Source organism: Bacteroidota bacterium (assembly GCA_016713765.1).
GTDB lineage: Bacteria > Bacteroidota > Bacteroidia > AKYH767-A > 2013-40CM-41-45 > Pollutiaquabacter > Pollutiaquabacter aromativorans.
In genome coordinates this window covers 807,400-865,070 of sequence record JADJON010000001.1, presented here as the reverse complement: position 1 = coordinate 865,070, position 57,671 = coordinate 807,400, and the positions used below count along the sequence as shown (strand labels likewise).

38 protein-coding genes and 1 pseudogene (2 of these 39 only partly in view) are annotated in these 57,671 nt (G+C 54.6%); 11 read left to right on the top strand and 28 right to left on the bottom strand.

The genetic code is table 11. The features are described from left to right. A pseudogene (locus IPJ96_03340) lies at positions 1-408 on the bottom strand (IS481 family transposase) (it extends 638 nt beyond the left edge of the window). A gap of 1,623 nt (positions 409-2,031) precedes the next feature. Beyond that, positions 2,032-2,955, bottom strand: a complete 924-nt coding sequence (locus tag IPJ96_03335) for a hypothetical protein (GenBank protein MBK7909382.1) — start codon at positions 2,953-2,955, stop codon at positions 2,032-2,034. A 37-nt stretch (positions 2,956-2,992) separates the two neighbouring features. Between IPJ96_03335 and ybeY the strand changes: the two genes are divergently transcribed. Then, entirely contained in the window at positions 2,993-3,415 is a 423-nt protein-coding gene (gene ybeY / locus IPJ96_03330; protein MBK7909381.1) for an rRNA maturation RNase YbeY, read from the top strand. A gap of 157 nt (positions 3,416-3,572) precedes the next feature. On the opposite strand, the gene IPJ96_03325 is transcribed toward ybeY, so the two are convergent. Genes IPJ96_03325 through IPJ96_03310 form a run of 4 tightly spaced genes read right to left on the bottom strand, consistent with a single transcriptional unit; the run spans position 3,573 to position 7,718 of the window. Next, positions 3,573-4,550, bottom strand: coding sequence for a hypothetical protein (locus tag IPJ96_03325; protein ID MBK7909380.1), 978 nt, complete (start codon positions 4,548-4,550; stop codon positions 3,573-3,575). A 4-nt stretch (positions 4,551-4,554) separates the two neighbouring features. Beyond that, entirely contained in the window at positions 4,555-4,908 is a 354-nt protein-coding gene (locus IPJ96_03320; protein ID MBK7909379.1) for a hypothetical protein, read from the bottom strand. 59 nt (positions 4,909-4,967) lie between these two features. Further along, positions 4,968-6,245, bottom strand: a complete 1,278-nt coding sequence (purD, locus tag IPJ96_03315) for a phosphoribosylamine--glycine ligase (protein MBK7909378.1) — start codon at positions 6,243-6,245, stop codon at positions 4,968-4,970. Positions 6,246-6,254: 9 nt separating this feature from the next. Continuing rightward, positions 6,255-7,718, bottom strand: a complete 1,464-nt coding sequence (locus IPJ96_03310; protein MBK7909377.1) for a hypothetical protein — start codon at positions 7,716-7,718, stop codon at positions 6,255-6,257. Between the two features lie 128 nt (positions 7,719-7,846). Here IPJ96_03310 and IPJ96_03305 point away from each other — a divergent pair, with 128 nt between their 5' ends. Beyond that, a complete protein-coding gene (locus tag IPJ96_03305; GenBank protein ID MBK7909376.1) occupies positions 7,847-8,191 on the top strand; it encodes a TfoX/Sxy family protein in 345 nt (114 codons plus the stop codon). Positions 8,192-8,312: 121 nt separating this feature from the next. Here IPJ96_03305 and IPJ96_03300 read toward each other — a convergent pair whose 3' ends face one another. The 5 genes from IPJ96_03300 to IPJ96_03280 are packed head-to-tail and all read right to left on the bottom strand — an operon-like array spanning position 8,313 to position 14,280. Then, positions 8,313-8,828 (bottom strand): response regulator, encoded by a 516-nt coding sequence (locus IPJ96_03300; protein ID MBK7909375.1) that lies wholly within the window; start codon positions 8,826-8,828, stop codon positions 8,313-8,315. Between the two features lie 5 nt (positions 8,829-8,833). Beyond that, positions 8,834-9,955, bottom strand: a complete 1,122-nt coding sequence (locus tag IPJ96_03295) for an undecaprenyl/decaprenyl-phosphate alpha-N-acetylglucosaminyl 1-phosphate transferase (GenBank protein MBK7909374.1) — start codon at positions 9,953-9,955, stop codon at positions 8,834-8,836. A 5-nt stretch (positions 9,956-9,960) separates the two neighbouring features. Next, a complete protein-coding gene (locus IPJ96_03290; GenBank protein ID MBK7909373.1) occupies positions 9,961-11,190 on the bottom strand; it encodes a DUF1972 domain-containing protein in 1,230 nt (409 codons plus the stop codon). Positions 11,191-11,198: 8 nt separating this feature from the next. Then, positions 11,199-11,561, bottom strand: coding sequence for a hypothetical protein (locus IPJ96_03285; GenBank protein MBK7909372.1), 363 nt, complete (start codon positions 11,559-11,561; stop codon positions 11,199-11,201). Between the two features lie 34 nt (positions 11,562-11,595). After that, the gene (locus IPJ96_03280; GenBank protein MBK7909371.1) at positions 11,596-14,280 is read right to left on the bottom strand and encodes a hypothetical protein; all 2,685 of its coding nucleotides are present in this window, start codon (positions 14,278-14,280) and stop codon (positions 11,596-11,598) included. Between the two features lie 248 nt (positions 14,281-14,528). Between IPJ96_03280 and IPJ96_03275 the strand changes: the two genes are divergently transcribed. After that, positions 14,529-15,566 carry an acyltransferase gene (locus IPJ96_03275; protein MBK7909370.1) on the top strand — a complete coding sequence of 346 codons (1,038 nt, stop codon included), beginning with the start codon at positions 14,529-14,531 and terminating at the stop codon, positions 15,564-15,566. A 19-nt stretch (positions 15,567-15,585) separates the two neighbouring features. Here IPJ96_03275 and IPJ96_03270 read toward each other — a convergent pair whose 3' ends face one another. From IPJ96_03270 to IPJ96_03205, 14 genes are all read right to left on the bottom strand, one after another. Next, positions 15,586-17,901, bottom strand: coding sequence for a glycosyltransferase (locus IPJ96_03270; protein MBK7909369.1), 2,316 nt, complete (start codon positions 17,899-17,901; stop codon positions 15,586-15,588). 16 nt (positions 17,902-17,917) lie between these two features. Further along, positions 17,918-18,643, bottom strand: a complete 726-nt coding sequence (locus tag IPJ96_03265; GenBank protein ID MBK7909368.1) for an acyltransferase — start codon at positions 18,641-18,643, stop codon at positions 17,918-17,920. 3 nt (positions 18,644-18,646) lie between these two features. Beyond that, a complete protein-coding gene (locus IPJ96_03260; GenBank protein MBK7909367.1) occupies positions 18,647-21,292 on the bottom strand; it encodes a phosphotransferase in 2,646 nt (881 codons plus the stop codon). 133 nt (positions 21,293-21,425) lie between these two features. After that, the gene (locus tag IPJ96_03255) at positions 21,426-22,709 is read right to left on the bottom strand and encodes an O-antigen ligase family protein (GenBank protein MBK7909366.1); all 1,284 of its coding nucleotides are present in this window, start codon (positions 22,707-22,709) and stop codon (positions 21,426-21,428) included. 2 nt (positions 22,710-22,711) lie between these two features. After that, positions 22,712-23,830 (bottom strand): glycosyltransferase, encoded by a 1,119-nt coding sequence (locus IPJ96_03250; GenBank protein ID MBK7909365.1) that lies wholly within the window; start codon positions 23,828-23,830, stop codon positions 22,712-22,714. After that, entirely contained in the window at positions 23,812-25,086 is a 1,275-nt protein-coding gene (locus IPJ96_03245; protein MBK7909364.1) for a lipopolysaccharide biosynthesis protein, read from the bottom strand. The genes IPJ96_03250 and IPJ96_03245 overlap by 19 nt, the downstream gene beginning before the upstream one ends. Next, complete coding sequence (locus IPJ96_03240) at positions 25,083-27,380, bottom strand: hypothetical protein (GenBank protein MBK7909363.1); 2,298 nt, start codon at positions 27,378-27,380, stop codon at positions 25,083-25,085. The genes IPJ96_03245 and IPJ96_03240 overlap by 4 nt, the downstream gene beginning before the upstream one ends. Before the next feature lie 2 nt (positions 27,381-27,382). After that, on the bottom strand, positions 27,383-28,126 hold the full coding sequence (locus tag IPJ96_03235) for a polysaccharide biosynthesis/export family protein (protein ID MBK7909362.1): 744 nt from the start codon (positions 28,124-28,126) through the stop codon (positions 27,383-27,385). A 13-nt stretch (positions 28,127-28,139) separates the two neighbouring features. Continuing rightward, complete coding sequence (locus tag IPJ96_03230; protein MBK7909361.1) at positions 28,140-28,610, bottom strand: response regulator; 471 nt, start codon at positions 28,608-28,610, stop codon at positions 28,140-28,142. Between the two features lie 539 nt (positions 28,611-29,149). Then, a complete protein-coding gene (locus tag IPJ96_03225; GenBank protein MBK7909360.1) occupies positions 29,150-32,329 on the bottom strand; it encodes a PAS domain S-box protein in 3,180 nt (1,059 codons plus the stop codon). A 13-nt stretch (positions 32,330-32,342) separates the two neighbouring features. Further along, the gene (locus IPJ96_03220; GenBank protein ID MBK7909359.1) at positions 32,343-33,716 is read right to left on the bottom strand and encodes a sigma-54-dependent Fis family transcriptional regulator; all 1,374 of its coding nucleotides are present in this window, start codon (positions 33,714-33,716) and stop codon (positions 32,343-32,345) included. Positions 33,717-34,614: 898 nt separating this feature from the next. After that, positions 34,615-36,156: an acyl-CoA carboxylase subunit beta gene (locus IPJ96_03215; protein MBK7909358.1), complete on the bottom strand. Its 1,542-nt coding sequence runs from the start codon at positions 36,154-36,156 to the stop codon at positions 34,615-34,617. Between the two features lie 10 nt (positions 36,157-36,166). Further along, positions 36,167-37,660, bottom strand: coding sequence for a hypothetical protein (locus tag IPJ96_03210; GenBank protein ID MBK7909357.1), 1,494 nt, complete (start codon positions 37,658-37,660; stop codon positions 36,167-36,169). 89 nt (positions 37,661-37,749) lie between these two features. Continuing rightward, positions 37,750-49,887: a S8 family serine peptidase gene (locus IPJ96_03205; GenBank protein ID MBK7909356.1), complete on the bottom strand. Its 12,138-nt coding sequence runs from the start codon at positions 49,885-49,887 to the stop codon at positions 37,750-37,752. Positions 49,888-50,235: 348 nt separating this feature from the next. Here IPJ96_03205 and IPJ96_03200 point away from each other — a divergent pair, with 348 nt between their 5' ends. Both IPJ96_03200 and IPJ96_03195 read left to right on the top strand, forming a co-directional pair. After that, positions 50,236-50,655, top strand: coding sequence for an SRPBCC family protein (locus IPJ96_03200; GenBank protein MBK7909355.1), 420 nt, complete (start codon positions 50,236-50,238; stop codon positions 50,653-50,655). A gap of 91 nt (positions 50,656-50,746) precedes the next feature. Beyond that, positions 50,747-51,148: a VOC family protein gene (locus IPJ96_03195; GenBank protein ID MBK7909354.1), complete on the top strand. Its 402-nt coding sequence runs from the start codon at positions 50,747-50,749 to the stop codon at positions 51,146-51,148. Positions 51,149-51,179: 31 nt separating this feature from the next. Here the strand turns inward: IPJ96_03195 and IPJ96_03190 are convergent, their stop codons facing one another. From IPJ96_03190 to IPJ96_03180, 3 genes are all read right to left on the bottom strand, one after another. Next, positions 51,180-52,316, bottom strand: a complete 1,137-nt coding sequence (locus IPJ96_03190) for a hypothetical protein (GenBank protein ID MBK7909353.1) — start codon at positions 52,314-52,316, stop codon at positions 51,180-51,182. A gap of 1 nt (position 52,317) precedes the next feature. Next, complete coding sequence (locus tag IPJ96_03185) at positions 52,318-52,656, bottom strand: helix-turn-helix transcriptional regulator (GenBank protein ID MBK7909352.1); 339 nt, start codon at positions 52,654-52,656, stop codon at positions 52,318-52,320. A gap of 195 nt (positions 52,657-52,851) precedes the next feature. Continuing rightward, positions 52,852-54,087, bottom strand: a complete 1,236-nt coding sequence (locus IPJ96_03180; protein ID MBK7909351.1) for a PQQ-binding-like beta-propeller repeat protein — start codon at positions 54,085-54,087, stop codon at positions 52,852-52,854. 163 nt (positions 54,088-54,250) lie between these two features. On the opposite strand from IPJ96_03180, the gene IPJ96_03175 reads away from it, so the two are divergent. From IPJ96_03175 to IPJ96_03150, 6 genes are all read left to right on the top strand, one after another. Then, positions 54,251-54,514 (top strand): zinc ribbon domain-containing protein, encoded by a 264-nt coding sequence (locus IPJ96_03175; GenBank protein ID MBK7909350.1) that lies wholly within the window; start codon positions 54,251-54,253, stop codon positions 54,512-54,514. Between the two features lie 66 nt (positions 54,515-54,580). Then, entirely contained in the window at positions 54,581-54,874 is a 294-nt protein-coding gene (locus IPJ96_03170) for a hypothetical protein (GenBank protein MBK7909349.1), read from the top strand. Between the two features lie 57 nt (positions 54,875-54,931). Beyond that, positions 54,932-55,798, top strand: coding sequence for a hypothetical protein (locus IPJ96_03165; protein ID MBK7909348.1), 867 nt, complete (start codon positions 54,932-54,934; stop codon positions 55,796-55,798). A 68-nt stretch (positions 55,799-55,866) separates the two neighbouring features. After that, positions 55,867-56,079, top strand: coding sequence for a hypothetical protein (locus IPJ96_03160; protein MBK7909347.1), 213 nt, complete (start codon positions 55,867-55,869; stop codon positions 56,077-56,079). Positions 56,080-56,131: 52 nt separating this feature from the next. Then, positions 56,132-57,130 carry a tryptophan--tRNA ligase gene (trpS, locus tag IPJ96_03155; protein MBK7909346.1) on the top strand — a complete coding sequence of 333 codons (999 nt, stop codon included), beginning with the start codon at positions 56,132-56,134 and terminating at the stop codon, positions 57,128-57,130. 133 nt (positions 57,131-57,263) lie between these two features. Beyond that, on the top strand, positions 57,264-57,671 hold the 5' portion of the coding sequence (locus IPJ96_03150) for a polyisoprenoid-binding protein (GenBank protein ID MBK7909345.1). The gene runs 171 nt beyond the window's last position; only the first 408 of its 579 coding nucleotides appear in the window; the start codon lies at positions 57,264-57,266; its stop codon lies off the right edge, out of view.

Genomic DNA, 57,671 nt, shown 5'->3' with positions numbered 1-57,671 from the left:
GAGAATCAGTCCGTCTTGAGCCACTTTCGCCTCCAAAGCGCTCAGACGCTTGGCAAAGGTCTCCAGATCATGCCGCATCCAGATATACCGTACCCCGGCCGGTGAAACAGAAATCCCCTTCTTACGCAACTCGTTCGATGCACGAAGCTGACCGTAGGCCGGATAGTCGGTGGCCATCTGTACGATGGCGTTCTCCCAGGCTATATCCATCCGATTGGCCAGTATCGGCTTCTTCCGACTGATCTCCTGCAGAGCCGTCTCCCCACCAGTATCGTACAACTCTTTGATCCGATAGAAACTATCCCGTGAATAGCCCATCACTTTGCACGCCTGGGATACATTACCCAATTGTTCGGCTAACTTCAACAAGCCTAACTTGGTTTTGATTAACTTAGCTTCTGTATTCATTGTCTGACAGTTTAGGGGTTATTGTTATGTTTCGTATCCTAAAGATAACCCTTATCTGTCAGATTAAATACTAACTAGTACAACTTATGCTGCGGGTGCTACTGTATACTATTCGCTGTTCGCTTCCACCTTCGCTAAAGCTCCAGCGGGCAGGATTCACTGTTTACTGTTCACTGTTCACCAAAAAACTATTCGCTATTCGCTATTGGCTATTCGCTATTTACTGTTCACTAAACCAGGAGCACACCGCAATCGCTCTCCTCACCTCCCGTCCCGTGTTCACTCGTCGCATCAACTCATCTACCATGTTGAATGTTGTCAGCGCGCCTCGTTCTCCCGGGGCTAGCCTGGAACGATCTGGCTTCGCCTCAACGGGGACCTTACTGCTAACATCGCGGGCCGCATTCCTGATGTTCCGTTTCCGCGACCCCTACGGGGCCGTGAAATGATTTGGACATTTGCTAGGATACCGTGACCCCTCCGGGGTCATCGATTCACATCACTGAGGCGTTTCATGAAATACAATTGACTATACTGCCGGGATACCGTGACCCCGATGGGGCCATCGATGCGACTTGCCGCTGCTAAAAATCTATTCGCTCCCACCTAGGCTAATACTTCGGCAGGCAAGATTCACTATTCACTGTTTACTGTTCACTGTTCACCAAAAAACTATTCGCTATTCGCTATTGGCTATTCGCTATTTACTGTTCACTAAACCAGGAGCACAGCGCAATCGCTCTCCTCACCTCCCGTCCCGTGTTCACTCGTCGCATCAACTCATCTACCATGTTGAATGTTGTCAGCGCGCCTCGTTCTCCCGGGGCTAGCCTGGAACGATCTGGCTTCGCCTCAACGGGGACCTTACTGCTAACATCGCGGGCCGCATTCCTGATGTTCCGTTTCCGCGACCCCTACGGGGCCGTGAAATGATTTGGACATTTGCTAGGATACCGTGACCCTCCGGGGTCATCGATTCACATCACTGAGGCGTTTCATGAAATACAATTGACTATACTGCCGGGATACCGTGACCCCGATGGGGCCATCGATGCGACTTGCCGCTGCTAAAAATCTATTCGCTCCCACCTAGGCTAATACTTCGGCAGGCAAGATTCACTATTCACTGTTTACTGTTCACTGTTCACCAAAAAACTATTCGCTATTCGCTATTGGCTATTCGCTATTTACTGTTCACTAAACCAGGAGCACAGCGCAATCGCTCTCCTCACCTCCCCGTCCCGTGTTCACTCGTCGCATCAACTCATCTACCATGTTGAATGTTGTCAGCGCGCCTCGTTCTCCCGGGGCTAGCCTGGAACGATCTGGCTTCGCCTCAACGGGGACCTTACTGCTAACATCGCGGGCCGCATTCCTGATGTTCCGTTTCCGCGACCCCTACGGGGCCGTGAAATGATTTGGACATTTGCTAGGATACCGTGACCCCTCCGGGGCCATCGATGCGACTTGCAGCTGCTAAAAATCTATTCGCTCCCACCTAGGCTAATACTTCGGCAGGCAAGATTCGCTATTGGCTATTCGCTGTTTGCTATTCACTACTCACTAAAAAACTATTCGCTGTTCGCTATTGGCTATTCGCTGTTCACTGTTCACTGCCCCCCCTCACACCAACCTCTTCCTGAAATTCGCCAGATTCCACACAAACCCGCAATGCAACGATCGGTATTCGAAATCGTGCAGGCCCGCTTGCAAGCGAAAGACGACGTCGGCGATCTTGCTGTGGAAGCGGACGATGGAACGAACTACCATCGGCTGATCGCCGTTCTTTAAATAACCCGAGTAACCGCCGACCTGGTTGGACCAGATAAAGCAATCGGTCGTAAGATCAAGTCCTGCTCCGTAGAGAAAGCAATCGTTTTGCGGTTGGAAGGGATCGTGGGTTTGGTACGAGTAGAATCCGAGTAGCGCATACGGACGGAACGCGGTGATCAACTTACCGCCGGCCTTTTTTTCCTTTCCCGCCGAGAGCGTGAACCAATAGCCGGATGCATCGGTATAGCGCGCGTCGCGCAGTCGGGTGCCGGAAGCGGTTCGCATCGTCAGTTCCAACAGCAGATCGGGCCAGTGGGCTTTGTCTTTCACCAGTTGCACCTGCGTGCTGAAGTGGATATCACCACCGGCGGTTCCTTTTCCGGATCGCGTGCGCGCCGCGCGCAGGTCGCGGGTGGTCGTATCGGTCTCGAAATATTCCAGCGCGGTGACCCAGCCTTCCAGCGCGACACGCCCGTTGCACAAGGGTACGTTCACGCGGCCATAAGTATCAAAGGTATTGTCGCCCCGACTGCCGTACCCGCCGAAACGCGTTTCCACTTCCAGGTTATTGCGCAACATTCCGCTGCGGATCTCGGGCACCGGCAGCGCGTTCGGGCCCATAAACTTCGGCGACAATGTCAGGTAGTTGACCCAGGGGGAAACACCATCCCACTGATGACGCTCGTTCCACCAGCCCATATCGTCCTGCGCATGTGCAAGACAGGACCAGCTCAACAGGCTTCCCAGCAACGCGACTTTTATCCGGCATAGCATAGTCGAAAGATACGACCCGATTCGTACCTTTCGATATATGTCAGCCACCATCCTGTTCTTCAAAGAAGATGTGCGCTTCGTCTTCCGGGGCGCCGACGACCTGCGCAAGTGGATCCAGAAGGCCGCTAAAGCGGAAGGCCATCGGGTCGCGGAGATCAATTACATTTTCTGCAGCGACCGCTACCTGCGCAAGATGAACAAGCAATACCTGCAACACGATTACAATACCGACATCATCACGTTCGACAATTCACCCGGACCGAACATCATCGGCGGCGACATATTCATCTCGATCGATCGCGTCAAAATCAACGCCAAGACCTACGGCAGCACCTTCACCGACGAGCTCCACCGCGTCATGATCCACGGCATCCTCCACCTCTGCGGCTACCGCGACAAGACCGAAGCAGAAAAAGTGAAGATGAGGGGGCGGGAGGAATATTGGTTAGCGAAAAGGTGAAGTCAATCCGTTCATTGTTTCCGGTTTCGAGTTTCGGGTTTCAAGTCAAAAAGAGGGACGAGGCGAAAGAGACGAGGAAATGAGGCTGAAATAAACTTTCAACTTTCAACCTTCAACAAACCCGAAACTCGTAACCGGAAACTGGAAACCATCAACCCTAAAGGTGATTCCAAACCACCACCCCAATCAACACCCACACCATCGTCTCGAAGAACCACATTCTTTTCTTTGCGGAAACGAAGTAGTAGGCCAACAACAAGGCTACCGGCAGGATGAAGAGTTGCAATTGGGCCCAACCGATACTTCCGGCAAAGAAGAGCGAACCGATGCCGGAAAGCAAAATCAGCAACAGGATCTGCTGATACGTTCGTGTACGGATCGTGTTCTTGTAATAGTTGGCGCGCAGTTTCAGCAGCGCCAACAGCAGCAGGAAGCCCGTCACTGCACCGAGCACCTGGTGTGCTTCTTCCATTTGTATGCCGGGAATCCAGGCCGGTGACCGGAAGGGTTCAAGCAATCGGGTCCAGGACTCGACCAGGTTGCCGTTCCAGAAAGCGAGTACGGTCAGGAAGAAATACGGCAGCGCGAGTCCGACCAGGTGGATCAGCAGTTCGCGGATGTTGAACGGACGCAGCAACAAGATCCCCAGCAGCGTCAACAACACCAGCAGTCCGGCCGGCGGATAAAGCAAACCGGTCAGTCCGCAAAGAAATCCGCCGTCGAACAAGCCCCGCACAGGTCGTTCATTCTTGTACAAGTCAAGGGTTTTATCGAGTACCCGCAACAACACCAGGTTGACCAGGTGGATCGGATGAAACGTCAGCAACTCAACCGAAGCCGACGACAACAGCGCGTAAAACAGGGAAGGCAGGTAGGAGTTCTTGTACAGGACCTCATGGCGGTTGACCATGAGGTTGAAGTAGATCGCCGAAAGGGACAATGTACCCACGGCCAGGATGAACCGGACAAATCCTGGCAAACCGCCTAACAAGCTGACAAACAAGGCCCAAAGAGGTCCGCCGGCCTCCGCCGGGGCGAAAGGCAGGTCGAAAAAACGTTGCCCCCACAGGAGCAGCACGATCAGCGGGACAACGATCAGCGCGGCAGGCTGCGGGGATCGGAAAAAGCGGATCATCGCTCTAAAAGTAGCTTTTTTCGGCTTGCGGATAGCCCGGAATCCTTTCTATATTTGCCGCGTAAACACGAACACTATGGTAGCTTTCTGGACCGCCTTCTGGAATTTCATCGGTGACTTTTTCAACGGAGTCTTCACGATGGTTCCACCGATCGGAACCTTCTTCAACAAGGTACTCATCGCCATCGGCTTCATCGCCTTTTTTAGCTGGATGTGGTTCCAGAACAAATACAAATCCGCTCCCGAACAGATGGATTGATCCCATCGTACCCGATAAAAAGAAAAAGCCATTCGCAGTGCGGATGGCTTTTTCCTTTTTCGTTGGAACGTGATAACGTTTTAACGTTACAACGTTCAAACGTTTTAACGTTCAAACGTTTCATGTGGAATATGCTCAAGAAGGGCCGAAACGTTATTTCAAATCAGATCCAAACCGATATCACTTCGGTGGTACTTGCCTTCGTACCCGATCTTCTCCGCTGCCGCGTAGGACAATGCCCGCGCAGATGAAATATCTGTGCCGAAGGAAGTGATGGCGAATACGCGGCCGCCGTTCGTAACGACTTCACCGGCGGCATTCGTCGATGTGCCGGCATGGAACACCAGACTGTCGCCATCGTTACCAAGTCCGCTGACCGGTAATCCCTTCTTGTAATCGTTTGGATAGCCACCGCTGACCAGTACCAGGGTGACGGCAGTTCGCGGGTCGATCGTGAGCGGGACTTCGGCCAGCCGTCCTTCGCCTGTGGCGAGTAACAATTCCAACAGGTCGCCCTGGATGCGCGGGATCACCGCTTCCGTTTCCGGGTCGCCCATTCGGACATTGTACTCGATAACGTAAGGATCGCCGCCGACGTTCATCAGTCCGATGAAGAGGAAGCCGTTGTACCGGATGCTGTCCGCCGCCAATCCTCGCACGGTCGGGATCACGATCCGCTCTTCCACTTTTTGCAGAAACTCCTTCGTCGCGAACGGCACCGGACTCACGGCCCCCATGCCACCGGTATTGGGGCCGGTGTCCCGGTCACCGATACGTTTATAATCTTTGGCTTCCGGCAACAGGCGGTAAGAGGTTCCATCGGTCAGCACGAAAACCGACAACTCGATGCCATGCAAAAACTCCTCGATGACCACCTGTGCACTCGCCGCTCCGAATTTCTTACCGAGGATCATCTCCTTCAATTCCGATTTGGCGGCGGCGGCCTGATCCAGGATCACGACACCTTTTCCTGCAGCAAGCCCATCGGCCTTTAAAACATAGGGCGGCTTCAACGCGTCGATGAACGCATATCCGTCCTCGAGATTATCGGATGTAAAAGTCTTGTAGCGCGCGGTCGGTATGTTGTGCCGGGTCAGGAACGCCTTGGCAAAATCCTTACTCCCTTCGAGTTGCGCGCCCAGTTGCGAGGGACCGATCATCGGCACCGAACGCAGCGAAGCATCGGCTTCGAAATGATCCCGGATACCCTTCACCAGCGGCTCCTCCGGCCCGACGACCACCAATCCGATCTGTTGTTCCTTCACCAGGCGTCCGATAGCGGCGAAGTCGGTGATGGAAAGTGCCACATTACTGCCGACCAGCGCCGTACCGGCATTTCCCGGTGCGATGAATAAGCGGTCGCAGCGCGGACTCTGCGCCAGCTTCCACGCCAACGCATGCTCCCGACCGCCGGATCCAAGAAGAAGGATGTTCATGGGGCGAAATTACTCATTCGCTACCGCAATTCGGTACTCACAGAAATAGGAACCCGCCATGAATCGCTCCTTCCCTATTCGCTCCAGCCTTCTCCCGAACTGCCAAATCGAAACCGGAAAGGAATCCATCCATTGATCCCGCACCAGAAATAGACGCGGTTGCCTGAAAACTTCCTGCACCAGCAAAGGGTTCCGCACCACATCCCGTTCATGAGGCGTTGCAATCACCCGACCGGGATGTTGAATGGAGAATATGTAGGAATTCCAGTAGTTGCCGATAATTCCAATGTCCTTTGGCAAAGCGGAGATACGACTTCGAACCGAGATCAGATTTCCGGGGTCATGCCTGGCGAAATGGTAAAGGGTCGTGAATACACCAATCAAAGCTGTCCCTATTAACGACCGGGCCACAGCAGGTAGAAAGCGTGGCTTTACTTCTGACATCTCCTGCAACCAAAGCAGCAATGCAATAACCAGCGAGACATATACTCCAATAAAATATCTACGACTCATACCATTAAGAGCTACCCAGGTCGAGAATTGCAACATGATCAGTAGTGAAAAAGCATTCAGGAAAAAGAAAACATGATAAGGTTGTTTACCCCCCCCCCCCCGCACTCCAATGGAAATCCTGAGCAATATGGTGACTGCAATTGTCATTACCATACACCATGCGCCGATACTGACCATGTGATCTCCGATTCGAAATGCCAGGTAATCAATAACAGAATGTACTAGTTGATGAAGGGATTGTCCTGCAGATTCTATACCTTGCAAATTGGAATACGAATCGGTCTTGATCGGCGCCATGGACTTTAACCATGCCCAAACCAAAATTGTCATTGCCAGTGCTCCTGATTGAAGCAGCATGAAATTGTTTCGGTGCTTCTTTGCCGGCCACAACTTCCAGACAAGGAAAGCGGCAAGCAATACGATTGTCATCAGTGCAGCATCCGAAACCCAAACGGCGACAACTGATACCAGAATAAAAACACCATGTGAAAAAATGGGGTAAGACTGTTCCGGTTTATTTGAACTATCTAAAATTCGAGCGGAGAGTCCTACCAGGATCCCCAGTAAACTATATTCAATTCCGATCGTGTACCAGGGAATATCACTAAAAGGGAAAGCCGGTAAGAAAAACGCAATCGCAAAACACAAGCGGCAGAACGGCAAACGAATGATCGTGAAATAACCCAGCATACCTGCGACCATGATCAGGTAGCGTACTACACTTATGGTAAGCAAGGGATCTGAATTCAACAAACGAACGGGCAAAGCGGATAACAAGGGTAACAGCGAACCGCCCCGATCTTGTCCCCAGTAATAAACATCATCAGGTAATCGATACCAAAATGCCATCAGCACCTCAATGGCTCCGTCTGAATTAAGAATAGGGCTTCCCCATGGTGAAAGGAGTAAAAAACTAGTACAGACGATTACTACGAGCAGGACCCGATAGTCCAAACCCATGAATCTTGTGTTAAGGAAAAATTCCTTTCGATTGGCTACCATTAGAAGAAAAGACATTGAATCTGTATTGGCAGAAATATCCTAACTTCCCGGTAACATAACAATGTTGTTCAACCTATCCCACCACGATGCCTTACAACGAAAAACTCGCTGACCGCGCCCGGGCAATTCTGGCGGAAAGCGGACGAAAGATCAAAGAAAAGAAGATGTTTGGCGGATTGTGCTTTATGGTCAACGACAAGATGTGCATTGGTGTCGAACAGGACCGCATGATGGTCCGGCTGGATCCTGGGTGCTACGACGAAGCCCTTGATCAGGAAGGCGCCGCTCCGATGGATTTCACCGGCAAGGTCATGAAAGGTTTCATCTTTGTCGATGCGAACACCCTCACGTCAAAACCCAAACTGAATTACTGGATCAAGCTGGCTTTGGAATACAACAAAGTGGCAAAGAAGGCGAAGAAGAAAAAGTAAGTGCATTTGCCGAAAGGGAGAAAATTCTAAATACGAATTGCCAATCACTAATTACCAGTTACTAGTTACCAGTTACTGGCAAATGAACCTTGGCACTTGACTTTCTTTCAATAAAAACTCGTTAGTCCAGCCACTCAAAGCAGGCGGTGACAATCACCGCCACGGCGGCCAGGGTCCAGGCGAAGCGGCGGTTCTGCCGGCGCAGGACGCTTTTGAGGTTCTTCACTTCGGTACGGATGCTCAGCACCTCTTCGAGGTTGAGCAGCACTTTGTCGAGCTGTTCGAACGCGGACTCGTCCTTCAGCACGTAATCGTAGGCACCCGTCTTGAGCAGCTCCACGACCTGTTTCACGTTGTCGTTGCTGCTGAGCATCACGACCGCCTGTTCGGGATTGCGGTCTTTGATCTGCTGCAGGTAGTCGTACCCGGTAGGGGCGCTGTCGTCCTCGACATTCAGGTGATAATCGAGCAATACGATATCCGGACGAACACGGTCGTAGGCTTCCATGGCCGCGTCGCCGTTATCGAAAGCGGCAACCGTAAAACCGGGATACTGCTGCAGGTGGTTCTCGATCATCGAAGCGTAATAACGATTGTCTTCGACGATGAGTATGGAACGATTGGATGGCAGGCGCATACGAATCAGAAATTGAGCAAACGTGCAGCAAAGCGGTTCTTGCGGCGCAGATCGCCGAACTGATCGGCGCGGCTACGCAGGTTCCTGCGGGAACGGACCAGATAGGCGATGGTCAGTCCTTCCGCCAGCAGCACGGCGAGGGAGAACAATAAGAGTAAAGCGGATGCAGTGGAAAACCGCTGCAACCAGGTAACGGATAATACGCTGAACAACACGGTAGCGCCGTACTCGGTGAGGCATACGAGCGGCGCACTCAAGCCGTTTTTCACCAGCACATGGTGCAGGTGGCGACGGTCGCCATGGAAGGGCGATTTGCCCTTCAGCATGCGGATGATGAAGACCCGTACCACATCAAAGACCGGCAGGAAGAGCAAACCGGCGACAACGGTGAAGCCGTGTGAGATGCCGGCATGCGCCAGCTCGTGTAAGGGGAGAGAAAAGAACCGGATCCCCAGCGCCGCCAGCAGAAAGCCGACGAGCAGGGACCCGGTATCGCCCATGAATAATATCGCAGGATAGAAGTTGTATCGCAGAAAGCCGGCCAAAGCGCCGGAGAGTGCAAACGAGAGCGCGGCGTGAAATCCATCGCCCGCTTGCAGGAACAATAAACCGAGTCCGGCACTGCCGATCAGCGCGATGCCACCCAACAAACCGTCGACGCCGTCGATCAGGTTGTAGGCGTTGGTCATCGCGGTGATGAACAGCATGGTAACGATGTAGGAACTGACGACATCCAGTTCCCCGATGCCGAAGAGGCCGAAGTCGGAACGGATGCGCAACCCGCCGGCGCAGACAATGCCGGCTGCAATGAATTGAAAGAAGAATTTCCGTCCGGGGCTCAGGTCACGCAGGTCGTCGACCATGCCGGTCACGAACAGGATCAGCAGGGCAGGGAAAAGAAACAGCGTTTCCCGCATCGAGGTTCCCTGCAGCCAGAAGCAGGCGGTAAGTGTAAAGGCAAAGAAGACCGCAACACCGCCCATGGCCGGTACCGCGCGCTCATGCTGCTTTCGGCCGTCGGGACGGTCGAGCAACGAGCGCCGGTGCGCATAGCGAACGATCCAGGGAATGACTCCGGCCGACAGCAACGCGGCAAGCAGGAAGGACAGGGCGTAGTCGAGGTCCATCGTGATCAGGCGGCTTTTTGTTCGTGGACTTTCAACGGATCGGCGTAGCGCAGGTGCAAGGCATTCGCGCGTTGCAGGACACGCGGAGAAAGCGTCTGTACCGCCGGCACAGCATTCGGTTTGTTAACGCGGATACCGGCACCGGAGAGAATCCGGCGATAGCGGTTCGCTACAGCCGCCCAGGTATACTGGCGGTAAGCGAGGCGCTTCAGTTCGGCACCGATCTGAGGCAATTCAGCAGCGGGCGTCTTGCGCAACAGCGCTGCGAGTTGACGGGCATCTTCGAAGAAGCGGGCATGACCGTGTGTGGTTTCACGGTTGTACACTACATCGAAAGCGAACACCGGCAAGCCCAGGTACATCGCCTCGACCAGCGAGGGATTCGTACCGCCGGCGGAATGCCCGTGCACATACAAAGCGCAATTCGAGCGAAGTCCGTCGAGGCGGTCCTGATCGTAGATCGGGTCCAGCAGCGTGATGGTAGCGTGCCCGGCGTATTGCGCGCGGAGTGAGCGACCGTACTCGCTGTTGTCCCAGTTGCCGACGACGAACAGCGGCGTGCTGCGTTCCTGGTCGAACGCTTCGAGGATCAGGTGCAGGTTATTCTCCGGTTCGATGCGACAGACGGTGAACGCGTAGCGTCCACGCAAAGCGGGATGCGCTTCGACAAGATCGGCCGGCAGGGGGCGCGACAACACATGGTCGGCGCCATAGGGAGCATAGTCACTCACCGTTCCATAGGAAGCGGCGGTGTAGGATTGAATGGCCCGGTTGTCGGCGATATCGGCGTGCGCCCATTTCACTGCCAGATACTCCGACAACCGCAGGAACTTACGCACCGGTTTGCTCCATTTGTTCCGGCGCCATTCCAAGCCATCAATGTTTACGATTATTTTCTTCCGTGTGAACAGGCGAACGAACGGCAGCAGGATGCAGCCGGATACGCCAAGGATCAGCAGACGATCGGCGTAGAAGAGGGCGTGCAGGATCGATACGATATCGTACACGATGCTCTGAACACCGTTCGCGCGAAACGGCAGGTACAGCAGGCGTGCCCCGCGCCAGCGGCGGCGACGCTCCTCCTCGCGGTACAGCGGCGCGCTGCAGTATACCGTGATCCGGTAATCCCTGCGCAACTCGCGTACGAGGTGGTGCGCCAGCGTCTCGAATCCGCCGTAGCGGGCCGGGACGCCGGCACAGCCGATGATGGCCAATTGTTCGCGTTCCTGTTTCACGGATGATTTCAGAATTGGGAGAAGAAGTAGTCGATGAACCGAACCATTTCCCGGCTGGAGAATTCGGTCTGCGAACTCAGGTACCGGTCGATCACCGGCTTGATCTCATTCGTCGTCAGCTTACCGTCTTTGTTCGTATCGTAGGGGCGCAAGGCCTCCGGAAATCCCGGTTGAAACTTTCCGGGGTGGCGCTGGGAACCAAGCTCAGGGTTGTCGAAGATGACATCGCCCATGTTGCGGATCGCTTCCATGGAATTGACCCGATACTCCTGCTCGAAATTGCTTGCGATCTGTTCCTGCTTACCGGTCCCTTTGGCAAAGGAGGTCAGCGCGGAAAACGCGAATACGGAAAGAAGGATAGTTGTTTTCATATCAACTAGGTGTAGGTGTTTCTCAATTTGGGAATCAACGAATGTTGGCCATCAGCTTTTGCTGGTAAGCCCCGCCATCGTCGGTGAAAACCGACAGCACATACAAACCGGAAGCCTCTAAGGGCAAACCGCTCAGGCGAATCGTCTGTTCATTCCAGACCGGATAGGTGCGTTCAAAAACGAGCGAGCCATCGCTCCGCTTGATCTGGATCAGCAGATTACGATTCGTGTCGTGCGGCAGACGGATCATGACGTCATCATCCGCATCGATCGGATTAGGGTAAACGGAAAAATCGGTATTGCCTTTCCGGTACACGGTCACCACATCCGAGGTGGTAGACCGGCCGTCGAAGTCGGTCTGTCGCAAGCGATAAAACGATGTGCCGTTGAGGGGTGCGAGATCGTAAGCCTTGTAATGCTGCAAGGTGGTCGTGTTACCGGCACCGGCGGTTTGTGCTACAGCCTCGAAGTGCAATCCGTCGCGCGAACGTTCGACGGTGAAGAAATCGTTGTTGATCTCCGTCGCGGTGGTCCAGCGCAGCTCGACATCCTTTTCGCGACTCTCGGCAACGAACGATACCAGTTCGATCGGCAAGGCATTGCTGCCCCCGGTGGCATTCGCCAGCGTATAGATGGCTCCCCAGGCATTGAACGAGCTGGAGGTGATGTTTCCGGTTCCATTGGCCGTTCCTGTTCCGCCCCGGTTAACCCAGTTGGGAGAAATGGCCTGGCCTACACGGAGAGAGAGTCGGTCGGTGACACCATCGTCCGTTCCGTAGTAGAGTCGAGCTGTTGCATTGTTAAAGATTCCGGTGTTGGTATTGGTGACCAGCCAGTAACGACGGGCCGACACGGCAGACAAGGATCCCGGAAGCGTGTAAGGGAGACCGGAGGCAGGGGATTCGATCATCTCACCAACGTAGTTCACACTATCACTGGTCGTGTGTGAGGGTGTAAGCGTCATTGGTCGCCAGTTCGCTCCCTTTCCCAGCGGAAAGTAACCGGTAGCAGCGGAAGTTTGAGCATAGATCTGGTTGAACGGACCGATGATATAAGATGATGATGTTCCAATAGTGGTGTTTCCGGAAGAACTGACCGAAAGCAGATTCGTGTAATCGGTATAAATGATACCGTTTGTCATGTTCAATGAATTGTCCACAAATGCACGCGCATTCATCGTCAGACCGGCGGCATTGTTCATCGTCATGTTGTAAAACCAGGTATCGGTGCTACCGTCGAGGGTCTGGGCTGCTGTGCCTTCAAAAGCGACTTCACCGGAACGCGGATTGAAGGTGCCGTCGTTGTACCAGGCCGAATTACCATCAAAAGTCCCGCGCAAGCTCATGCGTTTACTGTTACCGGCCGTACCCGCGATAGAGCGGATATCGAACGTGGTGCCGGCATCGATAACCATGGCCAGCAGGCGGAAGTTCGACGTGGAGGCGTTGGAAGTACGAAGTGAATTGCCGGAACCAGAAGGTCCTGTGATTCGGAAAGCCGGATAGGTCGCGTTTGGGAACGGACGAAAGTTGAATGTCGATCCAACCGGCGTCGATGCATTTCCAAACTGAACGCTACCGCCAGTGGAATTAACCGTACCACTGTTCCCACAGATAAACATATCCACCACTGAGCTGCCGGTGCGGTTAGGCCGTTGCAGGTTGAGTGTGCCTCCGCTCATGACGAAGGAGCTGGTAGCCTGATCGGTTACGTAAAACACTTCGGATGTAACGCCGGTCGAACCGGAGTTCACGAGTACTGTACCGCCGCTCTGGTTATAGCTGAATGGTTCGGCAAAGGAACTGGAAGGCGCGGTGCGGAAACTGATACTGCCGTAAACAACCAATTGTCCGGCCGACACTTGTAGATAGGGAACAACACCGGCTACACCCTGGTCGGTTCGAATACCACCCGTCCCGGTGGAGGAAGCGATATAAACCGTTCCGCCCGACACGATCAGGGCACCTTGCAGGTTCAGGTTCGTCGCACCGCTGGAAAAATTCAGGGTGCCGCTACGACCGTCAATCGCGACGTTTGGCGGGATCGTGTAATCGGAGCCGGAGCCGAAGGTGTACGTACCGCTGTTGTTGTGAACATAAGTACCATAGTTGAGCGTAAGGCCGCGCATCGCGGTTTCGAATGCGGAAGATTGCACTTCAAGATAGTTACTGCGCGAAGTGATCTTGGACATCAACACGGTGTACAGATCCCAGGAACCGGTACCGGAAATCACAGAATTAGTATTCCCTTGCGCAACCAAGGCCACATTATCGTTGGCATCCAGATACAGATCGACGGTACCATTGTTCGTGATGTCTCCTTCGATGTAGAGGATGTGCGCACGCGAACTGTTGTAACCATAAGCAAAACGACCGCCGGCGTTGATGGTAATATCGCCGGTGACGGTCATCCAATAGATCGCAAGGTTATAAAACTCCAACGCGCCGGATGCTCCCTGTCCGATGGTGATGTTGTTGCAACCACCATTGGTGTTGAAGTAGATCGTATATCCGTCACCGATAAAAACATTGTCACCGGCACCGGGAAACGTACCCGTGTTGGTAGCATTACCGTAGGTTACAGTAGACCAGGTGGTGGGGTTGGTCCAGAGTCCCCCGCTGGTCCGGCTGTAATAGGTCAGGGCAGATGCCGGGTGACCTGAACACAGGAACAACAAGACGACGATGGCAGCGGCCAGAAAGTTGGAGCGTCGAAACATAATCAGGCGGTTCATTGGCTGCGCCCGCCTTGCCATAGCTGTGCCACCGGGCCTTTTCTTTGAAAAAAGACCATTTTAAGGGCTCTACCTACCCTGCGTGTTCCCAATCTGGGATTCAAATCCTATTCTGAACCACTATTTCAATTTCCGGAAAAGCCTGGAAGGCATACTTCTATTTGATAATCGCGAGGATTGAGGGGGCACAACTCAGTCCATACAAGGGAACTTCGATACTTTCGCCCGAACGAATGGTGAAAACGGACTCCTTTTCCCGCAATAACTTCGACCTCCTGCGGATCCTTGCGGCCAGCCAGGTCATGGTCGCACATTCGTTTCACCATCTCGGCTTGGATACCGAATCGGCCTGGTTCCAATGGCTGGATCGCTTCCCGGGTGTTCCTGTATTTTTTATCATCAGCGGATTTCTTGTCTCCGCATCCCTGGAGCGCAGCAAGTCGCCAGCCGACTATTTCACCAACCGCTTCCTGCGCATCTTTCCGGCCTTATGGTGTTGCCTCGGCATCTCCGTACTCGCTGCAAAATGTTTTGGAAACGTGGATTTCTCGCGATGGGAAACGCTGCCCTGGCTGCTTGGACAAATTTCCTTTGTTCAATTTTTCAATCCGGAATTTCTTCGTGGGTATGGAACGGGTGTCCTCAACGGCAGCCTTTGGACGATCACCGTCGAATTGCAGTTTTATTTGCTCCTACCTCTGCTCTACGCGGTCCTGTTGCGCAAATCGAAAAACGATCAGGTACTGGGGGCGCTGCTGGTCCTCTTCATTCTACTCAGCGCTCTGTTGTGGACACTGGACATCCCACGTCACACGGAGAAATGGCTACAGGTGACGTTCCTCCCCCACTTTTCATTGTTCCTGCTCGGCATTTGGATACGCCGGCGGGCCCTGCACGAATCCCCTTTATTGAAAGGCAAAGCGTTGATCTGGCTCATCGTCTACGCCTCGTTGGTAAGCGCACCCGTTCCGGATGTTTTCCGCTTGCCCCTCTCCCGGCTTGTACTGGGATTGCTGACCATTTCCTCTGCTTATACCTTGCCCGGTCTGGCCGACAACATCCTGCAACGGCAGGATTTGTCCTATGGTGTTTATATCTACCACATGGTAGCCGTGAACGCGATCGTTGAACTTCAACAAACCAGGACGCTTTCGGATTTCTGGATGGTTGCCGCGGCAACCTATTCACTCGCGGCCATGTCCTGGTGGCTCGTAGAAAAACCCTACCTGCGAAAAAAAACAGGTACCCTGAAGGTGCCTGTCGTGACTTGATTGCTGATAACGGTATCGATCAGTTGCTCCAGGTAACGGCTTTCCCCAATTCCGACTGCATTTTCCCGATCGTGAAACGCCCTGCTTTGATACGAGCCTGAGCGGACAAACGGATGCATTCTCCCCTGTTCTGTTCGAGGAACCGGATGGTGGCCGCAATACGGTCCAGCTCAACGACATTGATGCGAAATCCATTTACGCCGTGGTCGACCAACTCGGTAGGGCCACCGATATCGGGTACGATCTCGGGTATACCGTAGCTCATGGATTCCAGAATGGTCATACCGAACGTTTCCACCCACTGGTCCGGATGCGAAAGATTCAGCACGAGTTGAGCGCGCTGATAGAACGGGTGAACATTGCTTTGTCGCGGATGCACTTGTAAGTTGGCAGGCAACGACCGATCCTTAAAGAAGGAGGCAATTTCTGATTCGCTCGCGTTGAGCACCAGCTCAAATCGCAGATCCGGGAGTTGGCGCGCAAGCTCCGCATACTCGAATACACCTTTGTAGGCTTTCAGGGAACACAACATCAGGACCGTGAACGGATGTTGATTACCGGCCTCATAACGATGCAACGCACCCATACGGACAAAATCTTCGCTGGTCGCGTTATAGACAACCAATTGTTCCGGCTTCGTGAACGATTCCTGTTCGCGCAGGAAATATGACACATGCACGACCCGGCTGGCCGTATGCTCCACGACAGAACGCAGGAATTTCTTCAACGAAGCCGGCTGTATGCTGGTTTCGTGCAAATGCGTGATCACACGGGCTCCACGGAGCCTAGCAGCGATAGCGGCGCCAAATGGCAGCAGCGTATTGATGTAAACGATATCGTTCTTTCGTGCCTTGATAAGGATCTTCAGAAACAAATGCGCCTGGCTGGTAGTCAGCGCCAGCAGTCGCTTCCATTTATTGGGATAGAAACGGTACCAGAACGCATGTGTCTTCACGGGCAAGCCGGAAAGAAATCCTTCCCGGGTAGCGGAAGAACAATACAGTTCGACCTTCCGGCCTTCCCTGACAAATCCGCGGATTGCATTGGCCAAAACCTGCGGACTACCGCTGAAGTCGTTCATCAGCTGAACGGCAAGGATCCGTTGCTGCCGTTCCAGTCGGCCATAGGCGTTTCTCAGCACTTCTCCCTTGTTCGACCATGCGAAGCGTTCTTCGAATGACATACGGGCATACTCCGACATGCGCGCCCACAGCGTCGAGTCATCGTGCAATTCCCGGAGGTGCGCCGCGAAGCGATCAATGCATGCATCGTACGCGTCGTACGGAACACGAAAGCCGCTGGCGAGCGAAACGAACTCCCCCGGCCCGCTGTTACGGAAACATACTACCGGTAAGCCGTAGCTCATCGCTTCGGATACGACCATGCCTGCTCCTTCGTGTGAGGGGAATAAGAACACATCCGAGGATCGGTACAGGTCCGCCAGTTCGGCGCGTTGGATCCACGGAATAAACTTCGTGACTTCGCGTATCTGCAATTCGTCGGTCATGCGTTCAAGCATCGAACGCTCCGGACCGTCTCCAACCAGCGTAAGGCTGACATGCTCTCGCGCTTCAACCGGTAATGCATGATAGAACTTTGCGAACGAACGGAGGGTGACGTCGAATCCCTTTAACGCTACGAATCTGCCGACTGATAAGACCTTCAAGCCGTTCTTGGTTGTCCGGCGCGTCCAGGCTACATCTTCCGAAGCGACCGAGGAACAGCGAAACTCCTTCTCCGCGGAGAAACCCAGGCGTGCGCGCGCTTCGCTGTTCATCGTCAGGATCAGGTCGGCCTTGCGTGCGGCAATGCGCAGAAAAGGATCGAGCTTCCAGAAGATGATCTTCATAGCCCACCGGGCACGGTCGGCCAACCATGCTTTCCGGCCATAGACGGGAAGTATGAACTGCTTGGGGATCAACGGATGATGGCCCACTGGTCCCCACACCATCGGTTTGCGCAGCAGCCAAAGGAAGGTGGGCGTCCAGTCGTTATGAAAGTTGAGGTTGTGAACGATATCCACCTGCTTCCGGTAGCGCATCAGGAAGAAAGGAAGACTGATCTGCCACATATAGAAGTAGATCAGTGAAAGCGTTGGTCCTTTCTTCCAAAAACGGGTCCATGCAGGAAGGTCGAAATACAGGAAGGTAATGTTATTGACTTGTGCTATGGTATGCTCCGACAAGTATCGCTCGATGTGCGGGCGGTTGTTCCGACGCGTAACGGCGATCACGCGCTGGTGACGCGCTGCCTGCAATACAAAATTCCAGCCCATGCCGTCTTCTGAACCCTTGTACGGGTTGATGGCATAGGCAGTGAGGAGAATCGTTTTCATGGGCGGTAATAATGAATCAGGATGCGCGATGTTGATAAGTAACCGGCTCGTCCGCGCTGCGTGAACGAATGACACGTGCAGGAACACCGGCGATGACGGAACCGGACGGCATGGAACGCGTAACCACCGCGCCTGCGGCGATAACACAATGGTCACCGATCTCTACACCGTCCAGTATGGTGACCTTGGAGCCGATCCAGCAATCCTTGCCGACGCGAATGCCTTTGCGTGTAACGCCTTGCATGCGAATCGGCCGATTGGGGTCAACGGTGATATGATTTTCCGGGTGACAACTGAAATACTGTCCGACGATGCAATCGTCGCCGATCTCCAACCCGCCGCCGCCGCCGAGGTACGCGAATTCACCGATGCCCACATTCTTACCGATCCGGATGTGTGATCCGAGTTGATTGAACGAGGTGGCGATCACCACCCGACTGAAGGCTCCGATGCCGCTATGGTCGCCGATGACCAGTTCCCCGGTGCCGGCTGCGCTCAGTTGAACATGGTCGCCAAGCTTTACCCAACGTCCAAGTCGGATGTTCGGCGAATTGAAAAACCCGACACCGCGTCCAAGCAGTACATGCCGCGGCATTTTTGCCAACAGCAACAGACGCAGACCACGCAGGTAGCTGCGGCCATACGACCAGGCGAAGGCTAACAACAGGCGGCTGGTCACCGATTCGTCGAACCGGAAATGCGGATTGCGAAGCCGGATGATTTGCTCCAACAGGATCTTCATGGATCAGGCAGCTTTAACGATCGCGCTTTCGATGACCCGCAGCGTGCGTTCCTTATCGGTATTCTCGAGCGGCAGGTAAACCGATCGCGTCGAAGAGCCTGACAACCGATCAAACAATCGGAGGTAACCGTCCGTCAGCTCCTGAATCGTATCTGCATCCAGTTCCTGCTTGCGGCGGAGGATATCGTCCACCGGCGCATATAACAGGATGTTGAGGTCCGGCTTACGCACCAATCGGTACAATGAACGGGTGAAGCCTTCGCTCAGGCTGATATTCGAACGACGCGCATCAACGATGAAGTCGAAATAATAGCGATCGTACAACACGGTGTACCCGCGCAACTGATAGCGCGCATAGACCACAAACTGACCCAGGAGATAATCGGAATAGTAGTAGAGGAATCGCGCGAGTGAAGAGAGCTTACCCCGGTTGCTGCCGCCACGCGGACCGCGCGCTCCCGCGATCGCCTCCGCATGGTGCTTACCATGTTTCCAGGCGCTCAGGATGGGCAGCAGCGAAGGACGATGACGCAACACCACGACCTTCCGTCGAAACTTCTCACTCAACAATTGCTTCAATTCGTCGATGATCGTGGATTTGCCCGCGCCATCTACACCGGTCAGGGTGATCATCATCCCGCGGCGCTCGAAGAGGGATCGAACGGTATCCGCGGTATAGGATACCGAACGGATCCAGCGGGAAACAATGGAATTGGTCGAAGACTTCTTCAGTTTCCGGACAACCTGTTGACGACGGTATGCGGAATAGTCATAGAATTCCTCCAGCGATACCGCTTCGAAACCAAAAGAAGAATTGATATGCGACAGGATACGCTCGCGCTCCTCGGCCGTCAACGACTGATAATAGGTACGATAACGCTTTGGCAGACTGCTTCCGTTCAACAGGTTGAAGAGCCAGGTATACTCGAACCCAAAACGCTCATCCGGCATCCGGACATGGGAACGCCCGGGTGTAGCACTACGCAACAAACGGGTCGGATCAAGATAGGCAACGTCCTTGCGGTGGAAGTCGGTCAGCAGGTCGATGCTGAGGTACGACTGGTCCCGGAAATACAGCTCGAGGGTCGTCATGAACGATTTCCGGTGTACACGCGATTTGAACACCGACGGATGCCGGCGCGCGTCTTCGATCACCGTATCGCGGAACTCCGGCGTAACGACCAGATCCAGATCGGTGAACGGCCCCATGGCTTCCACCGAGCCGTGGATGAATTTGAGCGCGGCGTACGGTGCCTGCTTGTAGCGTTCGAAGAACTGTTCCAGGAACTCTTCCCGACGGCTGCGCGCAACATCGGCAGGCAACAGCTCGGTGATGGCTTGCTCCCAGGCATCCATGACCCAGCGCGCCTGCGGGTGCAGTTGCTCCTGGGTCACATACAGGTTGAGGTAGTAGCTTACATTGGACAGGAGATACAGCCGGTAATGCAGCATCGGATCGATCCGGAACTTCTGACAAAGATCGGCGACCTCCGGTAACGAGAGAGCGCGCTCCAGTTCTTCCCGGATCTTACCATAGCCGCTGCGGTGCTGCATCACTTCGCCCTGGATGACATAGTGAAACAGGTCGGAAAGCAACGGTGCATCGCGACGCGACAACTCCCAGTCGTACGCATGCACGCGCTCCTCCGAAACAAACGTGTTCCAGGGCGTGAAATCACCGTGGCTCGCCGCCAGGTGAACACGCTGTGTGGGATCGATGCTGCGGAAGAGCTGCTCCAACTTCCGGAACAACGGCTGCATGCCGCGTTGCTGCAAACGCGAGGATCGCTGCCGCAGCAGATACAGGTTCTGCATGACCCGTTCAAAGAAGTCGGATTCACCGAGTTGATCGACGGTCAGGTAGCGTTGGTACAATTCGCACAATGCTTTCGCATGAAGCGAAGAGAATCGACGGCTGCGCTTCACGCGGGCCGGTTTGACATCACTGAGAAAGATCGCGCCGCTGGAATGGCAGGCGCTCTGCGGGATCTGCAGGGAACGAAAACCGGCGCGGCCCAGGTAGGCCAACGTCCGGTTCTCATTCTCCAGCAACTGAGCTGAATTACGGTTCAGCGGGATCTTCACAAAGTGGGTCCTCCGACCGGATCGGTGAACCTCCACCACGCACTTTCTGTTCTCTCCCACTGTTCCGGTGAAGATGGAATACCCATCCACCGAAAGCGCCGACAAGATGCGTTCAAGGTGTGTTTCGTGTCTTGCGTAAATCGTAATCCGGCGATCCGCGACGCGCTTTCCTTGTCCAAGGAAAAAAGCGCCGCGAACGATCGCGCGATAAGCCTGCGCCTTCAGCGAACCGGAATTATATAAACGTAAGAAATTGGGATGCCGCGTGCCCTCCGGATACATCCAGCGGATGGAACCGTCAGGATTGTTCACGCAACAAAACGTGGTGGCCGTATAGCCGTTCAGTGAACGGGACGAACCGTGAAGATGCAGAATGAAATCAGCCCAGGTGCTGACAGCGGACGTTTCCGCGTCATCACGCAGGATGGCGAGGCGACGACGGGAAGTGTTCTCCTGCGATGGCGCGACGGGCAAGCCCGATTCGCGATTGCCGGGAGTGAACAGGTCCACATCGCCGGACGTGAAGAGCTGCAGGAAAACAGGAAGATCAAGGGAATGAAACATATTGGGCTATTTGAGCGCGCGCACGAGGCCCAAATCATGCCATCAAAGAGAACCCCCGAATTCAGCAAGAATTTCAATAAAAAAAGGGCCTCAAGGCCCCGGATCGTTCAAAAAAAGGAACGGTATTCCAAAATCAGGAAACCGAATGATATCGCGGTCGCGGTCGCTGCATTGCCCTGCTCAGCACTTGCTCTTTGAAGGTCGGTCGCGTCGAGACGCGCACCGCGAGAAAAAAGAGCAGCAACTGGTAAAACAGAATGCCGTAGTTCGTCTCGCCGAAGATGCCGAACTCCGTGAAGGAATTGATGATGATCGGGATGAACAAAGCCACGAAGAATCGTCGAAAGTCCTCGTCCTTGTTCCGAACAAAGGCAACGATCGTCACCGCGACCTGGATCAACACCAGCGCGAGCCCTACCAGGCCGAGGTTCATGACCACCTGGATAAAGGTGTTGTGCGTCATCTGGCCGGCATAGGTGTGGACACTTTGGAAATAATCCTCATACGCGATACGCATGAAGCCGAAACCCAGTAAGGGTTCCTTGGGTAAGCCTTCTGTCAGCAAGGCTGTCCAGAACGGAATCCGACCGGTCATGTTCATCACTTCCTCCACATCGCCTCCCTTGAAGATGATGGTGGATAACGCCAGCGGAAAAGCGGCAATCATGGTCACCACGGTCGCAAGCTTCACTTTGCGGTTACTGCTCTTGTTCACGAAATAAAGCAATACCAAGGTGAATCCGATCAGTGAGGAACGTGAACCCGTCAGGACAAGCGCGGTGATCGTGACTAAGAGGAAAAAAATCGGCCACCCTTTCTTCGCTCCTTTCAAGAGCTCCAGGCAGCACATGCCGGCACCGACCACGCTCAGCATACCGAGTTCATTGGGATTCATCAGATAACCACCCAATCGCGCCTCTTCGCCGCCATGGGTCAATCGATAGAACTTCTCCGGAAGGAAAATGATGCCCAGCAGAAAGACCAGGAGTATGACTCCGGTGGATCTGGAAAGCAAATGACTCACGCGCAGCGACGCGTCGGGACGGTAATGCAACACCAGCCGATAGACCAGGACGAAGTAATACGCGAAGACGAAACTCTCGACAATCATTCCCAGTTGCAGCGCCGAGTATCCAGGGTCGGAACTCCAGAAAAGCGAAAGAAAACCAAGAAAAAGATAAGCGCCGTAAAGCACCGGAACGATAAGATTTCCGAATTCCCGTATCGCGAACGCACCCCGGCTGCGCAGATCCCGGTATACCAGGATAATGGCCACGGTCATGCCGGTTCGCAGGATGATTTTCAAGACCCTGGTAACCGCGACATTTTCCGAAAGCGTAAAGTAGCCGGCGATCTTCAGGAAGAGGATCACGACCAGCCACCGGGTCAGGATTCGGATGTAACGGTCGTCCAACATGCTCAGGACAGGTAGAGAGCCTGGAGCCGATGGGCGATGATCCGCCAGTCAAACTCCTCCTCTACCATGCGTTTGGCATTCTCCTTCAACGGAGAAAGTGAAAAACGGTTCGATTCATAACGGAATCGCACCAGGGATTCTTTCAGGCTTTGTACGTTGTTCTTTTCCAAAACGATACCGGCATTGAACCGGCGAACCACTGAACCGACGTTCGTTTCTTCGCTCACAATGCAAGGGACGCCCAGGCCACTGGCCTCGAGGACTGCCGTCGGTAAACCCTCGTTGCGCGAAGGATGGAGGAATACGTCCATGTTCGCGATCCGGTTCAGTTTCTCTTCGCCATACAGGGCACCAAAGAAGACGATCCGGTCCTGCAAATTGAGGCGACGCACCTGCTGTTCCAGTTTGATTCGATCGGGTCCGTCGCCGATGATCCAGCATTCACCCGGGTTGCCGGCGGCAGCATAGTCAGAAAATGCTGAAACCAGCGTATCAAGCCCTTTGGTGTATGCATCAATCCGTCCACAAAATCCGAAGACGGGAGATTGGGTCCTCGGCAGTTCACGATGATGATGTTGCAGCTCCGCTTGGTCCTGGCCGTTGGGTACAACGTGGTGCCGGGCTTTGGTATTCAACTGCTGCATGGCGAGTTCTTCGCTGTGTCCCAGCAAATGAATAGCGCGGGCATGATTCAGCACGAAGCGCTCAAACAGGGGAAAGTAGCATTTCTTCATCCAGGCACTCTTCCGCAACGCGACCGTGTTGTAACTGCCATGCGGCGTGAAAATGTACGGGACACCTTTCCGTGTCAACAACCGGGCTGCATGGAAATACTCTGGAATGAATCCGCCGTGAAAATGGAAGACCGTTCCGGGATGGACTTCCTGTAACGCTTTGGAGAGCGCGTGATCCAACCCCAGCTTGTTCTTTCGCGAACGAAATAGCCGGGTCGCATACTGCCGGCCGTCCGGATAAGCGGATTCTGGTGTCGGCGTAATTCCCCAGACGCTAACACGCAGTCCGTTCTGCGCCTGACTTGTGGCGAGATGATGAACAGCGCGGTTGACGCCATTCATGCGATCAGGGTTGGCTTTTCCGAGGATCAGGTGGATGATTTCCATAAACTTGAAATTTCAGGACGAAGGGAATACAGGAACCAGAGTTGGACGATCACCTGTGCGATGACCAGACCGGCAATGACGCCGGCAATACCGAAGGAACTGACGATCGGTCCCGCCAGCAACAGACTCGTCCCGGCACTGAGGACGTACGAAACAAAGATGTCCCGATTCTTCTCAATGGTCCGGATGAAGTAGCGCAACGGCAGCCCGGTGAAGACGAATACGTATAAAATCGAGAAACCGAACAAGACGTCATCATACTGCTCGAATCCCGCTCCGTACAACATGCCGATGATCTCCCGGGCGAAAACCATGATCAGACTCAAAGCCGCCAGGGTAGCCGCGCCGGCCAGGAACATCACCTGCCGCAAGTAGGTATAGAGGTAACGAAGTCCTTGCTGCTGATAGATCCGTGCCGCGTTCGACGGTATGAAATTCTCCATGGCCAGAAACAGGATGTTCAACACCCCGACCACGTTCTGCGCCATCCGGATCGCTCCTACCGGAGCCGGCCCCAATAAGCCGCCCGCCGTGATGATGAAGAAATTCCCCGAACACCATTGCAACAACGAAGTGCCGATCAGCCAGCCGGAATAGGAACTGACTTCTTTCAGATGCCGGATGAAATGACGAAAATCCGCTGACAGACCGTGTGAACGCATCAATCCGTACGCCGTCGAAATGCTATTGGAACTGGCGATGATGATGAGCGCGCGACGAAGGTCCAATTCTCCCGCCGACGCAACCAACAAGAGTCCAAGGATCTGCGTACCGTAGGAGATCAGGTCGAGGATAAGCGCGGTCGTCTGCCTTCCTTCCGAAAAGAACAGCTTTCGGAAATACTCGTTCATCAGAAAGGTAAAGACGGTGATCGGCAATACAAGCGTGAGCGCTCCGAGCGGAGTCTGATCGAGAAACAAGGTCTTCGACAGATGGCAGAAACCCCAGGTCAGGAGCATTGACAACAAGCCCATGCACAACTGGATCAGGAACAAGGACGTCCGCAGGCTTGCACGTTCCTCTTGCTCTCGCTTGGGAAGCAAGGTCTGCAAGGGAGCGATGATAAAGGACTGCTGAATGCTTCCGAAGAACAAGACTACCAGCCAGGCCATCGCGAAGACTCCGTATTCCTTCAAGCCGAGGAATCGCGCAAGCAGCACGCCCGTCACGAAATTGGCTCCGCTGACCAAAGCCTGGTCCAGCAAAGCAACCGGTGCCTGGCGATTGTTATGATAGATATTCAGCAGTCGTTTCATGAAACGTAGGCACGCAGGTAATGACGAAGCTTGGCAAACCGCCCCTCCAGGCGGACACCGTAGCGGAAACGGCTTCCGGTAAAGTCTCCGCTGTAATTGACCACCGGCGGCATACCGTTCAGGACGAAGCGTACGTTCTGCAGGTCATAGTTAACGGCCAACTGTTCGGCGAACGGAAGCTGATGAACGGGTGTCAGACCGGCACGCAACATATAGAGGCAGAGATCGGCCCGCTTGAGCACCGGCACCGCATCCAATACGAATGCAGTGGCGGGAGTGTCGACGATCACGAGATCGAACTGCGACTTCAGCTTATCGAATAAACCGGTCAGTTCGGGGCGTTGCATCAAGGCAACCGGATCTTCCGATTTGTTTCCGGCCGACAGGAACCAGTAACCGGCCGGATGCTGGCTCATAATATCAGCCGGATCAAGTCCGCGTTCGACGACTTCGGTAATACCGACCGGAACATCGACTGTAAATTCGCTGCGAAGGTCGAGGTCTACCAACAATACGCGTCGTCCGGTACGGGCGAACGCAGCCGCAAGGCCGTTGGCTGAATAACTCTTTCCTTCCTCGCGCAAAGTCGAGGTGATGCACACCAACGCCGGAAACCGCAAGGCGCCCGTCAGCGTCAGCTGGCCGGCCAGCGTACTGAAGTCACGGCCGATCGCCCGGCTATCGTTTTGCTCGTGCAAGATGCCCGCAACCGGAATGCCGCTCAGGCGTTCTACGGTCGACTTATCCTCCAACACGCCGCGGAAATACCGTCGCGCATAGAGGAAGGTAAGCGAAACAAGGAATCCGGTCATGGCGGCCAGAGCGATCAGGAATCCGCGACGAGGAAACACCGGCGATGCCGGAACAGGAGCGTTCTGGATGACCCGGTGAAAGGAAATCGTGGCCGCTTCGGCGATCGACGCTTCGGTCCGCTTCTCGAGGAGGAATTGATATACTTTCTGGTTGAGCTGGAAATCGCGTTCCAGGTTCACCATGTTCTTTTCTTTGGTCGGAAGGTCGTCGAAGGCATGATCGGCCTCTTCGACCGCCGTGGTAAGTTCGTTCCTGCGCAGGCCGATGTTCTTCCGGGCATTGGAGATCGCTTCGCGCAGGTAAGTGTTGACATCGTCGATCTTCTCTTCTACCAGCTTCACTTTTTCATGGTCGCGCGTATAGCGCGTAAGCAACTCTCTCCGCTCCTGCTGATAGCTCTTCAGGTTCTTGATCATCTCGGTAAACAACGGGTCCTGGAACGACTCGAAGGCCGGTCCGATCGTGTTCATGTCCTTCCGGTTGCCGACGGCTTCCGCCAGTTGGTTCAGGCCGGTTTCCTGCATGTCGAGGTTCGTAAGCTGCACTTGGAGATCCGAGAGCTTCCGCAAGCCGGTTTCGGTCTCCTGCCGGGTATTGACGATCCGGTTGCGCAGGCGAAACGATTCCAGGCGCTGTTCGGAAGAACGAAGTTCCTTTCCGATGCGGTCCAGTCGCTCGTCGATGAACTGCACCGTTTTCGAAGCGGCTTCCGTCTTGCTCTCGACGTAATCGCGCACATATGCCTGGGCCAGCGCGTTGGAAAAATCAGCGGCCTTCTGCGGAACTTCCGAAGAATAGGTGATGCGCATGATCGGGACTTCCTTATCGAATGACTTCACATCCAAGCGCGGAAGGATCTCCTGCGCGATCAGTGCCTGATCCGAGTGCATGACGACTTCGTAGTCATCGACCAGTTGCAGACCCGGCTGCGCTTTCATCAGCGCATGATTCAAACGCAGGACAAATACGCCGGCCGGAAGAAACAAGGGCGCATCGAAGCGGCCGGAGTCCTTCACGGTCTTCATCGCCAGATTATAGCTCATCAGATATCGGGTGCTGTCCAATACCTGTACGGAAATGCGATGGTCGAGCAGACTGCTGTCGCGCAGGCTGCACTGCACGAAAAACGGTGCCTGTCGATAAAGTTCGCTCTTGCGGATGTCACCGATGCGGTAGTACGAAGTGCCGAAATCGACGAGGCGGAGGGCCTTCTCGATCAGGACCGGTGATTGCAGGACCTGCTCTTCGGTAACGATCTTGCTGTTCGCGGTGAAGAAGTCGAAGTCCTTGAAGAGGTTGTTGTCGGAAACCCCGTTCGCCTTCTCATCGAGTTTCAGAAGCGCGGTGCTTTCGTAACGCGGTACGGCATAGTGCAGGAACCGCGAGGTCAGCAGCACCGCTACGATCACGCTGACCAAGATGAGCGGAAGCCCGCGCAGGGCGGGCAGCAGCAGTCGTTTGAATTGTTGCGGATCGTTCATGGTTATTTGCTGATAACGGTTAACACGACGGCGAGACTCGAGAGGATCGCGGCAAACGGTACCAGGCTGGCCGATTCCTTCTGCAGGCTTTTTCTTTTCTGTGGCGGCAGGTAGACGATATCGCCCGCCTGCACCCAGAGACTCTCCTGCTCCACGGTGCTGAGCTTGGTCAGATCAACCACATACTCGATGCGTTGCTGACCTTTCATGCGCAGCAACTGGACCTGTCCGGCGTTGGCATAATAATCCGGACCGCCTGCGCGGCCCAGGACCTCGATGAGTGAATTGCGTTCCTTTTCCAGCGTGATCGGTCCGGGCGATTTGACTTCTCCCAGCACGGTGACTTCCCGGTTCAGGACTTTCAACGTAACAACCGGTTGCGGAATCAGTCGGGAATATTCGCGCACGACCGCATCGGTAGCCGCCGCGATGGTCATCCCGCCGACCTTCAGCTTGCCGGTCTTGGGGAGCAACAGGCTGCCTTCGGCATCGACCAGCAACCACTTGCCGTACACTTCATTGGAATTGTAAATACCGTAGATGGAACCGACACTCAATTCTTCATGGTCCCAGACACTCACGCTCACCTTGTCGTCGGGCCGCAGTTGATAGGGCGACGTCGACATCAGTTCAGTCCAATCGCCGCGGCTGCTGTGCGCGGCCGGTTCGAAAAGTCGCTGCGTCTTGCAACCTGTATTCAACAGGAGCAAGAGGGGCAGCAGTCGGAATAAGGAGGAAATTTTCATGCTTGCAAAACCATCACTGTGAACCACCCAGGACGCCGAGCAACGGCACCCAACTGAACAACCCGAATACACTGCGCTTCCCGTTGGCCTTGGTGCCATGAATGGCTAACTCCAGTTGCTGGAGGCGCGTCAGGCTTTCCATGATCTTCGGAAACGCTTCCTGACCCTTCTCGATGAAATCAAACGCCCCTTCTTTCAGGGAGGCCACGGCATTCGACACATCACCATAGGCGGTGAGCATCATGACGTGTACATCGGGATGGGAAGTGCGGACCTCGCGCATCAACTCAAGACCGGTACGGTCGTCGAATTGATAGTCGAGCAACACCAGGGCGGGAGGATCCGCCAGTGTCTGCAAAAAAGCGTCGGGGTCCTGGAAGTACTCTACCCGGAGGTAACCGTTCATCGACAGTTCGTACCGGAGCAGGGCTGCGAAATTCGGATCGTCATCGACGATCACTATGCGTTGGTTTTGCAAATCCATGGGCGTGAGATTTGATCGCGCGCCCCTTGCCAAACCCGCGCCAGCACGGAAAAAGGCCCTATTTGGTCAAATTTAAAAGATTTTAAGCGACTGAGTTTCCATTTCTGGGAATGTTATTCCGGGATGGAGGCGGGTGCGGTGAGCGGTTGGCAGTAGGCGGTTGGCGGCAGGCGGTTGGTAGAAGGAACAGTGGGTTTCAAATGATAAATAGTGAATCCTGCCCGCCGGAGCTTTAGTGTAGGCGGGAGTGAATAGTGAATAGTGAATAGTGAACAGTGAATAGCTGTTCGTTCCTCGCATCCCGCTCCTTTTCCTCGGTCTCGTAACTCGTAACTTATCCTCAGTCTCGTTACTCGTAACCTCCGCCAGGTTTCGTCCCGCCGTTCCCAGCTAGCCCCGGGTGAACTCGTCACGCTTCGAACGGCCATCGTTGTTGTGGCGTTGTGGTGACGAGTGAACACGGGACCGCCGCTGCCACGAAGCATGGCGTTGTGCTCCAAATAAATAATCGGAAAATCCAACGGGCAAAGCCGCCCGGTTCAGGAGACCGCTTCCTGTTCGAGGCGGGCCTGCTCCGAACGCAGGGCTTCTTCGCAGTGCGTGTACAGTTGATACGTCTCGTACAACCAGTCGTCGATCTTGTCGGCGTGCTGCTGCTTGTCGATCGCGTTCTCGATCCGGGACATGAGTTGCTTGAGCGAACGCATGCCCATCGAGTCGACCGATGGCTTCATCTTGTGCAGCGACTTCCGCACTTTTTCCATTTCGCCGTTCTTGTGATGGAGACGCACCTGCTCGATGAGCGGCTGCGAGGTTTCGAAGAAGAGGTTGATCATGTTCATCACGAACACCTGGTTGCCGCGCGACATCTTGCGCAGGAATGAAAGATCGACCAGGGGTTCCGTATCCGAGAGATCGACTGAGGCGGCAGGAATGGGCTTCTGCATGGTTTCGATGGGCCGGGCGGAAATGCCGCGGCGCTTCTGTACCAGCGCGACGATCTTGTTGTGCAATTGCTGCGGATCGAACGGCTTGGCAACATAATCATCCATGCCGGCCTGCAGGCAGCGCTCGTTATCGCCTTTGATGGCGTTCGCCGTGAGGGCAATGATCGGCACGTTGGCCGCCGACTCGGGCAGTTCCGTCCGAATGACACGGGTAGCGCCCAATCCATCGAGTTCGGGCATCTGCACGTCCATCAACACCAGGTCGTACTTCGCTTCGCGCAGTCGTTGGACAGCCTCCACACCGTTTACGGCCACATCGATCTCATATCCCCACTCCTGTAAAAGCGATGTCGCGTACATACGGTTGTACTCGTGGTCCTCGGCCAGCAAGATGCGCAAGGTGCCCAGTTCCACCGCGGGAATCAGCGCCGGTTTCTCCTCTTCGATATCGACACTGCTGCCTCGCTCAAAAGTGATCTCGACGGTAAACGTCGTTCCGAGATTGACGCGGCTTTCCACGCGGATGCGTCCGCCCATGATCTCCGTGAGTTTCTGCGAGATCGACAAACCGAGGCCGGTACCCCCGAACTTCCGCGTAACGCCTACATCGGCCTGCGTGAACGATTCGAATATCGTATCAAGCTTGTCCTGCGGGATACCGATACCGGTATCCGTGACGGAACACTCGATCGTCACGCGGCTGGCGTCTTCCGAGCGTTTGCGGACGTGCACATGGACTGCTCCGCTTTCGGTGAACTTGATCGCGTTCGTCACGAGGTTGATCACGACTTGCGAAAAACGCACCGGGTCGCCGAGCAGCACGACTTCGTCGAGTCCTTGTATGTCGATGTTCAGGCCGATGGATTTCTCCGCGGCGGTATAATGGAAGGGGTCCAATGTCGACAACAGCAACTTCTTCATGCGGAAGCCGACTTTGTCCAACTCCAACCGTCCCGCCTCGATCTTGGAAAAGTCGAGGATGTCGTTGATGATCACCAACAGGTTCCGGGATGAATTGTGGATCGCCTCGAGGTATTGGTTCTGTTTCGGCGTCACTTCGGTCTTGAGCAACAGGTTGCTCATACCGAGGATGGCGTTCATCGGCGTACGGATCTCGTGGCTCATGTTGGCCAGGAACAACTCCTTCGCGCGCAAAGATTCTTCGGCCGTCTCCTTCGCTTCCAACAACTGCAGGTCCATCCGCACCCGTTCGGTGATGTCGCGGTACTGCCAAAGGTGTCCGTAGAACTCCTGGCGTTCTCCGCGGATCGGGATATAATCGCGCTCATACACCCTGCCATCGGCACCTTCCAGGACTTCATTATACACCGGCTGTCGTTGCCGGACGATCTCCTCGATTCGAATCAGGAAACGACCCGATTCGCGGAAGGACGCGCTGCTGAAAACCGCCAGCTCCGAGCTATCGCGCCCGCTGAGCAATTCCGCCGGTTCCGTCACCTGGAACAGTTCGCACAAATGGTCGTTCACGAGTACGATCTTCCGGTGTTCGTCTTCCACCACAATACCCGCGTTCATGTTCCCGATGAGCGTGGTCAGACGGGAAGCGGTCGACTGTAACTGGTTCTCCGTATGCTTTCGCTCCGTGAGGTCCAGTCCGTAGCTGATCATGTATTTCAACACACCCTGCTCGTCAAAGAAGGGAGTCGTATTCCTGAGATAATGCCCGGGGGTATTGTCCGGTCGCAGAAAGACTTCCTCATTCTCCACCGCCGCACGCGTCCGAACGGCTCGCTGGAACGTGAACTTACGTTGTTCGGCCAGGCTCGCGTCGTAATCGTACTTCTGACAATAGGCTTCCGGCGTCTGTCCGAGAATCCACTGTCGTGCCTCGGGATCCGCTACGGCAGCGGGATTGGCGAAGAGGTAACGCTGTTCCGGATCCATCACGGCGATGCCGAGCGGCAATCCGTTCAGGATGGATTCGTAGAAATCTTTCAACTCCTGCAGGCGACGCGCCGCCAGGACGCTATCGGTCACATCGTGGAACGTTCCACTCACCCCGTTGGGCTGACCATCGCGTTTAAGCTGTAAGCGGCTTCGGACTTCGATATAACGCTCCTGCCCGTCTTTGTGAACAAAGCGGACCTGGATGGAATCAGCGTTTCCCGGCGAAAGCTTCATCTGCTCGTAACGTTGCTGCGCGATCACGGCGTCTTCCGGCTGCAGGAATCCGAGGATCTTCCGACCCATCGACTCCTCGACGGAATAGCCGGTAGTATGCACCCAGGCGGAATTGAGGAAGATGATCCGTCCTTCGTAATCGGTCTGAAACACGACCTGCCGCATCTGCTCCACGAGCGAGCTGTAACGGTCCTGGCTTTCTTCCAGTAGCTGACGGTCCTGTTCACGTTGCCGGATCAGTTCCGCTACACGTTCCGAGAGTGATTCCAGCGTACTTGCATCCGTCAGGTCTGAACCATCCGTATACTTGGCCAATAAGGCCGCGGTATTGCGCAGATTCTGCAACGATTTCCGCTGCGATTCCGCTTCCTGCTCGAGACGCAGGTTGGAGGCCTGCAACATCCGCGCATTTTCCTCCAGCTCGCGGTTCTGCTCCCCCAGGTGGAGCTTGTAATCCTCCATTCGCCGGCTGGTGCTGGTCATCAACGAGGCAATCTGCTCGGCAACGGCTTCCGGGTTCTTCAGCAGGTGTTCAAGAAAATACTGCTTTAGCACTTCGGGCGCGAGCGGATTCGCTTCCGGCGTCCGCTCCATCTCCTGAACGAGATACTTCAAAAAATTATGGGGCATACGAATGGTCGAATCAGGCTTCGATGCGGATCGTCTGGAGTTTGTTTTCCTTGATATAGCGGTAGATCGTCGACTTGCCTACACCCAGTTTGCGGGCGACCAGCACGACGTTGTTGTTATACTTGTCGAGGAAGTGACGGATGATGCGCATCGTATATTCCTCCAAGGTCGTCTCCTCGAAAGCGAACGCGTCCATGTTGCTCGTGTTCTCCAGCCGGATATCGTCCGCGGTGATCGTATTTCCGGTCGACAACACGGCGGCCAGTTCGACCATGGCTTTCAACTCGCGCACGTTACCCGGATAATAGTAGCGCAACAACTTATCCTGCGCTTCCGGAGAAAAACTCAGGGCCTCCATCCGGTTGTCCTTGCAGAACTGGGTCAACAGCCAGCGGGCGATCACCAGGATGTCGTTTCCACGCTCGCGCAAGGGCGGCAGGTGGATCGGTAATCCAAGCAGACGATAGTATAAGTCCTCGCGGAAATTGCCCTTCCGGACTTCCTCCTGCAGGTTACGGTGCGTGGCGATGACAACACGTACATCGACTTTCAACACTTTGCTCCCTCCGATGCGCACGACCTCGCGCTCTTGCAACACGCGCAACAACTTTGCCTGGAGGGCAAGGTCCAGCTCCCCGATCTCGTCGAGGAACAAGGTGCCGCCGTCAGCTTCTTCGAACTTACCGGCACGCGCAGCGATCGCTCCGGTGAAGGCGCCTTTCTCATGACCGAACAGTTCGCTTTCCAGCAACTCGCGCGGGATCGCCGCCACGTTCACCGCCACGAACGGCTTCTCTTTTCTGGGTGAATGGTAGTGGATGGCTTTTGCGACCAGTTCCTTTCCGGTTCCGGTTTCACCGGTGACCGATACCGTGATCTGACTCGACGCGGCCTTCTCCATCAGCGCAAATACGCTTCGGATCGCCTCGCTGTTGCCCTGAATCGCTTTTCCGAATTCGTACTTCTTGCCCAACTCGCGGCGCAGCGCGCTCACCTCCTGCTTCAACTCCACATGCGCCGCGATCTTGCGGATCACGTGCAACAAATGGTCGCGCGTATCCTCGTCCTTCGTGATGTATTCGTACGCGCCGTTCCGCATCAACTCCACAGCCGTCCGCACGTCTTCCTGGTTCGAGATCACGACTACCGGCACATCCGGCAACTGGGCGCGGATCTTCTTCAGCAATTCGTCCCCGTTATAATCGGGCAACGAATAGTCCAGCGTGATCACCTGCGGATGCTCGTGCAATCGGTTGAGCAACTCCTTGCCTGTAGCGAACGTGCTGACTTCGTACTCGGGCACAAGCGACAAGTTATACTTGAGCAACTCACGATAGAAATCGTTGTCTTCTACAACGAAAATGCGAAGCTGAGAATCCCTCGACATACGAACCGGTTTTTCGGAATGGCACGCCCGTTAGTGGACGACACTTCCAGTTTTGATACCGGTTTTACCGTATTGGGAATAAAAGGTTGGTACGTTACCCCATTTTTTTTGAAAAGCGGAAGGAGTTGATCCGAAGCAAACATTATCAACGGAAGATCTCCGGAAATGTTACAATTTCCGAAACATGGCAATAAAGAAATTTTGGAGCGGAACGGCAGGCTCCGCATAACCTCTGGTCCCGTGTTCACTCGTCACTTCAACGCCACGACAACGATGGCCGTTCGAAGCGTGACGAGTTCACCCGGGGCTAGCCTAGAACGGCGATTCAAGGGACGAGGGACGTGGGACGTGGGACGAGACCGAGGGAAAGGCTCGAACTGCGAGGAACAACCACTGCTCACTCACCCTGTTTCTCACACTCACACTACGCAAGGAGGGGCGAGGAACGAGACCGAGGGAAAGGTTCGAACTGCAAGAAACAATCACTGCTCACTCACCCTGTTTCTCACACTACGCAAGGAGGGGCGAGAAACGAGGGACGTGACCGAGGAAAAGCTGCGAGGGGCGAGGGACGAGACCGAGGGAAAGGTTCGAACTGCGAGGAACAACCACTGCTCACTCACCCTGTTTCTTACACTCACACTACTGAAGGAGGTGCGAGGGACGTGGGACGAGACCGAGGAAAAGCTTCGAACTGCAAGGAACAACCACTGCTCACTCACCCTGTTTCTTACACTCACACTACGTAAGGAGCTGCGAGGAACGAGGCGCGAGGAACGAGGAACGAACAGCTATTTACTATTTACTATTTACTATTTACTGTTCACTGTTCACTCCTGCCTACGCTAAAGCTTCGGCAGGCAGGATTCACTATTCGCTATTCGCTATTCACTGCTCCCTACAAAGGAATATTCCCATGCTTCTTCCTCGGCAACTTCACCGCCTTGGTTTCGAGCATCCGGAAGGCGCTGATCAGCTTTGAACGGGTCTGGTCGGGGCGGATCACTTCGTCCACGTAACCGTGCTCTGCCGCTTTGTAGGGATTGGCGAAGAGCTCGTTGTACTCCTGCTCCTTTTCCTTCAGTTTGGCTTCGGGATCTTTCGCCTCGGTGATCTCCTTTCGGAAGATGATCTCGGCGGCGCCCTTGGCGCCCATCACCGCGATCTCCGCGCTCGGCCAGGCGTAGTTCATGTCGGCGCCAATGTGTTTGGAGTTCATCACATCGTACGCTCCGCCATAGGCTTTCCGGGTGATCACCGTAATGCGCGGAACGGTCGCTTCGCTGAACGCATAGAGCAGTTTCGCACCGTTGGTGATGATCGCGTTCCACTCCTGGTCGGTTCCCGGAAGGAATCCCGGAACGTCTTCGAATACGAGCAGCGGAATATTGAAGCAATCGCAGAACCGAACAAAACGCGCCGCCTTCGTGGAAGCGTGTATGTCCAGTACGCCCGCCAATTGCGCGGGCTGGTTCGCGACAATGCCGATGCTCTTTCCGGCCAACCGCGCGAATCCGACGACAATATTCTCTGCGAAATCCTTGTGAACTTCGAAGAAGGAATCCGTGTCGATCACCTGGGTGATGACATCGCGCATATCGTATGGCTGGTTCGGGTTCTCGGGAATCAGGTCGTTCAGTCCGGGACGTGACTCGTCACCGGCTTCGTACGGAACGGATGGCGGTTCTTCTTCGCAATTCTGCGGAATGTAGCTCAGCAACCGCTTGAGCATCTGGATCGCTTCCAATCCGTTTGCTGCCGTGAAGTGCGTCACACCCGACTTGGTCGCGTGCGTCATCGCGCCGCCCAGCTCTTCGGAAGTCACGTTCTCATGTGTCACGGTCTTGACTACGTTCGGTCCCGTCACGAACATATAGGAAGTATTCTCGACCATCAGGATGAAATCCGTGATCGCCGGAGAATACACCGCGCCTCCGGCGCAAGGCCCCATGATCGCAGAGATCTGCGGGATCACACCGGATGCCAGTGTATTGCGGTAAAAGATGTCGGCATAACCGCCCAGCGAAACGACTCCTTCCTGGATACGCGCCCCGCCGGAATCGTTCAATCCGATCACCGGTGCGCCGTTCTGCATGGCGAGGTCCATGATCCGACAGATCTTCTTGGCATGCGTCTCCGACAATGACCCGCCGAATACGGTGAAGTCCTGCGCGAATACATAGACCAACCGTCCGTTGATCGTACCGAACCCGGTCACAACACCATCGCCCAGATACTTCTCCTTATCGATACCGAAATCGGTGGCACGATGGGTCACCAGCATGCCGATCTCCTCGAACGATCCTTCATCCAGTAAAAAATGCAAACGCTCGCGCGCGGTCAGCTTTCCTTTTTTGTGTTGCGCTGCGATCCGCGCGTCTCCCCCACCCTGCTTGGCCTCCGCGATCTTTTTCTCCAGGAGTTCGAACTTCTTTTTCATAGATGGCGATTCAGTCCGGCGAAGGTAAGGAATTGGGCGCTCCCGACCTGCCCGTCGCCGTACACCGGCGTAAGCTGTACCTGCCTTGTCGCTCAAGCAATTCCGACGGGTTACGCAGCAACAGGTCCTGGTAGGCAAGGGCCGGTTCAAGTCCTGCCCAGGCCCGGGCCAAGCGGGCTTCGTCAAAGAGCAGGTACAACTCCCCTTCCCGGTCCAACAATTCCTGTAATTGTTGCCGGTTCAGCCCATGGATGGTACTGACTTTTCGCGCGGGTAAATAGATATGGAAGGCTTCGAAATAGTCCCAGCTCAGGATCCTTGCCTGGAGTGGAATCCGTTGATCAAAATACCGGGCTTCGGATAACATCCGGTCTTTCTCCCCGACAAATCCAGCCCATTTATGCAATCCCAGCCAACCTGCTATACCTATATATATAGGTATAACTGCAATTCCGGCTTTTCGCGTCAGCAAGGGTCGCAAGGCCATCAAACCCGCTATCATCATCCAGGCTATGGGCACATACATGGGCAGTGCGAAACGGGGATTTTGGATCGGAATGCCGCATAGAAACAGCCAAACGCCGACGTACCAGATCCCCATCAACGCATCGGTTCTCGAAAATCCGTGTCGAAACCGCTGCCAGCAGCCAACGAGGGCAAGCAGCCCGCCGACAGGCGTCAGTTCCGACCAGCGAAACGGTGCGAGGGTATAATACAACAGGTTCGGCCAGCTCACCTGCAGATGTCCGTCGATCGTGGTTCGATCAGCAGCAAGAAAATTCAGGAACGACCACTGTGACAACCAGGGATGTTGCACGGAAGCTTCCGGCATGCGCAAACTGAATGGCAACTGCGGTAAAAAAAACAACAGCACACATCCAAATAAGCCGAACAACCGGAATGCACGCAACCTTGCAGTCGTTGAGTATCGGATCACGCAATATGACAACGGCAATAACACGAGTCCGCTTACATAACGGGTCGCGATCGAGAATGCTGTAAAGAAGGCTGCGATGACGAGAAAGCGCCAGGCGTACGTATCACTCCAACGACGTATGAAATAAATCGCGCCAAGACTCCAACACACGGCCGCCATATCCGACATGATCGTGGTGGAATAGCGCAGCCAATAACCGCTGACGGCCAGCAAGGCGCTGCCTGCAAAAAGCTCCGGCGCTACAACGGAATACTCCTTGCGGTGAAGTTTCCCGATAAACAGTAACACCAGGAAAGCCGTCGCAAAACTGACCGCCTGGGCGGCCGGAAAGCCGATACCGGCGATCAGCATGAATAAAGCCGCAATCAACGGATAGCCGAGCGGCCAGAATCCCGTAACAATTGCTCCGCCGGAATGCCAGCCATTTACCAGGTTCGTCGCGCTCTCGTAATACCGATACGCATCCCCGTTGAATTCCATGCCGTCGTACCCGCTCACGGCTACAAGCAGGATCGGCAACAGCACCGCCAACGGAAATAACCAGCGTAAGGATCGCACGCGCTCCATTCGGATTCAAGATAGCACTACGTTTCCATAGCCCGCAATAAAAAACGGGGCCGGAAAATTTCCGGCCCCGTTCCATGGAGTACGATGGATTACTCAACGAGGATTCGCAGCGTTTTCGCTGCTGCATCTTCGCGGAGGAAGGTGACCAGGTAAGCGCCGCGCGCATAGCCCGTGAGGTCCAGCTCCAGGAAGTTCTCGCCCTCCTTCACCTGTACATCCTGCTCCTGCAAGACACGTCCGGTCAGGTCGGCGACCATCAGGTGCTGTCGTTGCTCGCTGGTGGAAAGGAAATTCAGGTGTAACACACCGCGGGTCGGATTCGGGTAAGCCAGGATCGGCTCATCCGTCTCGATCAGCTCGTCACCAACGGTCCGGCAACCGAAGTTCACGGTCACATTCATCGAAGCGGTGGTCGAGCTGCCACAGGTATTGTTCGCACGCGCGGTGAGCGTAACCGTCGTGCTGGTGGCGCCGGTGAACCGTACGGTGACCGTCCGGCCGCTCGAACTGCCAACGAAGGTCGCGCCACCGGAGATCGTCCAGGTATACGATGAAGTATTGGCCACGGCAGGCACCGAATAACTCACCGAGGTCTGTGATTTGCAAACGGTGGCAGGCCCGCTGATGGCCGAAGGTTGAGCAGGAGCGGCTTTCACCAACAGCGAGGTTACGGCACTGCTGCCACAAGCGTTGTTCGCTTTCACGGTAATATTACCCGATCCAGTAAAGCTGTTACCAAACGTGACACGAATCGATGTTCCGCTGTTGTTGGTAATCGTAGCGCCGGAAGGTACCGTCCAGGTATAAGAGGTGGCGCCGGTCACTGCGCTGATCGAATAGGTCTGATTGCTCAGACGGCAGACCCCTGCCGTCGGGCCGCTGATCGTGGACGGAGCCAAGGGCGTGGACCGCACGGAAAGGCTCGCAACCGGACTGTTACCGCAGGCGTTCGTGGCGTACACGCTGACCGTGCCGCTGCTGAAGCCGCTCGGGAACTTGATCGAGACCTTGCCCACGGTACTGTCGACGGTCAGCGGATTACCGCTCTGTCCGAGGCTGCTGGTGATCACGCTGCCCGCCGGAGCGCTCCAGGTGTAGGAGGTCGCGTTCGGGAACTTGAAGATCTCGTAGGTCTTCGTCGAACCGCCGCACACGCCGACCGTCGGGTTATTAGTAGCTGTGAAGATCGGCGCAAGCACCAACTGGCCCAGGATCAGCTTGAAGCTGTACGAACCGCTGCCGATGCAATTGCTTGCCTGTACAGCCAGGATACCAACTACATAATTCGAATTGAAGTTGACCGTGATCGAATTGGTTCCCTGACCCGAAGCGATCGTGGCACCAGGCGCAAGCAGCGTCCAGTTGTAGGAGGTGGCATTCGCAACAGGCGCCACGCTGTAAGTAGCCGTCAACGGACCACAGATCGTAGCCGGTCCGCTGATGGTTCCTGCATTGGCGGGAGCCGCAGTAAAGCGTGTCAAGGACTTGCAGGAATATTGACTGTTACCGCAAACGTTCACTGCACGAACACAGATCGAACCGCCACTGAAGCTATTGGTGAAGTTCACCGTGATCGAATTGCCGGTCGATGTACCGGTCATACCCGATGCAAGCGTCCACTGATAGGAAGTCGCTCCGGCAACGGCAGGAACGCTGAACACAACGCCGTTCTGGCCGCGACAACCGCCCGAAGGTCCGCTGATCGCGCCCGGAGTAGCCGGTGCTGAACCGCTGCTCGAAACAGCCACGGATGCCGTACGGGTACAGCCGTTCGCATCGGTCACCGTAACCTGGTAGATGCCGGATGCAAGTGAGCCGATGGTGGCGGTCGTTCCTCCACCAGGCGTCCAGAGGTACTGGTACCCCGGAGTACCGCCACTCGGCGCAGCAGTTGCAGTGCCGGTGTTACCGGAACAACCGGTCGGAGTCGAAGTAGTATTGATGCTCAACTGGGTGGGCACGACGATCTGCGCACTGGCGCTTCCGGTGCAACCCTTAACATCGCTGACCGTGTATTGATACGTACCGGAGCCAAGTCCGGTCGTAGCATCCCCGCCATAGGTGTAGGTTCCATTACCACCGGTAGCCGATAGCAGTACGCTGCCGGTCTGACCGAAGCAGGAAGGATTCACGGGCGTGGCAATGAGCACGACCGGATCCGGGGCCGGGTTGATGACAGCTGTTGCAACCGCGGCACAACCGTTCGCGTCGGTGACGGTGTATTGGTAACTACCCGGGCCAAGATCGCTTACCGGATCCAATCCAAGCGTATAAGGCCCTACCCCTCCGGTCGGCGACAATAGCACCGAGCCGAGATCGCCGAAGCAAGCCGGTTGCGTAGTAAACGCGTTCAAGACGAGGTTGCTGGGGGCAGCCTGAATTTCTACTTCGATACTGTTCGTACAACCGTTCGCATCCGTTACCTCATACACATAGGTTCCGTTGGTCAATCCGGTCGTAGGAGTATTCGAATAGGTGTAAGGTCCTACACCGCCGGTCGCATCGAGTACGACACTTCCGGTCTCGCCATGACAATTGGGTTGTGTAACGGTAGCAGAGATCAACAGCTTAGCCGGAGCAGGCTGGATCGTCACACCGGCAGTTGCCGTACAACCTTTAAGATCAGTGACTGTGTATTGGTAACTGCCCTCGGACAAACCGCTGATTGCGTCTCCACCATATTGGTATCCTCCATTGCCTCCGGTAGCCAGCAGCGTAACGCTCGTCGTTGCGCCAAAACAACCGATCGGATCGGCACTTGCATTCAGCACGAGCGGGTCGGGCAATTGAAGCGTACCGTTCTCATAGACGATCACGTAATTCGAATCCGCGGCAAAGGAGTAATCACTCGGTACGATGGTGTACGATCCACCCGCTGTAATGGTGGCAACGGATTGGTTCTGGTCATCCAGCAAATCGAAACTCGGCCCCGAATTCGCATCTACGCCTTCTTCATCCTGATATTGGAAGCCGGAAATTTCCGCTTCGAATGGAGGTGTGCCGAAACAATCCAGCGTGGTGTCCTTGGCTTTGACCGTGATCTCCGCCGGAACGATGGTCAGATTACCGATTCCATAACTGATTTCGAAATTGTCGTCGAAGAAGGCGCCGGGGACGATGAACCAGTTGCCAGGCGTGGTACCGGTGATCAGGTTCACCGACTTCAACTGCGTGGCGGTGTCCGGTTGGTTGACGTCATCTTCATCAAGGACAACGGCGATGTTATCGCTGTTGTCGGTATCCAAAGCGGTCGTATCAGCGTCGAGGACGCCGTTGGTAACGACACGTGGATTGGTCACAACGCGCGGATTCGTGACCACACGCGGATTGGCCATGGCGCGGGAACGCAGACCACCGGTCGGCGTTTCCAGGATGATAAGCGAGGAATCGTTATCGTAATTGAACACCGATTCGGCCGAAAGGTCAATGATCTCCATGGTATCGATCACGACGGTGTTGGTCACCACACGCGGATTGGTTACCACACGCGGGTTGGCAATCGCCTGACCCGTCGCGACCATCGCCAGATTGGCGAAGTCCGAGTTCGTCACCACGCGTGGGTTGGTCACCACACGCGGGTTGACCAACACCAGCGCATTCGACATCGTCAACTGGTGCGTCTCCTGAATGGAATCAAGGAAGTCGACGCGGAAGCCGGGATCGATGTTCGAATCATCGTAGTCATACTTGAACTGAATGCCCGTGATCTTATCGCCGTACGTCAGGGTCGTATCGCGCGGTGTAATCGTGATCGGAAGCTTGTTGATCTTCAGAATACCCGGCTCAAACGTGAACTCATAGCTGGTATCGATGGTGAGATCATCCGGATCGTTCAGATCCAGCGGCACCATGACCGGCATGACCTGATAGAAACCGATTCCGCTCAGCGGCGTCGCGATGGTCTGATACTGCAGATCGTCGAGGCCAAGATCGGTCAGCGAGAGGCTGGTTGAAGACAGCGGCTGTCCATCCACGAGGATCGTCGAGGTGAACGCAGGCAGGCTCTCGCCGTAGTACTTGACGGAATTGTCGGCACGTACGGTAATGACCGGCTTCACCGAGTTGTAGAAGTAGTAGCCGTTCGAAAAACCACCGTCGTTGACATTCGGAACCGTCGGCGGATTGTAGACCTGCAACATGGGGTTACCCGTGAAAGCAGGGACAATGACCAGCAGGTGGGTCGGATCGACGAAATCGGTCGGCAAAGGCTGACCGTCGAAATACACGACGGAAGAATCGGAGAAGTAACTACCCGAAACAGTAACCTCGAAGTCGGTTACCCCCGGCACCGCTTGCGGATCAGTCGCGACCACGGTGTCGATCAACGGCTTCGGCTCGGCAAAGGTCATGATCGCCGCGTTCGCGTCGATCAAACCATAACCCGAAGCGTAGTCGAATCCGGCATCGCCCATATCGATTGCCGTCTGCTGCAGGATGCTGCGAACGCTATCCGGGAGCATGTGCTCGCTATAGAACTTCTCACGCGCCTGCATCAGGAGCGCGGCTGTTCCGGCAGCGTGAGGCGCTGCACAGGAAGTGCCGAAGAAGTTGTACAGGCCGTCACTTTCAATATCCTTCGAGAAGAAGTTCACGGAAGTGTTCACGCCATTCGGCGCGGAGAAATCAGGCTTGTTGCGGACCACACCTTTCACCGGGGTACCACCGACGGACGAGAAGGTTTCGATCACCGGGGTCGGTGTACCGAAGACCGGCGTCTGCGTGTAGCGCACGGCACCGACAGACATCGCGCCTTCGGCGTTGGCCTGTCCGATGATGGTCGAATTTCCGCCAGGGTGTTCCGCGATGGTCATATCTCCGCGGAAGACGATGTACTTGAACTTCATCGGCGTGATCGTATCCTGGGACCAGGTACGGACAATCATCAGGTTGGCCTGAACATTCGACAATACCGTAAACGGCAGTACCTCGATCGGGTCCCCCCAGTTGTTCTTCCGGTTCAGACCGAACAGCTTCGTGCCGGTCACGTCGGTCAGGTAAACGTCGAAGTCGTTGCGTGCGCCGGGTAACTGCTTCAGTGAATAAAGCGAGTCGTCCCACTGAAGCACCAGCGTGTATGAGCCTTTCTTCAGGTTCAGCAGTTGGAGGTAATCACCGCCACCAAAGTCGTGCACCTTTCCGGTGAGGCCGGAAGGCGCGTTGATCGGATTGAAGATTCCCTCATAGGATACACTGCCAAAGTTTCCGGCGGAGGTCAGGTAAGCGACTCCGGAATCACGTACCGCGTTGACCGCGCGTGACACCAGGCCGTCCTGGAAGTAGGGTTCCGTGATATAGGTAACGTCGTCGACGATGACGTCGCAACCGGCCTGCTGCAATTCCACAATACCTTCAGCCATATCCCCCGCGCTGATGAAACCGGTGCGGAAGGCCAGCTCGGCTTTCGGCGCGACGTCATGTACGATCTGCATCATGGCGCGGCCCTCATCAAGACCGGCTCCATACGGATAATCCAATAGCACCTGTACCGGAGTAGGATTGGTTGCATTGCCTGGTCCGGGAAGATCCTTGTTGCTGATATCAAGACCGGCAGGATTACCCGAAAGCTTGTTGTAGCTGTCGGAGATCACACCCACTTTGATGCCGGAACCATCCAGATCAAAGAGCACACGCGCCGAATCGGACTTCATCGCACGGTCGCCTTGTGAATTGATCAGGCCGGCACTGCTTACGGGTGCGTAGTTCGGACGGACAAAGTTGACGAGTGACGGAATGGAATCCAGCAGTGGCAGGTTGTCGATCGGATAATAACCGGTAATGATCAGCGTGGTGTCGCCGTTATCGATGATACCGGTCATGCCGTACTGCGGTGTTTGCAGCAGGTTCAGCAACGCGTCGTACTGACCGATGTTCGCGATCACGTCGATGAAGACGGATCCGAAACCATCCAACTGGAATACGACGTTGTTGTTTTGAGGTCCGATCGAATCCGGATCGTTGTACAACTGCACGAGCTCCGGCCCGAGCGCGGTGTTCACCTTACCGGAATCCGGCGCGTTGTAATAGGGCAGGATACAATTGGTGACGAACACCTCGGTGGTCTTATTCAGCACACAACCGTTGTTATCGGTCAGGGTATAGTGGTAGGTCCCGTCGACAAGACCGGTGGTTGCATCGCCGGTGATCGTATAAGGAGCCGTTCCGCCGGACGGGGTCAGGGTGAGTTCTCCCGTGGTCGAGAATTCCAGACAAACGATGGTGGAATCGGTCACACCGTCGAGTACGAGTGCTGACGGTTGGCTGAATATGGCAGAATCGATCCGCTGACAACCGTTTGCGTCCGAAACCAGGAAACCCAGTACTGAATCCGTCGGCGCCAATGCGCCCAGGTTAAACGCTCCATCACCGGTATACGGCAGTGTACCGCCCGTAACCGCGATGAATCCCGTTACATCCTGGCCATAGCAACTGTTCGCTGCCAGGTTGATGGTCATAGCAATCGGATCCGGTTCGCTGATGAAATAATCGACGGTGTCCTGTAAACCACAAACAGAGGTGTCTGTAACCTGTACGAAGTAGCTGCTGGACCACAAGCCGGTAAACAAGCCCGTGTGGTTCGAGAAGTAGGATTCACCGTCGGAAACCGTATAGGTGTAGCCATCCACTCCCGGCGCTCCACCGGTTGCATTCAGTATTGAAATGGTACCGTCCTCCGCGCCGCTACAGGTGATATCCGTGGCGATGACGTTGAAGCTGATGTTGGGAGGCGACAGCGGTGTTATCGCAATGGACGCACAAGCACCCGTCTGAACACATCCGCCTTCCCCACGCACGTAGTAGGTGGTATTGGTGGCTAATGGAATATACAGGTTCGCTCCGGTTCCGATAGGCGTTCCGCCGCAGCTTCCTTCATACCAGTACCAGTCTGTATTATCGTTCAGGGCAGAGCCGTTGACCGTCAGGAACAGGTCTTCGCCGGGACAAATGATCGGATCATATTGGATGATCGTCGGGGTCTCGGCTGCCGTACAAACGGTTGCAGGAGGTACGGTGACCGCGGTTGAAAATTCGCAAGGGGCGTTGTCGTTGACAACAAGATAATAGTCCCCTGGAGCCAGAAGCGTAAATAATCCGGTGCCGTTCGAAGCGACCAATGCCGCTTCGAAGAACAGCGAGTACGTATATCCGCCGGCCACCCCGCCGGTTACACCGGTGACTTCGATCGATCCGTTGTCTGCGGATGGTGCAGACTCGGGAATCACTGAAATGGATGCGACCTGGATCGGATCGTACTGATAAACGGTGATCTCATCGCTCATCGAACATCCGTATACGTCCGTTCCATCAACAGTGTAAACCGTCGTCTCGGTCGGTGAGACTGTGATGGCCTGTGTCGTTTCACCGGTGCTCCAGCTATACGTGTCTCCTCCACCTACCGCCAACACAACGGACGCGCCCTGACAAATGGTCCAGTCGAAAGAGGGCCCGGCCAGAAAATGTTGATTACGGATCGCAATACCGCTGTTGGCCACACATGCCCCGTTGGCGACGCTCACATTATACTGTCCTGCTGTGTTGACAGTGATGGAAGGGGTCGTAGCACCAGTGCTCCAGGTGTAGGCGGAGTAGCTGGTGGGGACGATCATACCAATGGAAACGGCATCCAGCTCGTTCCAATCGTGTACGTAACCCGAATTCATAGCGATCCGGATCCGCGAAACCGGGAAAGCGGTGACAGGGAATCGTATCTGCAGTTTGTTAGCTACCTCCGGGAACGCCCCTGCAGCCGCCGTATACACGATCTGATAGTCCGAGGTATATGGATTCCAAACCGAGACCGTATCAATGGCGCCCGGCGTATAGGTTTCGTAGATCTCGATCAGGTTGATGGGCGTGTTGTTGTTAAAGCCCAATTCGATGAACTCGCGTGAAGCATCCTGGCCGAAGGGCGCCCAGGCGTTCACATTGTCTCCATAAGATGGATAAACATCCGGAGCACCGAGGATGCGCGAAGCGGACCAGTCAGCATCGGTAAACTCGCTGCTGAAGCCTAAAACCTGGTTGGCAAATGCCTGGGACTGGTACTCAAACACGGAAAGCGTATCCAAAACGGCGATGCAGTTCGGGATTCCGGCAGGAAGGCTGTGCACCACAACCGGGCGCAGGGATTGCGAACCGGGATCAGCATCGTTACAATCGGTGTTATTGGCTACATAACCGATCGGTGCACTACAGGCCAGGGTATCGTTATTGGGATCGCCGAACCCGTCTTCGTCATTGTCGGCATACCAGGTATCGACCGGAAAGATCGTATAGAGGAAGGTGGCATACGAGTTATTCCCCGCATCGTCGACCGCGATGGTATAGACTTCGTTGACGGCTCCTACATAGAATGGAGGACCATCAATTGAAGCATAGGTAACGTTCACGTTGCCACAATTGTCAGCGGCAGTGAAGGGGAAGGACGTGGAAGCCGTTGAACACTGACCCGATAGCAGGTACTCCTGGAAGTTGGTCGCCGCATTCGGATTGTATAAGGCGTCGACCTGGGTCGGGTTAAGCGGACTTCCAAAGATGCGAATGCGATCCACCGTACCATCGGTAGCTTCGACTCCGCCGTTATCGTCGATAAAGAAATGCGCTACGGTATCCGGAGAGGAGAACACAGCCGCGTCACCGGCATCGATGAAGTCGAACGCTGGAACGTTGTTGACAAAAATGCTCACCGCCTTCGTCGAACCGTCGCGCGTGATGACCAGTCGATTCAACTGATTCTGCAGGAAGGGCTCCGAACCGCCGCCGACCGTATAGAAATCGAATCCGGTAGCGGTAATGTATAAGCCTGCATCCTGGGTAAGGTTTTTGAAGTCGATCAGTTTACGGTAGCCGGCCGTGTTGAAAGGAGTGAACTGCAGTTCGATCGAGTAGTTAGCCGGATCAAAACCGCCGCGCAATGACAGTCCCTGGTTCTGTCCGAAGGAATAAAGATCACCACCAACAGAACCTCCATTAGACGTCATGCGCCCGGTACTACCATGTACATCCTCCAGCAATCCGGAATTGAACCGGTAGGATTGCAGCAAATTGTTTCCGTTGGTAATCGTCGGTGGAGTCGTATCGCCCTCGTCCGTAAGTCCGTTGCAATCGTCGTCGATGCCGTTGCAGACTTCACCCGGGTCGCGGGTCGCGGAACTGATCCGCAGGATCTCTTCCGATGTCAATACGCGACCATAGATCATGACTTCATCGATGGCGCCCTGGAAGAAATTGTTCATGAAGGGAGCCACATCGGCACCCAACACCACTGAACTGCCATCGGCGCCAAGGCTGACGCCCGGAGAATTGACCGTGCCTACTCGCGCGCCGTCGATGTACAGTTCAGCCTGCTTGGTATTTCCATTGAAGGTGAAGGCGACGAACTGCCACACGCCTTGTTGCAGAGGAGACCCCGCCACCGTGTCGTTTGCCGGATCAGCGCCATAGACAACATCCAGCCGATCGGCGCCGGGATCCGCGTTCATGATAAAGGAACTGAGGCCGCCGACACCGAAGGATTTACTCACGACCGTTCCACTGCCTGCGCCATCCGGACGAATCCAGGCGGCCAATGTCAGATCGGAAACGTTGAAGTCGCCGTCGTTGAGAATTTCAATGAAGGAGGAGAAACCGTTGAATTCATAGGCGTTGTTCGCGTGACCGAACCGATCGGTCGTCAGGTTCGCGCCTTGAACAATACCATTGTTACCGGTACCGCTTTCGTCCTGGGCGTTTCCATTGAACGGCAGGAAAGCGATGGCTCCCGCAGGAAGGGTCAACCGCGGATGAACTGCCGGGTTGTTGTCGTCACAGTCACCTGCAACCAGACGATAGGACGGTGGCACATCGCAAAGCGAATTGTACACAACGGTCATGTCACTCCGACCGAAATTATCCTCGTCCTGGTCGAAATACGCGACGGTGTAAGATGGCGAATTACAACCGTTTCCGGTTGCAACACCGCCTGCACGGATCCAGTTGGAAGCAGAACCACTCCAATTGAAATTCACGGTCGTGGCATGACGACCATTACCACTGGCATCCAACAACATGTTGTCGAACGTAGGATTGGGTTCTTCCGCGAGTCCCTGGTTGAAATTGTAAACCGCGACGAGTCCGTCAGCGGACCCGCTGATCTCACAACCCGCGACTTCGGCGACTTCTCTTTCGCACAATGCCCGGTTCCAGACGCGGACTTCGTCGATCGCACCATTCCAAACCTCGGAGTTCCCGTAAAACTGGGAACCGATGTAAAAGGTCGGGATCGGATTATCAAACACCGGTCCCGGACTTGGAATGACGAATCCAGCCGTGGCAGCCAATACGCCGTCGATGTAGAGATAGGTATTGTCCACGGCGCGGACTACCGTGAGGTTGTGCCATGCATTATCGGTCGGATATTGCACCCCCGTATTGATCCAGGAATCGCCGACCCGGATCTCGCCGGTTTCGCCATAACCCAGATAAAAACCCCGGCTCTGTGATGCGATCGTGGCATACGTTCCGTTGATCACATTGACTTTCGCCCAGGCAGAAAAGGTATAAGCGCTGTCGTTCAGGGGAATCAGGGCGACCGGCCCCTGTACATAATCGTTTTGCCCGTCGAATGCGAGGGCTGCGCCCGGAAGCGCCGGCGCTTCACCGAGCTGGAAATCGCCGAACAAGCTGAGCTCATCCAGCGTCAGGGTTGAATCCGTACGGTTGAAGATAACCGGTCGCAACCACAAGCCATCATTGTATAACGCCCCGCGTGTCTCCTGCAAATTCACCCCGGCGTCAAGGTCAGCCGGATGCCATTGAAAAGTTACGGAACAGGTTCTGACGTTACTCAGCAATTTGTCGACATGCCACGTCCGGTTGATACTCAACGGTTCATTGATCCCGGAGTTATTCACATCGGGATGGTCACCTGCAAATGTTTCCACCAGGAAATCGCCGTTCCCGATCAGGTCGGGCGCGATCGTTACCGGTGCATACGTATCCGGATCGCCGACCGGAAAAATCCGTGGGTTGCTGCCAGGATAGAATCCGCGCAATACGCGTCCGATTACATAACTGCCTTCATTGCCACCGGTAAGTACGCAGGTTGCCGGCATCACCATCCTGCCGCCGTTCATATTGATCCGGCCATTCAGCAGTTCCAATTCCTCGGTGACGGTCAGGTCATCCAGCGCGTTCGAAAAATCCAGGTAAGCACTGTGGTTGTCCATGACGAGGTGCCGAATCGTACCGTTACCGTCATAGTTCATCGTATTCTCGCCGGTCAGGATCAGGCGATCAGTCTGAATCGCTCCGTTGTTGGTGATGTTGACGCCCGTAAAGACGAAATCCGTAGCGCCCCGTAGCGTCGCGTCGGCTTCGACGATCAACTCTGAAGTTGTAGCACCGGGATTGGTGATCGTACAGGCCATGTCAAGCACACCGGTGTGCACCGAGACACTCAGCGAACCGGCAAACAACAGATTTGGTGAACCTACAGAGGTGGTTCCTATTCCGCCTTGCTTGCTGAATGATCCGGTTCCGTTGATCTGCCCGTTGACAAGCGCGTTCGTCGTGATGTCGGCATCCGAATCGATTTCAAAGGCCCCATCCAGGTTAAACGTGAAATGACCCGCCAACTGCAATTCACCGGTACCTCCTAATGTCGCAGTAGCAGAAGCCGAAACCGAAAAGACCAGACTGTCCGCGAGAATGATAGGATCACCGTTTGAAGAAAACGATGCGGTCGAACCGCCGATGATGTCGATGGTGCCGGGACCATTGACATTGACCATACTGGTCAAATCGAGACTGCCACCATCATCAACGACGATCGAACTGTGTTGCAAAAAGAAAGCACCCGTATTCACGTTGATATGCCCGTAGCATTGGATATCGGTACCGGGCCCGTCCAGGACTTCGAGGTTTCCTTCCACAATCCTCAGCGTACCATCCGACATGATCGTCAACTGATCGATGTGCGCGAAATACGCCGTGATCGTTACGACGTGCGAAGGCATGATGGTGAGCGTCGAGCAGTTGACATGGTCCGGTATCAAGCTGGCCGGATTCCATCCGGACCCATTCCAGAACTCCCAGGTAGCCAGGTCATCCCAATCGCCGCTTTGACGCGACCGGTAATCCTGCGCATTTGCAGTAGTGGCACTGATCAGCGAAATCGCCATCAGCCCAAGGCAAAAGAGCGTCGCCCGAATCGCCCGTAGCGGACGCTCGCATGTCGAAAAAATGTTCATGATTATTGATTTGGTGTAGTGTGTTTCAATATTTCAAGGAATGCCTTCCTGCGCCTGACAAGTGGAGAGTGGCGGCAGTAAGCATCGACAACTCAAGACCGGACGGCTGCTTGGCCGTTCAGAAGGATGTTAACGTGGGATTTAGTCCCCTAAGATAACCCCGCACAGAAGGGCTGGCAACCAGCAATTGTACAAGTGGCGGAAAATGCTGACAGATGGCGAAATTTCTGGTATTGGCGCAAATGTCAATTTGGCCAATCACACCTTTCGCTTGGCGAAATCCCCTCGAGTTGCTCAGGAAGGATTATTAATTTTACCGGAAATCGTGAATGTAACCCTCCCCGGCAAATGTCAACTTCTCAGAAAATTACCGTTTCAACGCTGATCAATGCCTCGATGGACCATGTCTGGAAACGCTGGACCGATCCGCAACATATCGTGCAATGGAACCACGCCTCCGATGACTGGCATTGCCCTGCCGCTTCGAATGACTTGCGCGTTGGAGGGCAATTCACGGCGACCATGGCTGCTCGTGACGGCAGCATGTCCTTTGAATTCGGCGGTACTTACACCACAGTTATTCCCAACCGGAAAATCGCGTACGCCATGAGCGACGGACGATCCGTCGAGGTGCTGTTTTCCGAAACAAATGGAAGTGTCCGGGTGGACGAATCATTCGACGCAGAGGGAACGCACTCGATGGAAATGCAACGCGACGGATGGCAGGCAATCCTGAACAATTTCAAACACCACTGCGAAAAGGCCTGAGCCGAAAGCGACCGCAACTTCCTGGACGTACTCAAGCCGATCGATCGTCCGGAAAGGGTCGTTCGGTTGCAACTTCACCTTCCATACACTCATGTCGCTAAGCCTGCATCATATCGCGATCATATGCTCCGACTATGAGCGGTCCAAACACTTCTATTCGAACATCATCGGGTTATTGGTCCTACGCGAAGTGTATCGCGCGGAGCGTGCATCGTGGAAACTGGACCTCGCGCTGGCGGATGGAGTGATGATCGAACTGTTTTCCTTTCCGTATCCGCCGGAGCGGCCTACACATCCGGAAGCCTGCGGAGCCCGGCATATCGCGTTCGGGGTGGAAAAATTGGATGCGGAGATCGAACGACTGAAACAACACGGTGTCGATTGTGAACCGGTCCGGATCGATGCAACGACCGGAGCTCGTTTTACTTTCTTCAGCGACCCGGACGGCCTTCCGCTCGAGCTCTACGAAAAAGCCCCCGCCACCTTGAAGTGACGAGGGCGAACCATCGTGTCATTTAAAAAGTTCAGCTGCCCGCTTTCGGACGTCGTGCGTTCTGCAAGGCGATCATCTCGATCTGCGTCAGGTCGTTGAGCGCAACGAGTGAGGGCACCTTCGGATTTTCAAGTAGTGTGGCTTTTACCGGCAGCGGTTGCATGTCGTTCGACAGTTTCCCGTTGTACGACGCTACTGCCTGTTTCAGACTCGCGTATTGATCAGCATGATCGCGTTCATTCAGTAGCGGTGTGATGACGGCATCGCTGATAAAGGCTTCCTGCTTCAGGTAGTCGTCGCCCAGACTGGGTAACCCGGTCTCGAATTGTACGATGGCGGAACGAAGCGATGAACACAGCGTACGAACCCGCGTCAGCTCCTCATTACCCGTGGACGGCTCAGCGGTAATCTGACGTGCCTCCGTCTCGAGGATACGCTGACTCCGGATGAACTGCTCGGTATTCTGGATGTACTGTACCCGCGTCGCGTACGGCGAACGTGCCAGCGACAGGAACAAGGCGCTTCCACAGACAATCAGCACGGAGGACACGATCGTATTCAGTCGCGTGTCGGGATTGCGCAGACCGGTCACCAGGTAAACCGGCAGGAACAGGAACACGAGGATGCCCACCGAACTCAGGCCTAAGATATTGGCCATCGGCCAATGCATCAGCTTGAACAGAATGCCCATGCTGATCAGGATGCCGGTGATCGCGGAGAGCGACACCATGACGCGCTCCGTCATCGCCTTCTTCTCCTGCAGACGCAGCACCAGCATCAGGGGAAGGAAGATCAGACTGAACAACAGCGTGCCCGCTACAATTCCAGCGGCTGCGCCGGGCATGTGCATGAACTTGAGTACAATGCCGGCACTCAGCACCAGCGTAGCGGATACACCGCTGAGGATCATGACCTTTTTCATCGCGTAATAGTTTTTATAGGTTAAAAGATTCGTTGTTTCTTCTTCGAGCTCGGATAAGCGATGCTTATAGAACCGTCGTATTATTCGTTCATAGGTCTTGCCAAATGCCTCCTCCTCCCACTCTTCCGCCTCCAACAGGCAACACAGATGGTCCAACAGGTTATCACGCAAGTCCTCCCGAACGATGCCACGACGGTGGAGATCCTGAAGGATGAAGTCGATATGCTGATCGCGGATGACCGACATGTCAGGCGTTGCTGAGGTTGATACCAAGCAGAAACTTCATCGTGTTCATGAAGTCGGCGAACTCGTTGACTTTCTCGTCCGACAACTTATCACCGGCCTTACTCAGCGAGTAATACTTGCGAACGCGTTTGCCGAGATACTCGGTCTCTGTCGTGAGCATCCCATCCGCTTCCAGCGCGTGCAGGGTCGGATACAACGCGCCTTCCGTGAGCTGGATCTTGCCTCCCGTCATTTCCTTCACCCGCTGGGTGATCTCGTATCCGTACATGCGTTTGTTCTCTTTCAGCAACTTCAGAATGATCGTCTTCAGGGTGCCCTTGATGAGTTCGGAGGAATAGATCATGATTACCTTGGTGTAATATATATTGGACAAATATACATCTGTTTCTTATGTATGTCAAGAGCAATGCGTCTATCCTTATATAAGTAACTGATATTTAATCAAATAAATTGAAAAGAGATCCGTCCTTGGAAACCGTAGCTGGGGTCCAAACCGGATTTCAAAGGTTCAATTCAACAGGAAAATGGTTAGCCATCAGGGTTGCAGGCAGTATAAACTGCCATCCGTACTGGTGAAGAAGATGCGCCCTTCCGATACAGTTGGCGTGGTAAAAATGGCTCCCATCGAATGATATATGGTCACGAAGTCCTCGCCTTTTTGAATGATGCTCTGAATGTCGGGACGGTATTCACCGGAAGCTGTCAGGTACTTCCGCCACTGCTCCTTTCCGCCAGGCGTTGTGAACTTCCATCTCCTCTTACCGGTTTCCACATCCAGTGCCAACAACTCTCCGCGCAGGTTGCCGATGTACAACACTGAATCACCGAACGCCGCGCCACCGAATACATTGAAGTTGACCGCAGCCTCCCAATGCGCTTGCCCGCTGAAAGGATCGAGCGCCAGGAGTAACCGATCATCACTCGTTCCAACGTACACGATCGAGTCTCGGATGAGGGGAACACCCATTGCCCATCCTTTTCTGAACTGCCGGTTCCACAGACCTGTCCCCCGCTCCGCATCCAGGCAATAGAGGTTGTAATCACGAGCACCGACAATAAGTCGATCACCGAAACAAGCCACCGTTCCCTGGACTTCTCCTCTCGGAAAATAGGTCTGGCCCACGGTCTTGAACTTCCAGCGCAGACCGCCGTCGGCTGTCGCCAGGGCATATACATTTCCATCGAATGACCCGATATACAATGTTTCTTCGCTGATCACGCCGGTTCCGTGCACGACCGCATCCGTTTTGAACTTCCAACGCAGACGGCCATCACTCAGCCGTAGCGCATAGACATGGCCGTCACCCGATCCGAAGTATAGGGTGCTGTCATCCGCGACCGGAGAGGAATGGAAATAATCCGCATAACCATAAAGCGAATAACGCGCTTCTCCTTCGGTACGAAAGACCCACTGTTCGGTATGCGATCGGATCGAAATGGCATACACCTTTCCGTCATCGGATAAGAAATAAGCGATACCGTTCCGAACGTACGGAGTACAACGAATAGCGCCTCCTGTCTTGTAGGTCCAGGCAACCTTTCCCGAGCGATGGTCCACGACGTACAAACTGGAATCCGTACTGCCGAATACCAAGAATTGCTGATCAATGACCGGAGATGAATAGATCGGTCCACCGGTGCTCACCGACCAACAGAGCGCAGGTTCGGGATTCCCGATTTCTCCTGCCTTCACATACTGCGAGCAGATCAAAGCAAGAAGACTCAACAAGAATTGCAGGCGAAAGAACGGCTGGACGGCTGTGTAAAGCATCCCGAAACCTAATGAAACCAATCCTGCTTACTGATTAAGGAAAAGTTAAAAGTAATGCCAGCAATCGAATGCCAATCCATGATTGCTGAAAAAACGTATTGGATTTCCGGTAACAAGACTGCAACTTCGTAGCTCCTTCTTCCATCACTAAAATCCAGCACCGATGTCGACCGCCTACAAGAATTGTCAAAGCTGCGGAATGCCATTAAAGAAAGACCCCAAGGGTGGGGGTACCAATGCCGACGGATCGCGCAGCACGATGTACTGCAGCTTGTGTTATGCGAATGGAAAATTCCTCCAACCCGACTGGACCGCGAGTCAGATGCAGTCGTTCGTCAGGGAGAAGATGAAAGAAATGGGTATCCCTGGCTTCCTGGCGGGCTTCTTCAGCAAAGGTGTGCCGCGGCTGGAGCGTTGGAAAAAGTAACGCCTTCCGTTTCATGTTTCCAATAGCGGTAAGACAATAATTAGAGTCCGATCGCGTTCAGATCGAATGACCATCCTCAACTCCCTCTCCCGCCCTGACCGACATCTTGCTGAAGGTTTACTTTGCTCCGTCATCGCCACGCTCTTTCTCTTCTTCATCGACGAAGGGAACTATGACTTTCGCTGGATGGCGTCCTTTGGCAACTGGGTTGTTTTTCTGTTGTACGTGGTCGGTACGCTTCCGCTATACTGGTTACTGGCCCGCATCCTGCTGCGCGAGACCGACAGTCTGAAAAAAATACCGCTCATTTCGCTTGCCGGCGCAATTGCTTTGATCGCAGTATTCGTGTTGATTAAATAGCCGGAGGCGATTCAAACACATATCCGCTATTCCGGAACTTAGTACCGCACGAACAACATGATCAACTTCATCGCCTCCGTATTTCTATTGTATTCCACGGCACAAGATTATCGGTTTGATAAGCCTGAACAATCGGTCGTGTTACCTCCGGTATTGCACGAGATCTCCGGCATCACCTCGATCACCGACGAGCTCCTGGCCTGCGTGCAGGATGAACGCGGGGTCATTTTTTTCTACGATCTCGGTAAGCAGCAACTTGTTTCGAATCTGCGCTTTCATGCCGACGGCGACTATGAAGGCATCTGTCGGGTCGGACGGGATCTGTATGTGCTGCGGAGCGACGGACACCTGTTTCGCGTGCGCGATTTCATGCTCCCGAAAGGGAATTCCGGATATACCACCGTCGAATATCCTACCGGTATCATCGGAAAGAACAACGAAGGCCTCTGTTGGGACTCCATCGGCAACCGGCTGTTAATAGCCTGCAAAGGAAAGGTGGGCAAAGGGCCGGAATGGAAGGACCAGCGGCACATCTACGCCTTCGACCTGAAAACGCATCAACTGGACAAGGACCCGCTCTTCGCATTTGACCTGGAGGATATCCGGCGCTTTGCCGTCGAACACCGTGTTCCGCTGCCGACACGCGAGAAGAAAAAAGACGGCAGCAATGAACCCTTCTTACGCTTCACCACTTCGGCCATTGCCATTCACCCGGACTCCCACGAATTGTATGTCGTATCGTCGACTGATCACTTGCTGTTTGTTTTCGGCATGGACGGCAAACTCCATCACCTGGAAGTGTTGGATCCCGTCCGGTTCAATAAAGCGGAAGGAATCATCTTTTTATCCGACGGCGACCTGCTCATCACCAACGAGGGTCAGGATAAGCGGCCCACCCTGTTGCGCTTCGATCGAATTCCGTAATCCTCATTGATCAAGCGTGGCCCGTCAGCGATATTTTCATTCACGGCTCCTGCGTCACGATCGGATGCATGCCGATGACCGATCCGGTTATCGAGCGGATCTACCTGCTTGCGATCTGGTCCCGACGCAATGGACAACCTAAGATCCCCGTTTACTCATTTCCATTCCGTATGAACAATGCGAATCTGACCCGCTATTCACGACTATTTCCTGAACACGCCGACTTCTGGAGATCGCTCGCAGAAAAAAGCAGGGACCTGGAACAGAATCTCCTTCGCTGACGAATTCCGCCCGACCCGCCGGAGCCCTGCAATTCTCTATCTTTGTGCCCTTATGAAAGAAACCGTCGTCAGCGGCATCCGGAGTACAGGCAACCTGCACCTGGGAAACTATTTCGGTGCGATCAGCAATTTTCTGAAGATGCAGCATGAGTATAACTGCTATTTCTTCATTGCCGATTACCATTCCCTGACCACCCACCCGACCCCGTCGGACCTGCATGCCAACGTTCGACAGGTCGTGGCCGAGTACCTGGCTTGCGGACTGGATCCCGAAGTATCGACGCTTTACGTGCAGAGCGACCTCCCGGAAATCGCCGAGTTGTACCTGCTGCTGGGCATGAACGCCTATGTAGGCGAGTTGGAGCGCTGCACTTCCTTCAAAGAGAAGATCCGCAAGCAGCCCGACAACATCAACGCCGGACTGCTCACCTATCCGGTGCTCATGGCGGCCGATATCCTCATCCACCGCGCGGTGAAAGTGCCGGTCGGTAAGGACCAGGAACAACACCTCGAGATGGCGCGCACCTTCGGCAACCGCTTCAACCGACTTTACCATTGTGAACTTTTCCCGGAGCCCTACGCGTTCAACTACGGCACCCAACTGGTCAAGATCCCCGGACTCGACGGCAGCGGGAAAATGGGCAAGAGTGAAGGCGAAGGAAACGCGATCTTCCTATACGACGAACCGGAAGTGATCCGCAAGAAGGTGATGCGTGCCGTGACCGATTCGGGACCTACGCAACCCAACCAGGAAAAACCGGAGGCGATCCGGAACATTTTCACCCTGCTCGAAGTGGTGTCATCGCCCGATACGGTTGCGCACTTCAACGATGCCTACAATAATATGGCGATCCGCTACGGCGATTTGAAAAAGCAACTAGCCGAAGACATGATCGCGTTCACCGCTCCCATTCGTGAAAAGATCCGGGAGATGCTTTCCGACGAAGCCCGTCTCAGCAAGGTCATTCGACACGGAGCCGAAAAAGCACGCGAAAGCGCCGGCAAAACGGTGCGGGAAGCCCGGCATGCCATCGGAATCCGGCATTTCTAAAACAATTTATTCGATTTTTTGTTATTGATAATGAATACGTTACATCAATTTTGAATATTATATGTTGTAACATCTATTGTTTCAACGTACATTTGTATCACTAAAACATTCAAACCCTATAAAACACGACCCGATGAAAAAAGTCCTCACCCTGATTGCGGCCGTAGCCCTGAGCGCTACCGCGATCGCGCAAAACTGGAAGATCGACGGCAGCCACACCAAGATCCGTTTCACCACGAAGTACCTTGTCATCTCCGACGTCGATGGTGAATTCAAGAAGTTCGACGGCACCTTTACCTCTTCGAAAGCCGACTGGTCCGACCTCCAGGCAACGATGACGGTACAGGTTCCCAGCATCACCACCGACAACGAGATGCGCGACAAACACTTGTTGAGCGACGATTTCTTCAACGCGGAGAAATTCCCGACCATGACGTTCACCAGCACCGGCATCAAGAGCCTGGGCAACAACAAATATGTACTGAGCGGTAACCTGACGGTACGTGACGTCACCAAGAAAGTAGAAGTTCCGCTGGTCTAT

What these genes read in the sequence shown, in the direction of transcription:
- IPJ96_03335 (MBK7909382.1), bottom strand. Translation starts at nt 2,955, where the DNA reads ATGCTATGCCGGATAAAAGTCGCGTTGCTGGGAAGCCTGTTGAGCTGG.
- ybeY (MBK7909381.1), top strand. Translation starts at nt 2,993, where the DNA reads ATGTCAGCCACCATCCTGTTCTTCAAAGAAGATGTGCGCTTCGTCTTC.
- IPJ96_03325 (MBK7909380.1), bottom strand. Translation starts at nt 4,550, where the DNA reads ATGATCCGCTTTTTCCGATCCCCGCAGCCTGCCGCGCTGATCGTTGTC.
- purD (MBK7909378.1), bottom strand. Translation starts at nt 6,245, where the DNA reads ATGAACATCCTTCTTCTTGGATCCGGCGGTCGGGAGCATGCGTTGGCG.
- IPJ96_03310 (MBK7909377.1), bottom strand. Translation starts at nt 7,718, where the DNA reads ATGGGTTTGGACTATCGGGTCCTGCTCGTAGTAATCGTCTGTACTAGT.
- IPJ96_03305 (MBK7909376.1), top strand. Translation starts at nt 7,847, where the DNA reads ATGCCTTACAACGAAAAACTCGCTGACCGCGCCCGGGCAATTCTGGCG.
- IPJ96_03300 (MBK7909375.1), bottom strand. Translation starts at nt 8,828, where the DNA reads ATGCGCCTGCCATCCAATCGTTCCATACTCATCGTCGAAGACAATCGT.
- IPJ96_03295 (MBK7909374.1), bottom strand. Translation starts at nt 9,955, where the DNA reads ATGGACCTCGACTACGCCCTGTCCTTCCTGCTTGCCGCGTTGCTGTCG.
- IPJ96_03285 (MBK7909372.1), bottom strand. Translation starts at nt 11,561, where the DNA reads ATGAAAACAACTATCCTTCTTTCCGTATTCGCGTTTTCCGCGCTGACC.
- IPJ96_03280 (MBK7909371.1), bottom strand. Translation starts at nt 14,280, where the DNA reads ATGTTTCGACGCTCCAACTTTCTGGCCGCTGCCATCGTCGTCTTGTTG.
- IPJ96_03275 (MBK7909370.1), top strand. Translation starts at nt 14,529, where the DNA reads ATGGTGAAAACGGACTCCTTTTCCCGCAATAACTTCGACCTCCTGCGG.
- IPJ96_03270 (MBK7909369.1), bottom strand. Translation starts at nt 17,901, where the DNA reads ATGAAAACGATTCTCCTCACTGCCTATGCCATCAACCCGTACAAGGGT.
- IPJ96_03265 (MBK7909368.1), bottom strand. Translation starts at nt 18,643, where the DNA reads ATGAAGATCCTGTTGGAGCAAATCATCCGGCTTCGCAATCCGCATTTC.
- IPJ96_03260 (MBK7909367.1), bottom strand. Translation starts at nt 21,292, where the DNA reads ATGTTTCATTCCCTTGATCTTCCTGTTTTCCTGCAGCTCTTCACGTCC.
- IPJ96_03255 (MBK7909366.1), bottom strand. Translation starts at nt 22,709, where the DNA reads ATGTTGGACGACCGTTACATCCGAATCCTGACCCGGTGGCTGGTCGTG.
- IPJ96_03250 (MBK7909365.1), bottom strand. Translation starts at nt 23,830, where the DNA reads ATGGAAATCATCCACCTGATCCTCGGAAAAGCCAACCCTGATCGCATG.
- IPJ96_03245 (MBK7909364.1), bottom strand. Translation starts at nt 25,086, where the DNA reads ATGAAACGACTGCTGAATATCTATCATAACAATCGCCAGGCACCGGTT.
- IPJ96_03240 (MBK7909363.1), bottom strand. Translation starts at nt 27,380, where the DNA reads ATGAACGATCCGCAACAATTCAAACGACTGCTGCTGCCCGCCCTGCGC.
- IPJ96_03235 (MBK7909362.1), bottom strand. Translation starts at nt 28,126, where the DNA reads ATGAAAATTTCCTCCTTATTCCGACTGCTGCCCCTCTTGCTCCTGTTG.
- IPJ96_03230 (MBK7909361.1), bottom strand. Translation starts at nt 28,610, where the DNA reads ATGGATTTGCAAAACCAACGCATAGTGATCGTCGATGACGATCCGAAT.
- IPJ96_03225 (MBK7909360.1), bottom strand. Translation starts at nt 32,329, where the DNA reads ATGCCCCATAATTTTTTGAAGTATCTCGTTCAGGAGATGGAGCGGACG.
- IPJ96_03220 (MBK7909359.1), bottom strand. Translation starts at nt 33,716, where the DNA reads ATGTCGAGGGATTCTCAGCTTCGCATTTTCGTTGTAGAAGACAACGAT.
- IPJ96_03215 (MBK7909358.1), bottom strand. Translation starts at nt 36,156, where the DNA reads ATGAAAAAGAAGTTCGAACTCCTGGAGAAAAAGATCGCGGAGGCCAAG.
- IPJ96_03210 (MBK7909357.1), bottom strand. Translation starts at nt 37,660, where the DNA reads ATGGAGCGCGTGCGATCCTTACGCTGGTTATTTCCGTTGGCGGTGCTG.
- IPJ96_03205 (MBK7909356.1), bottom strand. Translation starts at nt 49,887, where the DNA reads ATGAACATTTTTTCGACATGCGAGCGTCCGCTACGGGCGATTCGGGCG.
- IPJ96_03200 (MBK7909355.1), top strand. Translation starts at nt 50,236, where the DNA reads ATGTCAACTTCTCAGAAAATTACCGTTTCAACGCTGATCAATGCCTCG.
- IPJ96_03195 (MBK7909354.1), top strand. Translation starts at nt 50,747, where the DNA reads ATGTCGCTAAGCCTGCATCATATCGCGATCATATGCTCCGACTATGAG.
- IPJ96_03190 (MBK7909353.1), bottom strand. Translation starts at nt 52,316, where the DNA reads ATGTCGGTCATCCGCGATCAGCATATCGACTTCATCCTTCAGGATCTC.
- IPJ96_03180 (MBK7909351.1), bottom strand. Translation starts at nt 54,087, where the DNA reads ATGCTTTACACAGCCGTCCAGCCGTTCTTTCGCCTGCAATTCTTGTTG.
- IPJ96_03175 (MBK7909350.1), top strand. Translation starts at nt 54,251, where the DNA reads ATGTCGACCGCCTACAAGAATTGTCAAAGCTGCGGAATGCCATTAAAG.
- IPJ96_03170 (MBK7909349.1), top strand. Translation starts at nt 54,581, where the DNA reads ATGACCATCCTCAACTCCCTCTCCCGCCCTGACCGACATCTTGCTGAA.
- IPJ96_03165 (MBK7909348.1), top strand. Translation starts at nt 54,932, where the DNA reads ATGATCAACTTCATCGCCTCCGTATTTCTATTGTATTCCACGGCACAA.
- IPJ96_03160 (MBK7909347.1), top strand. Translation starts at nt 55,867, where the DNA reads ATGCCGATGACCGATCCGGTTATCGAGCGGATCTACCTGCTTGCGATC.
- trpS (MBK7909346.1), top strand. Translation starts at nt 56,132, where the DNA reads ATGAAAGAAACCGTCGTCAGCGGCATCCGGAGTACAGGCAACCTGCAC.